Origin of the sequence: Variovorax multivorans, assembly GCF_051216835.1 — a bacterium.
Classification (GTDB): Bacteria; Pseudomonadota; Gammaproteobacteria; order Burkholderiales; family Burkholderiaceae_C; genus Variovorax.
On sequence record NZ_JBPJZL010000019.1, the window covers coordinates 55,875 to 112,025 of the forward strand.

Consider the following 56,151-nt stretch of genomic DNA (forward strand, 5'->3'; position numbering starts at 1 on the left):
TGAAGCTCAAGGCCGAGAAGAAGAACGGCTACTACGTGCTCAACGGCGGCAAGATGTGGATCACCAACGGCGGTGACGCCGACACGCTGGTCATCTACGCCAAGACCGAGCCCGAGATGGGCGCGCGCGGCATGACGGCCTTCATCGTCGAGAAGAACTTCAAGGGCTTCTCCGCCGGCACCAAGCTCGACAAGCTCGGCATGCGCGGCTCCAACACCTTTCCGCTGTTCTTCGACAACTGCGAAGTGTCCGAAGAAAACGTGCTCGGCGGCGAAGGCCAGGGCGCGAAGGTGCTGATGAGCGGTCTCGACTACGAACGCGCAGTGCTGTCGGGTGGCCCGCTGGGCATCATGGCGGCGTGCATGGACGCGGTGCTGCCCTTCATCCACGAGCGCAAGCAGTTCGGCCAGAGCATCGGCGAGTTCCAGCTGATGCAGGGCAAGCTGGCCGACATGTATTCGACCTGGCAGGCCACGCGTGCCTATGTATACGCGGTGGGCAAGGCCTGCGACCGCAACGACCATGCGCGCACCTTCCGCAAGGATGCGGCCGGCGCCATCCTGTACTCCGCAGAGAAGGCGACTTGGATGGCCGGCGAGGCGATCCAGGCGCTGGGCGGCGTGGGCTACACGAAGGACTTTCCGGTGGAGCGGCTGTGGCGCGATGCGAAGCTGTATGAGATCGGCGCGGGCACGAGCGAAATCCGCCGCATGCTGATCGGCCGCGAGCTGTTTGCCGAAACGGCCTAGGCTGCTTTTCTCCCTCCCCCTCTGGGGGAGGGCAGGGGTGGGGGCAAGCGGCGTTCGATGAAGCACTGCGCCGAACAGCCGCCGCCTGCCCCCATCCCGGCCTTCCCCCAAAGGGGGAAGGAGCAAGACGAACGGAGACAAGGAAGGAAATGAGCATGACTGCTTCGTTGACCGAGAGCTACGGCAAGGGCGCCACCGACGTCCCCCTCATCGAACAACCCATCGGCGACTTCTTCGACGACATGGTCGCGATGCAGCCCGACCGCGAGGCGCTCGTCAGCCGCCACGAAGGCCAGCGCTACACCTACCGCGAGCTGCAGGCCGAATCGAACAAACTCGCCAGCGCACTGCTGAACCTCGGCCTTGCGCCCGGCGACCGCGTGGGCATCTGGTCGCACAACAACGTGGCGTGGGTGCTGATGCAGATCGCCACCGCCAAGATCGGCCTCGTCCTAGTCAACATCAACCCGGCCTACCGCACCTCCGAGCTCGAATACGCGCTCAACAAGGTCGGCTGCAAGGCGCTGGTGACGATGGCGCAGTTCAAGACCAGCGACTACCTCGGCATGCTGCGCGAGCTGGGTTCGAAGAAGCTGCCGCAGCTGGCACACACCTTCTGGATCGACAAACCCGGGCAAGGTGACGAGCAGCCCGGCTTGCAGCGCTTCTCGCAACTGCTCGCGAGCGGCGATGCCGGCGACCCTCGCATCGCACAGGTCCAGAAGACGCTGAAGGCCACCGACCCGATCAACATCCAGTTCACCAGCGGTACCACTGGCTTTCCCAAGGGCGCGACGCTTACGCACCGCAACATCCTGAACAACGGCTTCTTCATCGGCGAGTGCATGAAGCTCTCGCCCGCCGACAGGCTGTGCATTCCGGTGCCGCTGTACCACTGCTTCGGCATGGTGCTGGGCAACCTGGCCTGTCTTACGCACGGCTCGGCCATCGTGTACCCGAACGACGGCTTCGACCCGCTCACCGTGCTTGAGACGGTGCAGGCCGAGAAGTGCACCGGCCTGCACGGCGTGCCCACGATGTTCATCGCCGAGCTCGACCATCCGCGCTTCAAGGAGTTCGACCTGTCGACGCTGCGCACCGGCATCATGGCCGGCTCGCCATGCCCCATCGAGGTGATGAAGCGAGTGGTCAGCGAAATGCACCTGAGCGAGATCACCATCGCCTACGGCATGACCGAGACCAGCCCCGTGAGCTGCCAGAGCAGCACCGACACGCCGCTGGACCGCCGTGTGTCGACCGTGGGCACGGTGCAGCCGCACCTCGAAGTGAAGATCGTCGACCCCGAGACCGGCACCGTCATGCCGCCCGGCCAGTCGGGCGAGCTGTGCACGCGCGGCTACTCCGTCATGCACGGCTACTGGGACGACGAGGCCAAGACCCGCGAGGCCATCGACGCCGAGCACTGGATGCACACCGGCGACCTCGCGACCATGGACGGCGAGGGCTACGTCAACATCGTCGGCCGCATCAAGGACATGGTGATCCGCGGTGGCGAGAACATCTACCCGCGCGAGATCGAAGAATTCCTGTACCGCCACCCGAAGGTGCAGGACGTGCAGGTCGTCGGCCTGCCCGACAAGAAATACGGCGAAGAGCTGTGCGCCTGGATCATCGTCAAGCCCGGCCAGAGCGCCACCGAAGAAGAAGTGCGCGAGTTCTGCAAGGGCCAGATCGCGCACTACAAGGTGCCCAAGTACATCCGCTTCGTCAGCGAGTTCCCGATGACGGTGACCGGCAAGATCCAGAAATTCAAGATCCGCGATGCCATGACCGAGCAACTCGGCCTTAGCCAAGAAAAGACAGCATGAGCCAACTCGAAACCAAACTCAACGCCCGCTCGGCGGATTTCCAGGCCAACGCCGCAGCCATGCGCGCGCTGGTCGACGACCTGCGCACGCAGTTCGCGAAAGTGGAGCAGGGCGGCGGCGAGGCCGCGCGCGCCAAGCACACGGCACGCGGCAAGCTGCTGCCGCGCGATCGCGTGGCCGAGCTGCTCGACCCGGGCACGCCCTTTCTTGAAATCGCGCCGCTGGCCGCGCATGCGATGTACCTCGACGCCAAGGGGGCCGAGTCGGCGCCGGGCGCCGGCATCATCGCGGGCATCGGCCGAGTGAATGGCGTCGACTGCATGATCGTGTGCAACGACGCGACGGTGAAGGGCGGCACCTACTATCCGATGACGGTGAAGAAGCACCTGCGCGCGCAGGAGATTGCCGAGCAGAACCGCCTGCCCTGCATCTACCTCGTCGACTCGGGCGGCGCCAACCTGCCGAACCAGGACGAAGTGTTCCCCGACCGCGAGCACTTCGGCCGCATCTTCTACAACCAGGCCAACATGAGCGCCCAGGGCATTCCGCAGATCGCGGTGGTCATGGGCTCGTGCACGGCCGGCGGCGCGTACGTGCCGGCGATGAGCGACGAATCGATCATCGTGAAGAACCAGGGCACCATCTTCCTGGGCGGCCCGCCGCTGGTGAAGGCGGCCACGGGCGAAGTGGTGACGGCTGAAGACCTGGGCGGCGGCGACGTGCACACGCGCCTGTCGGGCGTGGTCGACCACCTCGCGCAGAACGACCTGCATGCGCTGGCGCTCGCGCGCTCGGCGGTGGCCAACCTCAATGCGAAGGCGGCCGATGCCCCGGCCAAGGCCGAGGTGCGCGCGCCAGCGTTTCCGCGCGAAGAGCTCTACGGCGTGATTCCCACCGACACGCGCAAGCCCTTCGACGTTCGGGAGATCATTGCGCGCGTCGTCGATGGCAGCGAGTTCCACGAGTTCAAGGCACGCTTCGGCGCCACGCTGGTCTGCGGCTTTGCCGAGATCGAGGGCATGCCGGTGGGCATCGTTGCCAACAACGGCATCCTGTTCAGCGAGTCGGCGCAGAAGGGCGCGCACTTCATCGAGCTGTGCTGCCAGCGCAAGATTCCGCTGGTGTTCCTGCAGAACATCACCGGCTTCATGGTGGGCCGCAAGTACGAGAACGAAGGCATCGCGCGCCACGGCGCCAAGATGGTGACGGCCGTGGCCACCGCCAACGTGCCCAAGTTCACCATCATCATCGGCGGCAGCTTCGGCGCCGGCAACTACGGCATGTGCGGCCGCGCGTACAGCCCGCGCTTCCTCTGGATGTGGCCCAACGCGCGCATCAGCGTCATGGGCGGCGAGCAGGCCGCGAGCGTGCTGGCCACCGTGAAGCGCGACGGCATCGAACTGAAGGGCGGCAGCTGGAGCAAGGAAGAAGAAGAAGCCTTCAAGGCGCCGATCCGCCAGCAGTACGAAGACCAGGGGCACCCTTACTACGCCACCGCGCGGATCTGGGACGACGGCATCATCGATCCGGCGGATACGCGGCGCGTGCTGGCGCTGGGTTTGGCTGTGGCACGTAATGCGCCGATTCCAGAGTCGAAGTTCGGCATCTTCCGCATGTAGGACGAAGGACGGAGACGCTCCCATGACGCTGCGCCGGCTCACACTCATCGCCGCCTTGCTTTGCTCAGCGTTGGGCGCGCACGCGCAAAGCGTGGCGCGCCGCGACATCGAGATACCGATGGCGGTCAAAGGCTTCTTCGGCGAGTCGCACATCAAGCTGGCCGCCACCGAATACAGGCCAGAGGGCGACGGACCGTTCCCGGTGCTGGTGATCAACCACGGCACGCCGCGCTCGCCCACCGACTTTCCCAAGACGCAGGACCGCTATGTGCGACAGGCCGAGATGTTCGCGAAGCACGGCTTCCTGGTCATCAATCCGCTGCGGCGCGGCTACGGCAAGTCCGACGGGCCGTGGGCCGAGAACTACTTCAGCTGCGCCAACCCCGACTACGTGCAGGCCGGCCTCGAAACCGCGAAGGACATCAGCGCCGCGCTCGACTACGCGCGCACGCTGCCATATGCCGACGCGCAGCACATGGTGCTGCTCGGCAAATCGGCCGGTGGCTTCGGTGTGCTGGCGTTGTCGAGCCTGAACCCCGAGGGCGTGGTCGGCACCATCAACTTTGCAGGCGGGCGCGGCTCGCGCGGGCCGGACGACGTATGCAACGAAGCGAAGCTGGTCGATGCCTTCGGCCGCTACGCGTCGACCACCAAGGTGCCGATGTTGTGGGTCTATTCGGAGAACGACCACTTCTTCGGCCCCGCATTGGCGAAGCGGCTGCTGGAGGCCTACAAAGCCAAGGGCGTCGACGTGCGTTTCGAGGGCGTTCCGCCCTACGGCAGTGACGGCCATGCCTTCTTCGAAGGCCGCGACAACGCCGCCATCTGGGTGCCGATGGTGGATCAGTTCCTCGCGAAGGTCGGCCTGCCCCGGCACTTGCAATGAACGAAAAGACAAGCAACATGAGTGCATACACCAAGCTGAAACTGACCCTCGAAGGCACCATCGCCCGCATCTGGCTCGACCAGCCCGACGCACGCAACGCCTTCGACGACATCGTCATCGCCGAGCTGACACAAGCCTTCACCGAAGCCGGCGCCGCGCCGCAGGTCAAGGCCATCGTGCTCGGCGCCAACGGACCGGCCTTCTGCGCGGGCGCGAATCTCAACTGGATGCGCCGCATGGCCGACTACACGCGCAGCGAGAACGTCGCCGACGCGGGCAAGCTGGCTGCGATGCTGCGCACCATTGCCGAGTGCCCCAAGCCCACCATCGCGCGCGTGCAGGGCGATGTGTATGCGGGCGGCATGGGGCTGGTGGCCGCGTGCGACATGGCCGTGAGCGTGGACACCGCGTGGTACTGCCTGAGCGAAGTGAAGATCGGCCTCGTGCCCGCGACCATCAGCCCGTACGTGCTGCGCGCGATGGGCACGCGCGCTTCGCAGCGCTATTTCCTCACGGCCGAGCGTTTCACCGCTGCCGAGGCGCATCGCATCGGTTTCGTGCATGAAGTGGTTGCAGCCGATGCGCTCGATGCCAAGGTCGACGAGCTCGTGAAGGCATTGACCGGCGCAAGCCCTGCGGCCGTGCGTGCCTGCAAGCAGCTGATTGCCGATGTTGCCGACCGCGAGATCGACGACGCGCTGATCGCGAAGACCGTCGAGGGCATCGCCGACATCCGTGCGAGCGACGAAGGCCGCGAGGGCGTGCAGGCCTTCCTGCAGAAGCGCAAGCCCTCGTGGCTGGAAACGAACAAGGCCTGAGCACCATGGCGCACGACGCACTCATCGAAAGCATGGACGCGTGGCTGGCCGCGCATCGCGCGGACTACCACGCGGTGCTGCAGCCCGGCGTGAGCGACGCTGACCTCGACGCCTTCGAGGCGAAGTTCTCGCTGAAGCTGCCGGAGGCCTTTCGCGCGCTTTACCGCTGGCGCAACGGCCAGCCGAACAGCAGCTTCGACAGCCTGCAGGACAACCGCATGTTCAGCGCGCTCGAGGACATCACCGACACCAAGGAGATGCTCGACGACATGATCGGCTCCGACTTCGAAGACCCGGCCACGTGGCGGCGCGGCTGGGTGCCGTTTCTGTCGAACGGCGGCGGCAGCCACTTGTGCGTGGACATCGACGCCGAAGGCGGCGGCGAGCCTGGCCAACTGATCGCCTTCTGGAAGGCGGACGAAGACCGCCCCGTCGAACATGCGTCCGTCCATGCATGGCTCGCGGACTTCGTCGCTTCCATGGAAGCCGGCACCATCGAATTCGACTGAGCGAGAGCCACCATGAACACCAGCCTCGACATGCCCCAGCTGATCGCACTGGCCGCCGCCATCGGCTGGGCCAGCGGCGTGCGGCTTTACCTGGTCGTGCTGCTGACCGGCGTGGTGGGCTACTTCGGCTGGGTGCCGCTGCCGAGCGGGCTGCAGTTGCTGGCGCATCCGGTCGTGATCGCGGCCAGCGGCTTCATGGTGTTCATCGAATTCTTCGCGGACAAGATCCCCGGCCTCGATTCGCTGTGGGACGTTGTACACACCGCCATCCGCATTCCGGCTGGCGCGGCGCTCGCGGCCAGCGTGTTCGGCGCCGACCATGGCGTGATGGCCGTCGTCGCGGCGCTGGTGGGCGGCAGTTTCGCAGCCACGGCGCATGCGGCCAAGGCCACGACGCGCGCGGCCATCAACACATCGCCCGAGCCGTTTTCGAACGTGGGCGCTTCGCTGGTCGAAGACACGATGGTGCCGGCGGGCCTGTGGCTCGCGGTGGCGCACCCCTTCGTCTTTCTCGTGCTGTTCGTGCTGGTGCTTGTGCTGAGCGTGTGGCTCATCCGCAAGAGCTGGCGTTTCCTCAGGGCGCTGTTTGCCCGCGTGGCCCGCATCTTCAGCGGCCGACCCGATCCGGGCGTGGTGCCCGCGTTCCAACTGAAAAAGAATCCTCCGGGAGACACTCCGAATGTTTAAGAAGATCCTCATTGCCAACCGTGGCGAGATCGCATGCCGTGTCGCGGCTACTGCGCGTCGCATGGCCATTCGCACGGTCGCCGTGTACTCCGATGCCGACGCGCACGCCAACCACGTGCGTGCCTGCGACGAGTCGGTGCATCTCGGCGGCAGTGCCCCGAAGGACAGCTACCTGCGCTGGGAAAAGATCCTCGAAGCCGCCAAGGCCACGGGCGCTGAGGCTGTGCATCCGGGCTACGGCTTCCTCAGCGAGAACGAAGAATTCGCGCAGGCCTGCGCCGACGCGGGGCTGGTCTTCATCGGCCCGCCGCCCTCGGCCATCAAGGCGATGGGCCTGAAGGCCGAGTCGAAGCAGCTGATGGAAAAGGCCGGCGTGCCGCTGGTACCTGGCTACCACGGCCACGACCAGAACCCGCAGCTGCTGCAGCGCGAGGCCGACCGCATCGGCTACCCGGTGCTCATCAAGGCCAGCGCCGGTGGTGGCGGCAAGGGCATGCGCGCGGTCGACAAGGCGGAAGACTTTGCCGCCGCACTCGCCTCTTGCCAGCGCGAGGCCATCAACAGCTTCGGCGACGACGCGGTGCTGATCGAGAAGTACGTGCAGCGCCCGCGTCACATCGAGATCCAGGTGTTCGGCGACGCGCACGGCAATTACGTCTACCTGTTCGAGCGCGACTGCTCGGTGCAGCGGCGCCATCAGAAGGTGCTGGAAGAGGCGCCCGCGCCCGGCATGACCGAGGCGATGCGCAAGCAGATGGGCGATGCCGCCGTGGCTGCGGCACGCGCCGTGAACTACATGGGTGCGGGCACGGTGGAGTTCATCGTCGAGCAGCGCGAAGGCGGTGAGATGAACTTCTTCTTCATGGAGATGAACACGCGGCTGCAGGTCGAACACCCTGTGACCGAAGCGATCACCGGCCTCGATCTTGTCGAGTGGCAACTGCGCGTGGCTTCGGGCGAGACGCTGCCCGCGAAGCAGTCGGAGCTGCAGATTCACGGCCATGCCATCGAGGCACGCATCTGCGCCGAGAACCCCGACAACAACTTCCTGCCCGCCACCGGCACGCTGCGCGTGTACCGCAAGCCGCAGGCGACGGCCTTCCAGCGCAGCCGCGTGCGCATCGACGATGGCGTGCGCGAGAGCGGCGAGATCTCGGCCTTCTACGACTCGATGATCGCCAAGCTGATCGTGCACGGCACCACGCGCGAAGAAGCGCTGGCCCGGCTCGATGCGGCGCTGGCGCAGGTGCAGATCGTGGGCGTGTCGACCAACGTGCAGTTTCTGCGCGGCATTCTGGCGACGGAGTCGTTCTCGAAGGCTAACCTCGACACCGCGTTGATCGAGCGCGAACGCGCCGTGCTGTTCGACCGCGAAGCGCTGGGCCTGCCGCTGGCCGCGGCCGCCGCGATCACGCGCACGTTGATCACCGAATGGCCCGCGAAGATGCCTGACCCCTTCGCCCGCCGTGATGGTTGGCGTTCGCACGGCGAGTACCTGCGCCGCTTCGACTTCGAGTTTCGCGGTGCAGAACAGATCGCCCTGCTGACCTACAAGCGCGACGGCGGCCTGTGGCTCGAGGCTGGCGGTGTCGAAGGCCCGCTGGTGATCGGCCAGTTCCCGACGGGTGAATTCGAGGTCGAGTTCGCGGGCAATCGCCAGACGCTCGACGTGCATCTCGACGGCGCCACGGCCCACATCTTCGCGTCGAAGGGCGCCACGAAGATCACCGCCATCGATCGCCTCGCCCACGCTGGCGACACGCAGGCCGAAGGCGGCCGGCTCACTGCGCCGATGCCGGGCAAGGTCGTTTCCTTCGCGGTCAAGGCCGGCGACAAGGTCAGCCGCGGCCAGCCGCTGGCGGTGATGGAGGCCATGAAGATGGAGCACACCATCGCAGCACCGGCCGATGGCACGGTGGAAGAACTGATGTTCGCGCCGGGCGAGCAGGTGGCCGAAGGCGACGAGTTGCTGCGAATGGGTGCCGCGGCCGCCTGAAAAAACTTAACCCCGTTCCGGGCGCCTGCCCGTATCAGCTGCGGTAGTCATCACTCAAGGGAACTCTCCATGACCTATCGCACGCCTTCCGGTTCGCCCCGTTTCCTCTTTGCCCGCCACCGCGCGGGCATCGTCCTGCTGGCCCTGGCGGCCGCGCTGTCGCTGTCCGGTTGCGACCGCAGGAACGACGAGACTGCCACGCTCGCCGAGCCGGCCTCGCCGCCGCCCGCGCCCATGCAGGCTGCAGCTGGCTATGCCGGTGGCATGGCCATGAGGAAGGAGGCGCGGATGCGTTCTGCGGAACCGGCCTCCGCACCGTCGGCCACCGACCAGTCGCAGGACAACACGCCGCTGCAGCGCTTCCTGGCCGTGCGGCAGGACTTGAACGTCGAAGTGCCGGCCGAGCAACTGGCCGACGCCTGGGGCAAGGTGCGCGACCTGTGCGGCTCGCTGAAGTGTGAGCTGTTGTCTTCCTCCCTGCTGCGCGAGACACCGCAGCAGCCCGGCAACGCCATGCTCGAAATGCGCGTGGAACCCGCCGACGTCGACAGGCTGCTCGGCGGCCTGGCCGGCGTGGCGAACGTGGTCTCGCACACCACCACCAGCGAGGACAAGACCGCCGAGGTGATCGACGTCGAGGCCCGCATCAAGAACCGCACCGAGTTCCGCGACAGCCTGCGCACGATGCTGCGAGACACCGTCACCAAGCGCACCATGGCCGATCTGCTGGCCATCCAGCGCACGCTGTCGGACACGCAGGCCGAGCTCGACGCCATCGCCACGCAGCGCAAGGTGCTGGCGCAGCAGACCAGCAAGCAGCACATCCAGATCCAGTTCACGCCCAAGCGCGCGCTGGTGAGCAGTGGCGAGGGCTACAGCCCGATGCGGCAGGCGCTTCGCAATGCAGGCACGGTGCTGGCGGAAAGCGTGGGCTCGCTGATCACCTTCATCGCGGCGGTATTGCCGTGGCTGGTGCTGGTGGTGCTGCCAGTGGGATGGCTGGTGCGCGTGCTGTGGCGTCGTCGCCGCGCCACAGCCAGGGAAGCCAAGTAAGTAAGATCGCGGGAGGGTCGGTTTGAGGCCCTTTTTCTTACGCAGGAGCCTTTCTCGATGCCGGATCCGCTACGTCTCTACGTGGATGCCCAGTTCACCAGCCCCTATGCCATGTCGGTGTTCGTGGCGCTGCATGAAAAGCAGCTGGACTTCGACTTGTCCCCCGTCGACCTCGGGGCGCTGGAGCACCGGGCGGCCGGCTTCTCGCAACTGTCGCTGACACAGCGCGTGCCGACGCTGGTGCACGGCGACTTCTCTCTGTCGGAGTCGTCCGCGATCACCGAGTACATCGACGAGACCTTCGCGCAGGGAACGGCGCTGTACCCGGCCGAGCCGCGTGCCCGAGCCCGCGTGCGCCAGGTGCAGGCATGGCTTCGCAGCGACCTGATGCCGATTCGGCAGGAGCGCTCGACCGAGGTGATCTTCTACGGCCCGGCGAGCGCACCGCTGTCGGCGGTGGCGCACCAGTCGGCGAAGACGCTCTTCCAGGTGGCGCAGGCGCTGCTTGCTGATGACGCGGAGAACCTGTTCGGCGAGTGGTCCATCGCCGACGTCGACCTGGCGCTGATGCTGAATCGCCTGGTCATGAACGGAGACGCCGTGCCGCAGCGGCTGGCGTCGTACGCGGACCGGCAGTGGCAGCGGCCGTCCGTCCAGAGCTGGGTGGCGCTGGAGCGGCCGCTGCGCTGAGGGCGAGGGCGGCCCGTCAGCCCACCACCACTTCGCTGATCTGTATCACCGGCGCGATGTCGGTGTAGTTCTTCACGTCGCCCCTGATCTCCTTCGCATGCGGTCCGAAGGCATTCTGGAAGGCCTCGACCGATTCGGCGAACACGTGGCACATGGCGACGTAGGTGGGCGCGGAGTCCGGTGCGCCGCCGGTAAGGCCCTTGTCGATGGTGTACGAGAGGCATGCGTCGCCCATGCGGGCCTTGATCAGGGGCATGTGCTTTTCGCGGTAATAGTCGTGATCGAACCGTGCGCCGGGGGCGTGGGGATACATCACGCTGAATTTGATCATGTAGGGGTCTCCTGAGGTGAGCGTTCGAGGATAGGAGATGGCCAGTGCCCGCACAAGCCGAGGGCGACGCGGGCGCGACCTAAGATGCGTCCCCATGCGAATCACCGTCTACCTCACCGACAACCGCCCAGACCCCTGGATCGAAGGCCTGAAGGCCGAACTCCCCGACGCCGTCATCGAAGCCTGGAAGCCCGGCGCGCCGCAAGCCGACCATGCCGTGGTCTGGGCGCCGCCGCAGGAATTTCTCGACGAGCAGCCCAAGCTGCGCGGCATCTTCAACATCGGCGCGGGCGTCGACGCGCTGCTCAAGCTCAAGGTGCCGGCGCACACGCGCATCGTGCGGCTCGACGACGCGGGCATGTCGGTGCAGATGGCCGAGTACGTCTGCCACACGCTCATTCGCCACTTCCGCGAGTTCGACGCCTACGAGGCCGATGCGCGCGAAGGCAAGTGGAGCTACCGCAAGCCGAAGCTTCGGCGCGACTTTCCGGTCGGCATCATGGGCCTGGGCGTGCTCGGCGAGCGCGTGGCCAAGGCCGTGGCGCAGTTCGAGTTTCCGGTGCTGGGCTGGAGCCGTTCGCCAAAGGAGATCGACGGCGTGCGCGTGTTCAGCGGCGAGGCGCAGTTCGACGAGTTCCTGTCGTCCACGCGCGTGCTGGTCAACCTGCTGCCGCTGACCGAGGCGACGCGCGGCATTCTCAACCGCGACACGCTGGGCAAGCTGCGGCCCGAGGGCTATCTCATCAGCATCGCGCGCGGCGGCCATCTGGTCGAAGACGACCTCATCCCGATGCTCGACGCGGGCCAGCTCGCGGGCGCGACGCTCGACGTGTTCCAGGTCGAGCCGCTGCCGGCCGACCATGCCTTCTGGCGCCACCCGAAGATCACCGTGACGCCGCACGGCTCGGCGCGCACGCTGCGCGAGGAGTCCATCACCCAGATCGCCGGAAAGATCCGCGCGATGGAGCAGGGCCTGCCGGTTGCCGGCGTGGTCGATCCGGCGCGCGGCTACTGACGGCACAAGCCACGTCGGGCCCGCCGAAATAGGGTGCGGGCGGGGGGTGCGGGCAGGGGAAACCCCGAAGCGCAAGTTTTTCACAAGTATGAAAATAATTTCATGACTGTGAAAACTGCGTTTCGGGTGATCGAGATCGTCGAGCTCTTCGCTCGCGAGAAACAGCCGCTGGCGCTGTCAGAAATGGCGCGCCTGCTCGACATGCCGGTGTCGAGCTGCCTGGGCCTGATCCGCACGCTCGAAGAGCAGGGCTACATGTACGAAACCGGCCGCCGCCAGGGCTACTACCCGACGGGCCGGCTGCTTGCGATGGCGCAGGTCATCGCCGCCCACGACCCGGTGCTCGACCGGGTGAAGGCCACGCTCGAGGAACTGCGCGACGCGGCGCGCGAGACGGTGGTCTTTGCCAAGTTCCGCGATGCGGGCCTGGTGGTCTACCTGGAGGTGCTGAGCGCGCCGCAGAGCATTCGCTACACGGCCGAGTCGGGCGAAACGCGCCCGGCCTACGCCAATTCGCTGGGCCGCGCGCTGCTGTCAACGCTCGACGCCGAAGCGCGCCGCAAGCTGCTGGGCGGCATGACGCTCGCGCCGCTAACCGAGGCCACGCTCACCACCGCCGACGCCATCGAGGCCGAGCTGCAGCGCTCCGCCGCGCGCGGCTGGTACGGCAACGTCGGCGAAAGCATTCCCGACCTGATCGGCCTCGCATGGCCGTTGCGCATCGGCGGCGAGGCCTATGCCATCTCGGTTGCAGGTCCGCGCTATCGCATGGAGGCGCGCATCGAGGAAATTGCCGCAATGCTGCGCTCGGCCTGCCTCGCCATCGAACCCAAGACAGAAAGCCCCCGATGACTGCAACGACCGCTGCCCCACGCTACTTCGTCCGTGAGGACGAGATCGCCGGCTACCACCCCGCCAACCACACCGGCACGCTGAACAAGCGCCTGATCGGCCCCGAGACCGTGGGCGCGAAGCAGCTCGAAGTGCTGGTCGGCCACATCCAGAAGGGCAAGGGCGCGCTGCCGCATGCGCACCCGGGCATCGAGCAGGTCTGCTACATGCTCGAAGGCCGCGCGGTCGCCGAGGTGGGCGGCCAGCGGCAGGAGCTGCATCCCGGCGACAGCTGCTTTTTCCCGGCCGACGCGATGCACACCTTCACGGTGGTGAGCGACGAGCCGGTGCGCGTGCTGGTGATCTACAGCCCGCCGTACGAGGAATCGCCGGAGCGCGTGATCCGGCCCTGAACCGACACAACAACCGGAGACAAACCACATGCAGACGACGAAGAACGCGACAGGTCAAACGGTCGCGGTGGCGAACCGCCGCCGTTTCATTTCCATCGGCGCGGCCGCGGGGCTTGCCGGCACCGCGCCATGGGCCTTCGCGCAGGACGGCTACCCGAAGCAGCCGATCAGGCTCGTCGTGCCCTTTGCGGCCGGCAGCGGCACCGATGCGGTGGCGCGCATCACCGGGCAGATGCTCGGCGAGGCGCTCAAGGCTTCGGTCATCGTCGACAACAAGGCCGGCGCCAACGGCGTGATCGCGGCCGAGTTTGTCGCCAAGGCACCGCCCGACGGCTACACGCTGTTCATGACGACCAACACCACGCACTCGGCCAACCCGAGCCTGATGAAGTCGCTGCCCTACGACCCGGTGAAAGACTTCGCGCCCGTCAGCCGCGTGGGCAACCTGCCGTTCATGCTGGTGGTCAACAACGACCTGCCCGTCAAAAGCGTGGCCGAGCTGCTGGCCTGGGGCCGCACGCACCCCGGCAAGCTGACCTATGCGAGCGGCAACAGCACCGGCATCGTGAGCGGCGCCACGCTGTCGCGAATGAGCGGCGTGCCGATGCTGCACGTGCCGTACAAGAGCACGCCACCGGCCATTGCCGACCTGATCGGCGGTCAGGTGTCGATGATGGTGGTCGACCTCGCCGCGGGCCTTGCCACGGTGAAGGCCGGCAAGATGCGCGCGATTGCCGTCACCACGCAGGAGCGCACCAAGCTCTTTCCCGAACTGCCGCCGCTGGCCGACACGCCGGAGCTGAAAGGCTTCGACATCACCTCGTGGAACGGCGTGTTCGCGCCGGCCGGCACGCCGCGCGACATCGTGCTGAAGCTCAACAAGGCGCTGTCCGAGATGGCGAACGGCGCGGCCTTCCGCGAGCGCGTGGCGAAGCTGGGCTTCGATGCCTTCGGCAGCACGCCGGAAGAACTGGGCGCGTTCACCGTGTCGGAGCTTGCGAAGTGGAAGAAGCTGATCCAGGCTGCGGGGATTCAGCCCGAATGAGTGCGACCGGACCTCTGGAAGGCATCCGCATCCTCGACCTCACGGCCGTGGTGATGGGCCCGTATGCGACGCAGACGCTTGGCGACCTCGGCGCCGACATCATCAAGGTCGAGCCGCCCGGCGGCGACAACCTGCGCGCCGTCGGCCCGATGCGCCACCCGGGCATGGGCGCGATGGCGATGCACCTCAACCGCAACAAGCGCTCCATCGTGCTCGACCTCAAGCAGCCCGAGGGGCGCGAGGCTTGCTTGAAGCTGGCCGCGGGGTGCGATGCGCTGATCTACAACACGCGGCCGCAGGCGATGGCACGGCTCGGGCTGGGCTACGAAGCCGTGGCTGCGGTGAACCCGAAGATCGTGTACCTCGGCGCCTTTGGCTACGGCGAGCAGGGGCCCTATGCCGGAAAGCCCGCCTACGACGACCTGATTCAGGGCGCAGCGGGTGTCGCCTCGCTGTTCGCGCAGCAAAGCGGCGGCGCGCCGCGCTACGCACCCGTCACGCTGGCCGACCGCGCCGTCGGCTTGCAGGCCGCCATCGCATTGCTCGCCGCAGTGCTGCATGCGCAGCGCACCGGCAAGGGCCAGGCCGTCGAAGTGCCCATGTTCGAAGCCCTGTCGCAATTCGTCATGGGCGACCACCTCGGTGGCCACAGCTTCGAGCCGCCGCTCGGCCCCACTGGCTATGCGCGCCTGCTCGCACCGCATCGCAAGCCCTACGCCACGGCCGACGGCTACCTCAGCGTGCTCATCTACAACGACAAGCACTGGCAGGCCTTCTTCGACGTGATCGGCCGGCCCGAGCTGCGCAGCTCGCCGATATTCGGCACGCACACGGCGCGCGCCGCGAACATCGGCGCGGTCTATGCCTTCGTGGCCGAGGTGATGGCCACGCGCGGCAGCGACGAATGGTTTGCCGCACTGAGCGCCGCCGACATTCCCGTCGCGCGCCTGCACAGCACCGACAGCCTGCTCGATGACCCGCACCTGCGCGCCGTCGGTTTCTATCCCGAGTTCGACCATCCCACGGAGGGCCGCATCCGCACCCTCGCGCCGGTCGGCTGCTACAGCGCCACGCCCACCGCCATCCGCCGCCCCACGCCGCGCATCGGCGAGCAGAGCGTGGAGCTGCTGCGCGAAGCGGGCTACGGCGATGAAGCCATCGAACGCATGCTCGAAAGCGGCGTCACGCTGCAACCGGGCCCATTGAAGAAAGACAGCGAAGAATGAATTTCTCCCTGAACGAAGACCAGCGCTCGCTGGTCGCGGCCATCGAACGCCTTTGCGAAGACTTCTCCGCCGACTACTGGCGCGACCACGACGACCGTGCCGTGTTCCCGCACGAGTTCCACCGCGCCGTGGCCGACAGCGGCTGGCTCGGCATCGCCATGCCTGAGGCGCAGGGCGGCGCGGGGCTCGGCATTACGGAAGCGGCGCTGATGATGCGCGCCATCAGCGCATCGGGCGCGGGCATGTCGGGCGCGTCGTCGGTGCACATGAACATCTTCGGGCTCAACCCGGTGGTGGTGTTCGGCAGCGAGGAACAGCGCCAGCGCTTCCTGCCGCCGCTGATCGCTGGCAAAGAGAAAGCCTGCTTCGCCGTGACCGAACCCGATGCGGGGCTCGACACCACCAGCCTCAAGACGCAGGCGGTGCGCCAGCCGAACGGCAGCTACCTGCTGCACGGCCGCAAGATCTGGATATCGACCGCGCAGGTGGCCGACCGCATGCTGATCCTCACGCGCACCACGCCGCTCGACCAGGTGAAGAAGCCCACGCAGGGCCTCACGCTGTTCTACACGCCGCTGGACCGCAGCAAGGTCGAGGTGCGCGAGATCCACAAGCTGGGCCGCGCGGCGGTGGACTCGAACATGCTCTTCATCGACGGGCTCGAAGTGCCCGAGGCCGACCGCATCGGCGAGGAAGGGCGGGGCTTCGAATACATCCTGCACGGCCTCAACCCCGAGCGCATATTGATCGCGGCGGAAGCCATCGGCATCGGCCGCGCTGCGCTGCGCATCGCCTCGCAGTACGCGCAGGAGCGTGTCGTGTTCGGCCGGCCCATCGGTCAGAACCAGGGCGTGGCGCATCCGCTGGCGCGTGCGTGGGCCAACCTGGAAGCGGCAGATCTGATGATGCTCAAGGCCGCCACGCTGTACGACGCGGGCGAGCCCTGCGGCATCGAAGCCAACGCCGCCAAGTACCTTGCGGCAGAAGCGGCGCACGACGCCTGCCAGAACGCCGTGCTCACGCTGGGCGGCATGGGCTATGCGAAGGAATATCACGTTGAGCGCCTGCTGCGCGAGAGCTACATTCCGCGCATTGCACCCGTGAGCCCGCAGATGATCCTGAACTTCATCGCCGAGAAGGCGCTAGGGCTGCCCAAGTCTTACTGATCCGCACCACCACGCCATGAACAACGACGCCACCGTCGCCCGCCATCTCGTCATTCGTGGCCGCGTGCAGGGAGTGGGCTACCGCTGGTCGATGGTGCAGGCCGCGAAGCGGCTCGGCGTGCGTGGCTGGGTGCGCAACCGGCGTGACGGCAGCGTGGAGGCGCTTGCAGCCGGCGGGGCTGTCGCGGTGGAAGAGTTGATCCGCTGGGCGCACCAGGGGCCGGACGGCGCGCGCGTGGATGCGGTCGAGGCGACCGATGCCGCGACCACGGACGGCCCCGACGACTTTGAGCAGCGCGAAACCGTCTAGCGCCCGACTGGCATCATTTGCAACCCCACAGGCGCGCATTGCTACCTTCCGCGACTTGTGTACCGAGCAGGGCATTTCCATGTGTCGGACAATCGACGGCGGTTTCTCATCCTCCCGAGACACAAGAGACATCCCATGAAACTCCCCACCAAAGTCGAGATCGTCGACGTCGGCCCGCGCGACGGCCTGCAGAACGAAAAGCAGCCGGTCTCCGCCGAAATCAAGATCGGCCTCGTGCACCGCCTGCAGGACGCAGGGCTCAAGGAGATCGAGGTCACCAGCTTCGTCAGCCCCAAGTGGGTGCCGCAGATGGCCGACAACGCCGAGGTGATGCACGGCATCAAGCGCAAGCCCGGCGTGCGCTATTCGGTGCTCACGCCCAACATGAAGGGCTTCGAGGCCGCCATCGCCGCGCCGCGCGAAGAGTGGCCCGATGAGATCGTGGTGTTCGGCGCCGCGAGCGAGGCCTTCAGCCAGAAGAACATCAACTGCTCCATTGCCGAGAGCATCGAGCGCTTCGCACCCGTGGTGGCCGCGGCGCGCGAAAAGGGCATCTACGTGCGCGGCGCGATGTCGTGCACGGTCGGTTGCCCCTATGAAGGCGAGATTGCGCCGGCCAAGGTCGCATACCTCGCGCAACTGATGAAGGGCATTGGCGTGCAGCGCGTGGACGTGGCCGACACCATCGGCGTGGGCACGCCGCGCAAGGTGCAAGCGGCGATGGAGGCCACGCTGGCGCACTTCGACGTCGACGCCATTTCAGGCCACTTTCACGACACCTACGGGCAGGCGCTGGTCAACACGCTGGCGGCGCTCGAGATGGGCGTGTGGAACTTCCAGTCGTCCTCGGCCGGCCTGGGCGGCTGCCCGTACGCCAAAGGCGCGACCGGCAACGTGGCGACCGAAGACGTGGTCTACATGCTGCACGGCATGGGCATCGAGACCGGCATCGACCTCGACAGGCTGATCGACGCGGGCGTGTACATCAGCGAGGCGCTGGGCCGCGAGCCGAACTCGCGTGCCTCGAAGGCCATCCGTACCAAGCGGGCGGGTTGAAGCATGGATCTGCAAGTCTGGCTCGCATTCCTGGTGGCGAGTTGCGTCATCGCCGTGTCGCCCGGTTCGGGCGCGGTGCTCAGCATGAGCCATGGGCTCAGCTACGGCGTGCGGCGCACCACGGCGACCATCGTCGGGCTCCAGCTGGGGCTCGCCGTGATCCTGCTGGTGGCCGGGCTCGGCGTGGGCGCGGTGCTCACCGCCTCGGCCACCGCGTTTACGGTCATCAAGGTGGTCGGCGCTTGCTACCTTCTGTGGCTGGGCTGGCGCCAGTGGCGCGCGCCTGTTGCGAAGATCGACGGCAACGCGCAGGAGGCGGCTTCCGAGCCCGACCTCACGGCGCCGCAGCGCGTGCTGCGCGGCTTCCTGACCAACGTGACCAACCCCAAGGGCATCGTCTTCATGGCGGCCGTGCTGCCGCAGTTCATCCAGCCGACGCGACCGTTGTGGCTGCAACTGCTGGTGCTGCTGGCCACGACGGTGGTGGTCGACGTGACCGTGATGCACGGTTACGCCTGGCTGGCCGCGCGGCTGCAGGGCGTGCTTCGCAGCGTGCGCGCCCGGCGTGCGCAGAACCGCGTCTTCGGCGGCGTGCTGATGGCGATGGGCGCATTCCTGTTTGCGTTCAAGCGCAGCGCGTAGCCGCTGCGGACCCGTTTCCCCATTCCCCCGGCACCACGGTGCCTGATAGATTCGAATCCATGTCCATGTGCGGCTCTGAACTCCACTCCCTCCCCGAAGGTGTCCAGCGCGTCTCCCGCGTGCTGCAGGACGCCGGCCATCCCCATTCGCCACGCATGCTCGACGACGCCTGCCGTACCGCGCAGCAGGCGGCCGACGCGCTCGGCATCTCTGTCGGTCAGATCGCCAAGAGCATCATCTTCCGCCGCAAGAGCGACGAAGTGGCGGTGCTGGTCATCACCTCAGGCGACAAGCGCGTGGACGAGAAGAAGGTCGATGCGCTGGTCGGCAAGACCGGCCGTGCGGATGCCGACTTCGTGAAGGCGCGCACCGGCTTCACCATCGGCGGCGTCTCGCCCGTGGGGCATGTGACCAAGCCCGTGGTGCTGATCGACCGCGAGCTGTTCCGCTTCGAGGAAATCTGGGCGGCCGCGGGCCATCCGCATGCGGTGTTCCAACTGCGCCCGCATGATCTCGAAAAACTCACCGGCGCGCCGGTGGCGGACGTGGTGTGAATTTCGACGAGGCCGAAACGCTTGCCGAACGCGCCGTGGCCGTGCAGGACATGGTGGAAGACGTGCCCTCGCCGTGCTCGTCGGTGTGCCGCATGGACCGCCTGAGCGGCTTCTGCGAAGGCTGCCTGCGCACCATTCCCGAGATCGCGGGCTGGAGCAAGATGGAAGACGAAACGCGGCGCCACGTCTGGCGAGCGATAGAGTTGCGGGCCAAGGCCGGCATCTGGCGGGCTCCAGCCGATACAGGAGACAGGCACGCATGAAGCACATCGACTTCTATCTCGACTTCATCTCGCCCTACGCGCACCTCGCGTTCGAGCACCTGCCCGAGGCGCTCGAAGGCCTGAGCTACAGCGTGGCCTACAAGCCGGTCCTGCTGGGCGCGCTGCTCAAGCAGCACGGGCAACTCGGCCCGGCGGAGATTCCGTCGAAGCGCAGCTGGACGTATCGCCATGTGCTCTGGCTGGGCCATGCGAATGGCATCGAGATCGAGATGCCTGCCTCGCACCCTTACAACCCGCTGCCGCACCTGCGGCTCGCCGTGTCCACGAGCGATGACGGCAGCATCAGCCGCCTCGTGGCAGAGACCGTCTTCCGTCACGTGTGGCGCGGCGGTGAAGATGCGGGCGACGCCACGCGCCTCGCCGCGCTCACCGCGCAATTGAAGCCGAAGCGCGAAGCGAACAGCGACGAGAGCAAGGCTCTGCTCAAGCGCAACACCGACGAGGCCCTGCAGCTCGGCGTGTTCGGCACGCCGGCCTATGTGGTCGACGGCCGCCTGTTCTGGGGCTTCGACGGCCTGCAGATGCTGCACGCCTACCTGGCGGGCGACGCATGGTTCGACGGCCCGCAATGGACGTCTGCGGACCAGCGCCCATCCCTGCTGCACAGCAGCAAGAACCAGGCACCTAGGTAAAACCCGGTAAGGGCCGAATTTCTTACAGGCTGAAACGCGCTGCGCGGGTTTCACCCTAATCCGTAAGCGTCGGTTCAGTTTCGCGCAAGGCTCGGGTCAGTCGCGCCTCCAAGAATGCCTCACGGTCCCGAATGCCGGGAACCGCAACGAACGCATACACAGGAGATGACCAATGGCAGCCACACTAGATTCGAGGGGAGTGCCGCATCCGGCCCCCCGGCCCATGTCAGCGGAGGAGAAGAAAGTCATCTTCGCCTCCTCGCTCGGCACCGTGTTCGAGTGGTACGACTTCTACCTCTACGGTTCGCTGGCCGCGATCATCGCCAAGCAGTTCTTCAGTGGCCTGGATGCGGGCGCGGCCTTCATCTTCGCGCTGCTGGCGTTCGCCGCTGGCTTCCTGGTGCGTCCGTTCGGCGCCATCGTGTTCGGCCGCCTGGGCGACATGATCGGGCGCAAGTACACCTTCCTGGTCACGATCCTGATCATGGGCCTGTCGACCTTCATCGTCGGCCTGCTGCCCAGCTACGCGACCATCGGCGTTGCGGCGCCGGTGATCCTGATCGCGCTGCGCATGCTGCAGGGCCTGGCGCTCGGCGGTGAATACGGCGGTGCCGCCACCTACGTGGCCGAGCACTCGCCGCACGGCAAGCGCGGCGCCTACACCTCGTGGATCCAGACCACGGCAACGCTCGGCCTGTTCCTGAGCCTGCTGGTGATCCTGGGCGTGCGCGAATGGTTCGGCGAAGCGGTGTTCAACGACTGGGGCTGGCGCATTCCGTTCCTGGTGTCGATCCTGCTGCTGGGCATCTCGGTGTGGATCCGCCTGTCGCTGAGTGAATCGCCAGCCTTCCAGAAGATGAAGGCCGAGGGCAAGACCTCGAAGGCGCCGCTGTCCGAGTCGTTCGGCGAGTGGAAGAACCTGAAGATCGTGATCCTGGCGCTGGTTGGCCTTACGGCGGGCCAGGCGGTGGTCTGGTATTCGGGCCAGTTCTACGCGCTCTTCTTTCTGACTGCGCAGCTGAAGGTCGATGCGACCACGGCCAACCTGATGATTGCCGCCGCGCTGCTGCTGGGCACGCCCTTCTTCGTGATCTTCGGAACGCTGTCGGACAAGATCGGCCGCAAGCCGATCATCATGGCCGGCTGCCTGCTGGCCGTGGTCACCTACTTCCCGGTCTTCAAGATGCTGACTGAAGCCGCCAACCCCGACCTGGCCCGCGCACAGGCCACGGCCGCCGTCACGGTGACGGCCGACCCGGCGACCTGCTCGTTCCAGGGCAATCCGGTGGCCCGCGAGATCGACTTCCGCAGCTCGTGCGACATCGCCAAGCGCTACCTCGTGCAGAACTCGGTGAGCTATGAGAACGTGGCCGGCGCGCCGGGTTCGAAGGCCATCGTGAAGATCGGCGACAAGTCGGTCGAGGCGCCCGTCGGCAACGTCGCGAACTCCAAGTTCGACGAAAACTCCGCCAAGGAAATCGCTGCCTTCAAGAAGGGCGTGGCCGAAGACCTGAAGGTTGCAGGCTACCCAGCCAAGGCCGACCCCGCCAAGATCAACAAGGTGATGACCATCGTGTTGCTGTTCTGGCTGGTGCTGCTGGTGACGATGGTCTACGGCCCGATCGCGGCGATGCTGGTCGAGTTGTTCCCCACGCGCATCCGCTACACCTCGATGAGCCTGCCGTACCACATCGGCAACGGCTGGTTCGGCGGCCTGCTGCCGACCACGGCCTTCGCCATCGTGGCCTCCACCGGCAACATGTACAACGGGCTTTGGTATCCGATCATCATTGCCGGCATCACGCTGGTGGTGGGCACGATCTTCATCCGCGAAACCAAGAACGTGGACATCTACGCGAACGACTGAGCGTCGCTCGCACAGGAGGGCGCCATGCCCTCCGTTCAACAAAGAGGCTTCATGCCAACCGCATGAGGCCTTTTTCTTGAACCCTCGAATCAATCAACCTCGTCAGGAGACAACACCCATGTGGAAACTCGTCGTCGGCTTCGTCATCTTTGCCGCCATTGCTCTGTACGTGATCTCCAAGGCCGGCGACAAGGTCGACATGTCGGGCGAGAAGCACGGTGGCGATACCACCACGCACGAGCCTGCGCCCGCCGCTGCGCCCAAGTAAGGCGCCGCCTTATCTTTTGAATTTGCCGTCGCTGACGATCGACAGGTCTACGAAGTCGATGCCCGTGTGGTCCGTCGGCGAATAGCTCACGTCGAGCCCGCCGCCCACGTCGTACTGGAAGTTGTTGAGCGTGGCGATGAGCTTTGCGCGCGTGGGCTTCGGGCCCGTGCGGCGCAGCGCCTCCACCATCACCTTGGTGGCGACGAAGCCTTCGAGCAGCGCCGGCGACAGGTCGTTCTGGCCCTTGGCCTTGGCCAGCGCCAGCGCTTCCTTGATGAGCGGGTGGCCGAAGGAGCGCTCGTAGGGCAGCACCTGCGTGATGATCACGCCGGCACTCGCCGAGCCCAGTTCCTTGATGAAGCCCGAGGCCGCGTTGTTCGACAGCGTGATGATCTGCGCCGCCGAGCCCGCGGCGCGCAGCGCCTTGATGCCGTCGGTCACGGCAGTGCCCGAGCCGATCCACAGCACCGCCTGCGCGTTGGCCTTGGTCAGTTGCGGAACGATTGCCGCGAAGTCGGGCTTGTTGCGGTCGGCCAGCGCGATCACGGCCGGCTTCAGGTTCGCTTTCTCGAAGCCCTTGTTCGCGCCTTCCATTGCGTCCTTGCCGAAGGAGTCGTCGGCCTGCACCACGGCAATGCGCTGGATGCCGGTGGTCTGCAGATGCTGCACGGCCTTCTCGGCCTCGCGCTGGTAGGTCGAGCGCACGTTGAAGATGTTCTTCTGCAGCGGCTTGTGCAGCGCCATCGCGCCGGTCGAAGGGCCGACCAGCGCCACGCCGTACTTGTCGAGCAGCGGAATCACCGCGAGCGTGTTGGGCGTGCCGCGGTTGAGCAGCAGCGCGACGACCTTTTTGTCTTCGATGAGCACGCGCGTGTTCTCCAGCGAGCGCTTGGCGTCGAGGCCGTCGTCCATGCGGATCACCTCGATCTGCTCGCCGTTGATGCCGCCCTGGGCGTTGACCTGGTCGATGACCAGTTGCGAGCCCATGATGGTTTCCTTGACGCTGGCCGCCACCGGGCCTGAAAGGTCGGCCGACTGGCCGATCAGGATCTGGGCCGTTGCGCCCTGGGCTGCCATGGTCAGGAGCAGCGCCACGGCGCAGGACGTGAACGTCTTTTTCATCGAGCAAAGCCTTTCCACGAAGCGGAGTGCTTCTGTCAGCAGGTGTGTAATGTGTTGCTGAACGTCACTTGCCGCCAGTTCGCGGAAACCCTGTCAGAACAAGGTTTGCAGAACGCCCAAAGCCAACGGCCCGCCGGTTGTGTCGGCGGGCCGTTGGTTCGAGGAATGGCGTTATCGAGGGGCGGGGCTCAGCGCTTGAAGCGCCCGTCGCTGATGATCGACAGGTCCGCGAAGTCGATGCCGCTGTGGTCCTGCGGCGAATAGCTCACCTCCAGCCCGCCGCCCAGGTCGTAGCCCTTGAGGCTCTCGAGCGCGGCGACCATCTTCGCGCGAGTGGGCTTGGGCCCCGCGCGGCGCAGCGCCTCCACCAGCACCTTGGCCGAGGCAAAGCCTTCGAGCATGGCCGGCGACAGCTCCGCCTGGCCCTTGGCCTGTGCGAGTGCCAGGGCTTCCTTCACCATCGGCTGGCCGAGCGAGCGCTCGTTCGGGAACACCTGCGTCACGATCACGCCCTTGCTCGCGTCGCCCAGCTGCTTGATGAAGCCCGACGAGGCGTTGTTCGACAGCGTGACCACCTGCGCCGCCGAGCCGCTCGCGCGCAGCGCCTTGATGCCGTCGACCACGGCAACGCCCGAGCCGATCCACACCACGGCCTGCGCATCGGCGTCCTTGATGGCCGGCACGATGACCTTGTAGTCGGGCTTGTCGCGGTCGGCCGGAATGGTCACGACCGGCTTGGCCTTGCCCTTGGCGAAGCCGGTCATCGCGCCTTCGAGCGCGTCCGTGCCGAACGAATCGGTCACGTGCACCACCGCGATCCGCGTGAGGCCGATGGTCAGCAGGTGCTGCACCGCCTTCTCGGCCTCGCGCTGGTAGGTGGCGCGCACGTTGAACACGTGCTTTTGCAGCGGCTTGTGCAGCACCATCGCGCCGGTGGAGGGGCCGATGAGCGCCACGTCGTACTTGTCCAGCCACGGGATGATGGCCTGCGAGTGCGGCGTGCCGCGGCTCATGAACAGCGCCAGCACCTTCTTGTCCTCGATCAGCACGCGCGCGTTCTCGCTGGCGCGCTTCACGTCGAAGCCGTCGTCCATGCGCAGTATTTCGATCTTCTCGCCGTGGATGCCGCCCTGGGTGTTGACCGAGTCGATCAGCAGTTGCGCGCCGCCGATGGTCTCGTTCACGCTCGCGGCCACCGAGCCGGTCACGCCGGTGGTCTGGCCGATCAGGATCTGGGCCGATGCGCCCACGGCGCTGAAGGCCAGGAGGGCGGCGGCGCAAAGCATGCGCGTCGTCGTCTTCGTCATGGAAATCTTTCGAGGGAATGGGGGAAGCGGTTTGTGAGAAGGTGAAAACAAATGTCCTATTTGTTTCTGAAAGTATCGTGAATTCCATTCGGACAAACCCCTGCGCAGCCACCGACCTTGTGACGTAGTGCGCAAATCCGTCATTGCGCACTCCCTAGAATGTTTGCCCCACCCCCCAAGGCACTCATGACACAGGGCTCCATCCGGATTCGCGGCGCGCGCCAGCACAACCTCCAGAACCTCGACCTCGACATCCGCACCGGCGAGATGACGGTGGTCACCGGGCCCAGCGGCTCGGGCAAGTCCAGCCTCGTTTTCGACACCCTCTACGCCGAAGGCCAGCGGCGCTACGTGGAGACCTTCTCCGCCTACGCCCGCCAGTTCCTGGACCGCATGGACAAGCCGGCCGTCGACAAGGTGGAGGGCGTGCCGCCCGCCATCGCCATCGACCAGACCAACCCGGTGCGCTCCTCGCGCTCCACGGTCGGCACGATGACCGAGCTGAACGACCACCTGAAGCTGCTCTTCGCGCGCGCGGCCAACCTGTTCGACCGCGAAACCGCGCTGCCGGTGCGCCACGATTCGCCCGACAGCATCTACGCGCAGATCGTCGAGCGCGCGGCCGCGGCGGGCGATCCGCGCCTGGTGGTCACCTTCCCGGTCGAGCTGCCCGCGAGCACCACGGCCGAAGAAGTCACGCAGTGGCTGTCTGCCAGCGGCTTCACCCGCGTGCAGGCCGAGCGCGAGGTGGCCACGCCCACCGGTCCGCGCAAGGTGCTCGACGTGGTGGCCGACCGCTTTCGCGCATCGAGCGCCGAGCGCTCGCGCGTGGTCGAGGCCATCGAAGTGGCGCTCAAGCGCGGCAGCGGGCGCGTCACCGTGCACGCCACTGGCGCCGAGGAAAACGCTCCTACCGACGTCTGGAAGTTCTCCACCGGCCTGCACTGCCCCGAGAGCGACATCCGCTACGCCGACCCGATCCCGTCGATGTTCTCGTTCAACTCGGCCGTGGGTGCCTGCGAAACCTGCCGCGGCTTCGGCCGCGTGATCGGCGTCGACCTGGGCCTGGTGATTCCGAACGACAAGCTCACGCTGCGCGCCGGCGCCATCAAGACCATCCAGACGCCCGCCTGGAAAGAAGCGCAGGACGACCTCATGCGCCATGCCGAAACCGCAGGCATCCCGCGCGACACCCCCTGGAACAAGCTCACCGACGAGCAGAAGCACTGGGTGATCGAAGGCACGCCCAACTACAAGGAAGGCAACTGGAACAAGCAGTGGTACGGCGTGCGGCGCTTCTTCGGCTATCTGGAGAGCAAGGCCTACAAGATGCACATCCGCGTGCTCTTGTCCAAATACCGCAGCTACACGCCGTGCCCCACCTGCAGCGGCGCGCGCCTGAAGCTCGACAGCCTGCTGTGGCGCATCGGCAGCAAGGAAGACGCAGACGCGGTGCTGCCGCCCGAAAAGCGCTTCATGCCCACCGGCGCCAAGTGGACGCGCGCGCAGCTTGAAGCCCTGCCGGGCTTGTGCCTGCACGACCTGATGCTGCTGCCCATCGAGCGGCTGCGCAGGCTCTTCGACCGCGTCGAGCACCACGGCAACGGCCACACGGTGAGCGAAGGCGAAACCCAGGCGCTGAAGCTGCTGTTCGAAGAAATCACCACGCGCCTGCGCTACCTGCACGACGTCGGCATCGGCTACCTCACGCTCGACCGCCAGAGCCGCACACTGAGCGGCGGCGAAGTGCAGCGCATCAACCTGACCACTGCGCTCGGCACCTCGCTGGTCAACACGCTGTTCGTGCTCGACGAGCCCAGCATCGGCCTGCACCCGCGCGACATGAACCGCATCACCGAGGCCATGCTGCGCCTGCGCGATGCCGGCAACACACTGGTGGTGGTCGAGCACGACCCGGCCGTGATGCTCGCCGCCGACCGCGTGATCGACATGGGCCCCGGCCCCGGCGCGCGCGGCGGGCAGATCGTGTTCGACGGCACTACTGACCAACTGCGCGATGCCGACACGCTCACCGGCCAGTACCTGGGCGGGCGCAAGAAGATCGGCATGGGCTTCAAGCGGCTCGTGAGCGAGAACACGCACCGGCTCATTCTCGAAGGCGTGCGCGAGCACAACCTGAAGAACATCGCGGTCGAGTTCCCGCTGGCGCGGCTGGTGTGCGTCACCGGCGTCAGCGGCTCGGGCAAGTCCACGCTGATCCAGGACGTGCTGGCGCCCGCGCTGATGCGCCACTTCGGCAAGGCCACCGAAACGCCCGGTGCGCACGACCGCATGCTTGGCGCCGACCACCTCGGTGACGTGGTGTTCGTCGACCAGTCGCCCATCGGCAAGACCGCGCGTTCCAACCCCGCGAGCTACGTGGGCGCGTGGGACGCCATCCGCGAAATCTTCGCCACCGCGGCGCTGTCGCGCCAGCGCGGCTACACCGCGAGCAAGTTCAGCTTCAACTCCGGCGACGGGCGCTGCCCGACCTGCGGCGGCTCGGGCTTCGAGCACGTCGAGATGCAGTTCCTGTCCGACGTGTACCTGCGCTGCCCCGATTGCGACGGCAAGCGCTACCGCCCCGAAATCCTCGAAGTGCGTGTGGAGCGCAAGGGCAAGAGCTACAACGTGGCCGACGTGCTCGACCTCACCGTGGCCGAAGCCGCCACCGTGTTCGAGGCCGATCGCGACGTGCTGCGCGTGCTGCAACCCATTTCTGACGTGGGCCTGGACTACGTCAAGCTCGGCCAGCCCGTGCCCACGCTGAGCGGCGGCGAGGCGCAGCGCCTGAAGCTCGCGGGCTTCCTGGCCGAGGCCGCCAAGAGCGCGACCTCGAGCAAGCAGTCGGTGGCGCGCAAGGGCACGCTCTTCCTGTTCGACGAGCCGACCACCGGCCTGCACTTCGACGACATCGCGCGGCTGATGCGCGCGCTGCGCAAGCTGCTCGACGCCGGGCATTCGCTGATCGTCATCGAGCACAACCTCGACGTGATCCGCGCGAGCGACTGGCTCATCGACCTCGGCCCCGAAGGCGGCGAGGGCGGCGGCCAGGTGGTGGCCGAAGGCACGCCGGAGCAGCTGCGCGAGAACCGCGCCTCGCTCACCGGCGCCGCGCTGGCCGACTATGAACTCGCCATCGGCCCCGACGCCTACAAGGTGGCCGAGCGCGCCGCGCGCCGCTACATCGCCAATGCGAAGACGGCGCCGGGCAGCAACGCGATCGAGATCGTCAACGCGCGCGAGCACAACCTGAAAAACCTCAGCGTCGACATTCCGCGCGGCAAGTTCAGCGTGGTGACCGGCGTGAGCGGCTCGGGCAAGTCGACGCTGGCCTTCGACATTCTTTTCAACGAAGGGCAGCGCCGGTATCTCGAATCGCTCAACGCCTATGCGCGCAGCATCGTGCAGCCGGCGGGCCGGCCCGAGGTGGACGCGGTGTACGGCATTCCGCCGACCGTGGCCATCGAGCAGCGCCTGTCGCGCGGCGGCCGCAAGAGCACGGTGGGCACCACCACCGAGGTGTGGCACTTCCTGCGGCTGCTGTACGTGAAGCTGGGCATCCAGCACTGCATTCACGACGGCGCGGCCGTGCAGCCGCAAACGCCCGACAGCATCGCAGCGCAGCTGATGCGCAACTTCAAGGGCCAGCACATAGGCCTGCTCGCACCGCTGGTGAGCAACCGCAAGGGCGTGTACACCGAGCTGGCCGACTGGGCGCGCCCGCGCGGCTTCACTCACCTGCGCGTGGACGGCGACTTCCTGCCAACCACCGGCTTCCCGCGCATCGACCGCTTCAAGGAGCACAGCATCGAACTGCCGGTGGCCAGCCTCGACGTGCTGCCTTCGAAAGAAACCGAGCTGCGCGAGGCGCTGACCAAGGCGCTCGAACACGGCAAGGGTGTGGTGCATGTGCTGAGCCAGCTCGACGGCCTGCGCGCCGCGATGATGGCGGGCGTGTCCGCCGCCGGCATCGGCCGCGTGAACGTGTTCTCCACGCTGCGCGCCTGCCCGGTGTGCAGCACCAGCTACGCCGAGCTCGACCCGCGCCTGTTCAGCTACAACAGCAAGCACGGCTGGTGCCCCGATTGCGTGGGCACGGGCGTCAAGCTCAGCAAGGACCAGCGCAAGGTGTTCGACGACTCCGTGCTGGCCGACGACAACAAGGGCCGCGAGCAGACCTTTGCCGAACCCGAGGTCGAGGACCTGGCCGACGTGGTCTGCCCGACCTGCGAAGGCACGCGCCTGAACGCCACGGCCCGCGCCGTGGGCTTCGGCACCGCGGCCGACGGCTCGGGCGGCATCGGCATCACCGAGCTGGCGCGCATGAGCGTGACCGAGGTGCGGCAGTGGTTCGAAGGGCTGTCGCTCACGGGCCGCGAAGCGGAGATCGCGCGCGACCTCGTGCCCGAGATCAAGAGCCGGCTCGAGTTCCTCGAAGAAGTGGGCCTGGGCTACCTCACGCTCGACCGTGGCGCGCCCACGCTTTCAGGCGGCGAAGCGCAGCGCATCCGCCTGGCAGCGCAGCTCGGCAGCAACCTGCAGGGCGTGTGCTACGTGCTCGACGAGCCGACCATCGGCTTGCACGCGCGCGACAACCAGATCCTGCTGGACGCGCTGCACAAGCTCGGCGACAAGGGCAACACGCTGGTGGTGGTGGAGCACGACGAAGACACCATCCGTCGCGCCGACCACATCATCGACATCGGCCCGAGCGCGGGCAAGCGAGGTGGCCGGCTGGTGGCCGAGGGCTCGGTGGCCGACATCCAGAACGCGGGCGATTCGCAGACCGGCCGCTACCTGCGCGATGCCATCAAGCACCCGCTGCAAGCGCGCCGCCTGGTGCCTTCGCCAAACCCCAAGGCCACGGACAACGGCGAATGGCTCACCGTGCACGGCGCCGACCTGCACAACCTGCAGGACGTGACGGCCACGCTGCCGCTGCACCGCCTCGTGGTGGTCACCGGCGTGAGCGGCTCGGGCAAATCGACGCTCGCGCGCGACGTGCTGCTGGCCAACGTGCACGGCATCGTGGTGCAGCGCATGACCAAGGCGGGCCGCGATGCGGACGCCGCGGGCAAGCGCCCGGCTTGGGCCGGCTGCAGCAAGGTCGAGGGCTACGAGACCATCGATCGCGTGCTCGAAGTCGACCAGACGCCCATCGGCAAGACGCCGCGCAGCTGCCCGGCCACTTACATCGGCTTCTGGGACACCATCCGCAAGCTGTTTGCCGACACGCTCGAAGCCAAGGCGCGCGGCTACGGCCCGGCGCGCTTCAGCTTCAATACCGGCGAAGGCCGCTGCCCCGGCTGCGACGGCGCGGGCGTGCGCACCATCGAGATGAGCTTCCTGCCCGACGTGAAGGTGCCCTGCGAGGTGTGCCACGGCGCGCGCTTCAACCCCGAGACGCTGGCCGTGAGCTGGCGCGGCAAGAGCATTGGCGACGTGCTGAAGATGGAAGTCGACGAGGCCGTCGAATTCTTTGCCAGCATGCCCAACATCAGCCATCCGCTGCAGTTGCTGAAGGACGTGGGGCTCGGCTACCTCACGCTGGGGCAGCCTTCGCCCACGCTGTCGGGCGGCGAGGCGCAGCGCATCAAGCTAGTGACCGAGCTGAGCAAGGTGCGCGACGACATCACTCGCCGCGGCCAGAAGGCGCCGCACACGCTGTACGTGCTCGACGAGCCGACCGTGGGCCTGCACATGGCCGACGTCGAGAAGCTGATCCACGTGCTGCACCGGCTGGTGAACGGCGGCCACAGCGTGGTGGTGATCGAGCACGACCTCGACCTGATCGCCGAGGCCGACTGGATCCTCGACCTCGGGCCCGAGGGTGGCAACGCAGGCGGGCGCATCGTCGCGGCGGCACCGCCGGAAGAAGTGGTGCGACTGGGCACGCACACCGGCGTGGCCTTGGCGCCGGTGCTGGCGCGATAGGTAGGGTAGGGCAGGGCGGGGCTTGCCCCCGCCTTCCTCCTCTTATTTCTGGATATCGCCCAGGCAGAGGTACTTGATCTCCACGTAGTCGTCCATGCCGTGGTGCGAGCCTTCGCGCCCCAGGCCCGACTGCTTCACGCCGCCGAAGGGCACGTGCTCGGTGGCGATCACGCCGGCGTTGATGCCGACCATGCCGTACTCCAGCGCTTCAGCAACGCGGAAGATCCGGCCCACGTCGCGTGTGTAGAAGTAGCTCGCGAGGCCGAACTCGGTGTTGTTTGCCGCGTCGATGCCGTCCTGTTCGGTCTTGAAACGGAACACGGGCGCGAAGGGGCCGAAGGTTTCTTCGCGTGCGCACAGCATGTCGGGCGTGGCTTCGGCAATCACGGTCGGCTCGAAGAACTGGCCCTGCATCCTGTGGCCGCCCGCCAGCACCTTGCCACCCTTGGCGATGGCATCGGCTACATGGCGCTGCACCTTGTCGATGGCCGCATCCTCGATCAGCGGGCCCTGCATCACGCCGTCCTCGAAGCCGTTGCCGACCTTGAGCGCCTTCACCTTGGCCGCGAACTTCTCGACGAAGGCGTCATAGATGCCTTCCTGCACATACAGCCGGTTCGCGCACACGCAGGTCTGGCCGGCGTTGCGGTACTTGCTCGCGATGGCGCCTTCGACAGCCGAATCCACATCCGCATCGTCGAACACCAGGAAGGGCGCGTTGCCGCCCAGCTCCAGCGACAGCTTCTTGACCGTCGGCGCGCACTGGCTCATCAGGATGCGGCCCACTTCGGTGGAGCCCGTGAAGCTCAGGTGGCGCACGACGTCGCTCTCGCACAGCTCCTTGCCGATCGCGATGCTGTTTTGGCTGTCGGCCGTGAGCACGTTGAGCACGCCCGCCGGAATGCCGGCCCGCACCGCCAGCTCCGCAGCGGCCAGGGCGGTCAGCGGCGTGAGTTCGGCCGGCTTGATGACCACCGTGCAGCCCGCGGCCAGCGCCGGCGCCACCTTGCGGGTGATCATGGCCAGCGGAAAATTCCACGGCGTGATCGCCGCGCACACGCCAATGGGCTGCTTCATCACCAGCAGGCGGCGGTTGTTGTCGAACTGCGGCAGCACCTCGCCGTTCACGCGCTTGGCTTCTTCCGCAAACCACTCGATGAAGCTCGCGCCGTAGGCAACCTCGCCCTTGGCCTCGGCAAAGGGCTTGCCTTGCTCGGCGGTCATCAGGCGGCCGAGGTCTTCGGTGTTGGCGATCAGCAGGTCGAACCACTTGCGCAGCACGATGCTGCGTTCCTTGCCGGTCTTGCCACGCCAGGCGGCGAGCGCCTTGTTGGCGGCGGCGATGGCGTGCGCAGCGTCCGTACGCGTGAGGTTGGCCACGTCGACCAGCTTCCGGCCGGTAGCCGGGTCGTTCACGTCGAAGCGGCTGGCGCCCGCAATCCATTCGCCCGCGATCAGCGCGTCGGTCTTGAGCAGGGTCGGGTCGTTCAGCAGCGCGAGGGGAGATGTCTTCGTGTCCATGGTGTCGTGTTGTCTCTGAAGAAATGAGTGGCCGGTGCAAGCACCCGGTGTCAGCGGAAAGGTACGCCGGGAAGCACGCAGAGCATTTCGTAAAGCAGATTGGCCCCGAGCAGCGCAGTGTTTCCGCTCGTGTCGTACGGCGGGCTGACCTCTACCAGGTCGGCGCCCACCACGTTCAGCCCGCGGCAGCCGCGCACGATCTCCAGCGCCTGCGGCACGGTGAGCCCACCGATCTCCGGCGTGCCGGTGCCACCGGCGAACGAGGGATCGATGCCGTCGATGTCGAAGCTGATGTACACCGGATGCGTCGGCCCGATGCGCTCGCGCACCTGCGCCATCAGCGGCGCCAGCGACTGATACCAGACCTCGTGCGCCTGCACCACGGTGAAACCCTGCTCGCGCGGCCAGTCGAAATCGTCCGCCGCATAGCCGGTGCCGCGCAGGCCGATCTGCCAGACCTTGTCGCAGGCCAGCAGGCCCTCTTCGACGGCGCGCCGGAACGGAGTGCCGTGCGCAATGCGTTCGCCGAACATGTCGTCGTTCACGTCCGCGTGCGCATCCACATGCACCAGCGCAACCGGGCCATGCCTGCGCGCCAATGCGCGCAGGATCGGCAGCGCGATGGTGTGGTCGCCGCCCAGCGTCAGCGGCGCGCAGCCGGCGGCCAGCACCGTGTCGTAGAAGTCCGAGATGATGTCGATCGATTTTTCGAGCGAATAGGTGTTGATCGGCACGTCGCCCAGATCGGCCACGTTCAGCTTGTCGAAAGGCGCTGCGCCGGTGGCCATGTTGTAGGGCCGCAGCAATGCCGACTCGGCGCGGATCTGGCGCGGCCCGAAGCGCGCACCCGGCCGGTTGGAAGTGCCGATGTCCAGCGGCACGCCGATGAACGCCGCGTCCAGCCCCTGCGCAGAAGTTGCCGAGGGCAGCCGCATCATCGTGCCGGGGCCGGCAAAGCGCGGCATCGTGTTGCCGCCCAGCGGCTGGTTCGGAGTTGTGGTGGGCATCGTGCTTCGTGGGTTCAGCGCCGCCGGCCGCGCAGCCATTCGAGCGCAAGCAGCAGCGTGGTGGTGAAGATGATCAGCAGCGTCGCCACGGCGGCGATGGTGGGCGAGATGTTCTCGCGGATGCCCGTGAACATCTGGCGCGGCAGCGTGACCTGGTCCGGCCCCGCGAGGAACAGCGTGACCACCACTTCGTCGAACGAAGTGGCAAAGGCAAACAGCGCGCCCGAGATCACGCCCGGCGCAATCACCGGCAGCGTGACGCGCATGAAGGTCCTGAACGGTGTCTCGCCCAGGCTCAGCGATGCGCGCACCAGGTTCTGGTTGAAGCCGGCCAGCGTGGCGAGCACCGTGGTCAGCACGAAGGGCGCGCCCAGCGCCGCATGCACCACGATCAGCCCGAAGTAGGTGTCGGCCAGACCGATGGGCGCGAAGTAGAGATACGTGGCAACGCCCACCACCACGATCGGCACCACCATCGGCGAGATCAGCACGCTCATGAGCAGGCCCTTGAAGGCGAAGCTCGTGCGCGACAACCCCACCGCCGCCAGCGTGCCCAGCACGGTGGCCAGCACCGTGGCGGCCGGCGCGACGATGAAGCTGTTGCGCGCCGCGCGTGCCCACTCGGGCGATTCGAAGAGGTTGCGATACCACCGCAGCGACCAGCCGGGAATCGGGTAGGCCAGGAACGAACTGTCGGAGAACGACAGCGGAATCACCACCAGGATCGGCGCCAGCAGAAAGGCCAGCACTGCGACGCAGCCGACGCGCACCAGCCACCAGCCGAGCTTGTCGGCGAAGGTGGCATAGGCCGGGAATTGGGGAAGCTTCAACATGCTTGTTCGTCTTTCGTGCGGCTCAGCCCAGGCTCAGCTCGGCCTTGCCGATGCGGCGGTACACGGCATACAGAATCAGCGTGGCGACGAGCAGCACGGAGCCCAGCGCGCATGCCATGCCCCAGTTGATTTCGACGTTGGTGTAGCGCGCGATGTAGTAGCTCAGCATCTGGTCGTCCGCGCCGCCGAGCAGCGCCGGCGTCACGTAGTAGCCGATGGCCAGGATGAAGACCAGCAGCGCGCCGGCGCCGATGCCCGGATAGGTCTGCGGCACGTACACGCGGAAGAAGGCCGCCAGCGGCGAGCTGCCCAGCGAGACGGCCGCGCGCAGGTAGGTGGGAGGCACGCTCTTCATGACGCTGTACAGCGGCAGGATCATGAAGGGCAGCAGGATGTGCACCATCGCGATGATCACGCCGGTGCGGTTGAACAGCAGCGCCAGCGGATGGTCGATCAGGCCGATGCCCATGAGGCCTCGGTTGACCAGCCCCTCGGACTGCAGCAGCACGATCCAGGCCGCCACGCGCACCAGGATGGAAGTCCAGAACGGCACCAGCACCAGGATCATCAGCACGTTGGCCTTGCGCGCGGGCAGCGTCGACAGCCACCACGCCAGCGGATAGGCCAGCAGCAGGCAGAAGAAGGTGACGACGGCGCTGATCTGGAAGGTGCGCAGCAGGATGCCGGCAAAGGCGCGTTGGTCGGCGGGCATGCGTTCGACCTCGCCGGCCACGTCGCGCCGCAGGTCGACCGAGGCGAGCAGGTAGTCGGGCGTCCAGCGCGAGCCGTTCTTGGCAATCGCCTGCCAGTACGGCGCCTCGCCCCAGCGCGGGTCGAGCTCCAGCATGCGCGCCTTGACCTCTTCCGGCGTGCCGGCGATCGGCAGCGCACGGAAGGTGCCCATCACCAGCGAGCGGGCACCGGCAATTTCGGTGTTGAGGCGGCGCGCCAGGGCGCCCGCGTCGGAGCTGTCGGGCAGCTGGCCGAGATCGGCTGCGATGGCTGCAAAGGCCGCTGGCGCGGGCGCCTCCTTGCGGTTCCAGCCGTCGAGCGCGCGCACGGTGCGCGGCAGCGCGTTGGCCACTTCGGGGTTTTCTACCGCGCGCTGCAGCAGCGCCACGATGGGCACCAGCAGCGTCAGCAGCAGAAACACCAGCAGCGGCACCGTGAGCGCAAACGCGCGCCACTTGCGGCGGGCTTCGGCGCGCGCCAGCGCACGCCGCAGTTCGCCGGGCGGCGCTTCTGCTGGAACCAGGGGAACAGACGTTGCCGCGTGCATGGCCTTTTTCGCGCTCGCTCGTTTGCCTGTTTACTGCGTGGCCCAGGATGCGAAGCGCTTCTCGAGCGCCTCGCCCTGGTCGGCCCAGAAGCCGACGTTGAACTGCAGCGCATCCTTGGCGTTGGTCGACGAGGTCGGCAGGTCGGCCAGCACCTTGCTGCTGAGTGAAGTCAGCGCCTTGGTGTTGGTGGGGCCATAGGCGATGTTCTGGGCATAGACAGCCTGGTTGGCCGGCTGCATCGCGAACTGGATGTACTTCAGCGAGGCTTCCTTGTTCGGTGCGCCCTTCGGGATCACCAGGTAGTCGAGGTCGTAGATGCCGCCCGGCCAGTAGATCTTGAGGTCGCGGCCTTCGCGGTTGGCCGCGTCGATGCGGCCGTTGTAGACGGTGGTCAGCACCACGTCGCCGGCCACCAGGAACTGCGGCGGCTGCGCGCCGGCTTCCCACCACTGGATGTTCGGCTTGAGTTCGGTGAGCTTCTTGAACGCGCGGTCGGCGCCTTCCTTGGTGCCGAGCACCTTGTAGACATCGGCCGGCTTCACGCCGTCGGCCATGAGCGCGAACTCGAGGTTGTAGCGCGCGCCCTTGCGCATGCCGCGCTTGCCGGGGATCTTCTTCACGTCCCAGAAATCGGCCCAGCTGCTGGGCGCGGTCTTGAGCTTTTCGCCGTTGTAGGCCATCACGGTCGACCACACGAACAGGCCCACACCGCAGTCAGTGACGGCGGCCGGCAGGAAGTCGGCCTTGCTGCCGATCTTGGAATAGTCGAGCTTCTCGAACAGGCCCTCGTCGCAGCCGCGCGCCGCATCGGGCGACTCGACCTCGACCACGTCCCAGGTGACCTTCTTCGTCTCGACCATGGCCTTGATCTTGGCCTGCTCGCCGTTGTATTCGACCGGGATGATCTTGGTGCCGGTCTTCTCGAAGGGCTCGTAGTAGGCCTTCTTCTGCGCATTGGCGTTGGCGCCGCCGAAGTTGACCACGGTGAGCTGCTGCTGGGCAAAGGCCGGCAGTGCGAAGCTGGCGGCGACGGTGCAGGCGAGGAGAGTCTTTTTCATGGTGGAAGTCTTCCTGGGTGATGAAAGCAAAGAAAGGAAACGAGGGAACAACAAGCCGGATTCAGGAGGCATAGATGCGCGCATGCGCCGTCGGAAATTCGAGCACCACCGCTTCGCCGGCCTGCGGCGCCGCGGCACCGTCGAGGCCGTTCAGCGGCAGCTTCACGGTGGCTTCGGCCTGGTCGCCGCCAACGCTGCACAGCAGCCGCAGGTGGTCGCCGAAGTAGATGACGCGCGCCACCTGGGCGGCGAGCATGTTGGCGCGCGGCGCGGGCGGACTGCGGTGCAGCACCACGCGCTCGGGGCGGATGCAGGCCTCGACGGTCGCGCCCGCGGCTGCGCCGCTGACGTTGAGCCCGTGCAGCACGCGGCCATCGGGCAGCTTCATCTCGGCGTGCTCACCGCCATGGCCCTGTTGGCCCAACTGGCCCTTCAGCACGGTGTTGTCGCCGACGAAGCCGGCCACGAAGCGGTTGGAAGGCGTCTCGTACAGCCGGTCGACCGTGTCCAGCTGCTGGATCACGCCTTCGTTGAACACCGCCACGCGGTCGCTCATGGTGAGCGCCTCGCCCTGGTCGTGCGTCACGTAGACGAAGGTCACGCCCAGCTGGCGGTGCAGGTCCTTGAGCTCGAGCTGCATGTGCTCGCGCAGCTGCTTGTCGAGCGCGCCGAGCGGCTCGTCCATCAGCACGAGCTGGGGCTCGAACACCAGCGCGCGCGCGAGCGCCACGCGCTGCTGCTGGCCGCCCGAGAGCTGGCCGGGCAGGCGGTCGGTCATGCCGCGCAGCTGCACCATGTCGAGCGCGCGCTGCACGCGGCGCTGCTGCTCGTCCTTGGGCACCTTGCGCACGGTGAGCGGATAGGCCACGTTCTGGCCCACGCTCAGGTGCGGAAACAGCGCGTAGTTCTGGAAGACCATGCCGAAGTTCCGCTTGTGCGGCGGCGTGCCGGTGATCTGCTTGCCGTCGAGCAGGATCTCGCCCGAGGTCGGCGACTCGAAGCCCGCCAGCATCATCAGCGTAGTGGTCTTGCCCGACCCCGAAGGCCCGAGCAGGCTCAGGAACTCGCCACGGTGAATGTCCAGATCGAGCTGGCGCACCACCAGGTGTTCGCCGTCGTAGGTCTTCTGGACGCGCTGGAAGCGCACCAAGGGTTCTGCTGTCATGGAGGAGAAATTAAGGAAAGGATCTGTCGATCAGCGCAGTGCGGCGAAGCTGTCCGCGAGAAGCGCCAGGCCTTCGTCCACAAGCAAGTCGGATGCCGTGAGCGGCACCAGTACGCGAATTACATTGCCGTAGGTGCCGCATGACAGCAGGATTAACCCGCGCCGCGCCGCCTCCGCGACCACCTTGCGGGTCAGCGCGGCATCGGGGCGCGACGTGTCGCCCTGCTCGAACAGCTCGACGGCCACCATGGCGCCGAGCCCGCGCACGTCGCCGATGGCCGGCACGTCGGCCGCGATGCGGCGCAGGCCGGCCGTGAGCCGCTCGCCCAGCGCGCGGCTGCGCGCCAGCAGTTGCTCGTCGTCGAACACTTTCAGCACTGCGAGTGCCGCGGCGCAGCCGATGGGGCTGCCGGCATAGGTGCCGCCCAGGCCACCGGGCGCGGGGGCGTCCATCACCTCGGAGCGGCCCACCACGCCGGAGATCGGGAAGCCGCCCGCCATCGACTTGGCGGTGGTGATCAGGTCGGGTGCCACGGGCCACTGCTCGCTGGCAAACCAGGTGCCGGTGCGGCCCGCGCCGGTCTGCACCTCGTCGGCAATGATGAGGATGCCGTGGCGGTCCGCCAGCGCGCGCAGGCCTTCGACGAAGTCGTTGGGCGCCACGTAGAAGCCGCCTTCGCCCTGCACCGGCTCCAGGATGAAGGCCGCCACGCGCTCGGGCTCGATGTCGTTCTTGAACAGCAGCTCGACCGAATGCAGGGCATCGTCCACGCTCACGCCGTGCAGCGCGTTCGGGTACAGCGCATGGAACACCTCGCCCGGGAAGGGGCCGAAGCCGATCTTGTAGGGAGCCACCTTGCCGGTGAGGCCGAGCGTCATCATCGTGCGGCCGTGGTAGCCGCCGGTGAAAGCAATGACCCCAGGGCGCCGGGTGTGGGCGCGGGCGATCTTGACGGCGTTCTCCACCGCCTCGGCGCCGGTGCTCAGGAAGATCGACTTCTTCGCGAACGCGCCCGGAGCCAGTGCATTCAGGCGCTCGGCCAGCTCCACATAGGGCTCGTAGGCCACCACCTGGAAGCAGGTGTGCGAATAAAGGTCTACCTGCGCCTTGACGGCGGCGCTGATCTCCGGGTGGCAGTGCCCGGTGTTGAGCACCGCGATGCCGCCCGCGAAGTCGATGTAGCGGCGGCCCTCGACGTCCCACAGTTCGGCGTTGGCGGCCCGGCTGACGAAGATTTCATGGGCCTGGCCGACACCGCGGGCGACGGCCGCGCTGCGGCGGGCCATGAGGGCGGCGTTGCTGAGGTGGGGTTCGCGTTGCATGGTACGACCTGTGCTTTGGAGAAGGAAAGCCGGCACTCTAGGTCGCGCGAATCGATCCAGCCATGTACACCGGAAGTGATCGCCCGGAAGACTGTACTGGTCTTGTATCCTGTACATACTTTCCTCAATATGGTGCAGGCCGGTCTGCCGGAGACACCCTCGATGCTCATTCTTCGCCCCGAACAGCCGACGCCGCTGGTAAGCCAGATCGTGGAAGGGCTGCGCGGACTGATAGGCGCCCAGAAGCTCAAGGCCGACAGCAAGCTGCCGTCGATCCGCGCCTTTGCCGCGGCGCACGGTGTCAGTGTTTTCACGGTGGTCGAGGCCTACGACCGGCTGGTGGCGCAGGGCCTGCTGGTCTCGCGCGCCAACGCGGGCTTCTTCGTCAAGCGGCGCAGCGAAGACAGCGTCGCCGGCGCGGCCAGCGTGCCCCGCCCGGACCCCCGCTTCGACGCCCGCTGGTATCTGCAGCAGATCTTCGAGAACCGCAACCTGCCGCTCAAGCCCGGCTGCGGCTGGCTGCCGCACGACTGGCTGTTCGAGGACGGCATGCGCCGCAGCCTGCGCCACCTGGCCTCCGAAGGCACCGACATCGGCGGCTACGGCTTGCCTTTCGGCCACATGGCACTGCGCATGGCAACGGCCGAGGCGCTGTCGGAGCAGCAGATCGTGGTCGAGGCTGCACAAGTCTTGCTGACCCAGGGTTCCAGCCAGGCGCTGGACCTGGTCGCGCGCCGCCTGCTGAAGCCGGGCGATTCGGTGCTGGTGGACGACCCGGGCTATCCGAACCTGATGTTCATGCTGCGCTTCCTGGGCGTGGAGATCATCGGCGTGCCGCGCACCCCGACGGGCTACGACATGCCCGCGCTCGAGGCACTGCTCGCGGTGCACCGGCCCAAGGCCTTCTTCACCCAGCCCCGGCTGCAGAGCCCGACCTGCTCGATGGCCTCGCTGCCGCAACTGGTGCAATTGCTGCAGCTGGCCCAGACGCACGACTTCACGCTGGTCGAGAACGACATTTACGCCGAGATGGACGCATCGATGCGCCCCTCGCTCGCCAGCCTGGGGCAGCTGCGCCGCGTGGTCTACGTGAGCAGCTACTCGAAGACCATCTCGCCGAACATCCGCGTCGGCTATGTGGTCGCCCAGCCGGAACTGCTCGAAGAACTGGCGCAGCTCAAGATGGTCTCGGGCCTCACTTCATCCGACATCACCGAGCGCCTGGCCTTCGGCACCGTGACCGACGGCCGCTGGCGCAAGCATCTCAAGGCCCTGCGAGACCGTCTCGCGCAGGCGCAAGGCAGCGTCGCGAGGCGGCTGGACGGGTTGGGCTTCGAGCTGTTCCATGAAGCCGCGGCTGGCATGTACCTGTGGGCCCGGCACCCGGACATTGCCGACAGCGCCGAGCTTTCGCGGCGCGCCGCGGCGGAGGGAATCATGCTCGGTCCGGGTCAGCTGTTTCTGGTCAACCCGCATCCCACCGGCTGGCTGCGCTTCAACGTGGCCTTCAGCGAAGACGAGCGGCTGTGGCGCTTTCTTGAGCGCAACATCGAAGAGCACAGGCACGACTGACTGCTGGCACGGCCGGGGCTCGCAAAGGCCAGCAAGCAGGCGCACAATGGCTCGAACCCTTGGCGCAGGCGCATCCTGAATCAGCCATGGTGGAGTGAACATGTGAGGGGATGAAGCGCCGTGCCGGGGGCTACGCAAGGAGCCGCGCCATGACCCGCTTCATCGATGTTCACAGCCTGGTCCGCCTGGTGGACGAGACCGGCATTCCCCAATTCCTTACCGCGCTGGCCGATGCGCTGCGCGACGACTTCCTGCGGTGGCGCGAGTTCGACAAGAAGGCGCGCGTGGCCAGCCATTCGCACCTGGGCGTGATCGAGCTGATGCCCGTGGCCGACGACGGCGCCTATGCCTTCAAGTACGTCAACGGGCACCCGCACAACACGCAGGTCGGGCTGCCGACAGTCATGGCTTTCGGCGTGCTGGCGGAAGTCGACACGGGCTACCCGGTGCTGCTGTCGGAGCTCACGCTTACCACCGCGTTGCGCACGGCCGCCACCTCGGCCATGGCGGCGCAGGCTTTGGCGCGGCCCGATTCGCGCAGCCTCGCGCTCATCGGCAACGGCTCGCAGAGCGAATTCCAGGCGCTGGCTTTTCATGCCTTGCTCGGCATCGAGGAAGTGCGCGTGTACGACACCGACCCGCACGCCACCGACAAGCTGGTGCGCCACCTGTCGGCCTGCACGCCGCTGGAGATCGTGCGCGCGCGCTCCGTGGCCGACGCGGTGCGCGGCGCCGACATCGTCACCACCGTCACCGCCTGCCAGGGGCGCGCGACCGTGCTCACGCCCGACATGATCGAGCCGGGCATGCACATCAACGCCGTGGGCGGCGATTCGCCCGGCAAGACCGAGCTGCACCCCGACGTGCTGCGCAAGGCGCGCGTGTTCGTCGAGTACGAGCCGCAGACCCGCGTCGAAGGCGAGATCCAGCAGATGCCCGCCGACTTCCCGGTGCACGAGCTGTGGCGCGTGCTGCTCGGCGAAGTGCCCGGCCGCGAAACCCCTGCGCAGGTCACGCTGTTCGATTCGGTGGGCTTCGCGCTGGAGGACTACACGGCGCTGCGCTACATCCAGCGCCTTGCCACGGAGCGCGGCATCGGCCAGCAGATTGCGCTGGTGCCCGAGCTCGACGACCCGAAGGACCTGTTCGGCCTCACGGCCTCGGGCCGGCGCCGTGCGGTGCTGCGGCGTGCGGCATGATGGGCGGCTTCATCACCGCCGATCCTGCTTTTCCATGCTCACCATCTACAACGACCAGCACGTTCTTCACCAGGGCAAAGTCGAGATGTTTCGCGGCGAGCTTGTGCCGTGCTTCGAGGTGCCCGCCCGCGTCGATCATGTGAAGCATGAGCTGGAGCGCAGGGGCCTCGGCGCGCTGCAGACGCCCGACGCCTTCGACGAGGCGCTGCTGGCCAAGGTGCATGCTCCGCGTTACCTGGACTTCCTCGCGCATGCGTGGGAAGAGTGGGTCGCGCTGGACCCGACCAACGTTTCGCGCGATGCGCTGCCTTCGTACTGGCCCACGCGCGGCATGCGCACCGATGTGTTGCCGAAGAGCTTTCCGGCGCGCATGGGGCTGTTCTCTTTCGATGCGGGCACGCCGCTGATGGCGGGCAGCTGGGCGGCGGCGCGGCATGGCGCGGCCTGTGCGTGGACTGCAGCGCAGCGCGTCATCGGCGGCGAGCGCGCGGCCTTCTCGCTCTCGCGGCCGCCGGGCCACCATGCCGGCGCCGATTTCTTCGGCGGCTACTGCTTCCTCAACAACGCCGCCGTCGCGGCGCAGGCGCTGCGCGACGCGGGCGTCGAACGCGTGGCCGTGCTCGACGTGGACTACCACCACGGCAACGGCACGCAGGCCATCTTCTATGAGCGCAGCGACGTGCACTTCGCGAGCCTGCACGGCGATCCGCTGACCGACTACCCGTACTACCTGGGCCACGCCGACGAGCGCGGCGCGGGGCAGGGCGAAGGCTTCAACCACAACCTGCCGCTGCCGCGCGGCACGGACTTCGCGGCCTGGCGCGCGGCGCTGAAGACCGCGCTCGAGCGCATCGCGGCGGTGAAGGCCGGCGCGCTCGTGGTCTCGCTCGGCGTCGACACCTTCGAGGGCGACCCGATCTCGGGCTTCAAGCTCAAGAGCGACGACTACCTGCGCATGGGCGAAGACCTGGCGCGCGCGGGGCTGCCGACGGTGTTTGTCTTCGAGGGCGGCTACGCGGTGGCCGAAGTGGGCGTGAATGCGGTGAACGTGCTCGAAGGTTTCGGGCAGGCGTAGCCAGCTCAGCCCGCCTCTCCTGCTGCGCTGACGCGCAGGCGACTCGGATGCCGCGAATGGCCCTGTTTTCCCCGGGAAATCAGGGGAGCCCCGATTGCCTTCCCCAACGGGGCGGGGCCCAATCGGCGCTTGCTTTCAAAGTCAGGATCCAGTCAGCCATGCTCCGCCGCTCCACATTCCTCCGCGCCGCCGTCGCGCTCGCCGCTTGCGGCCTCGTTTCTCCCATGGCGGCGTTCGCGCAAGGCTTTCCCGCCAAGCCCATCAAGCTGGTGATCGCTTTCCCGGCCGGCGGCCCGACCGACATCACCATGCGCCAGCTCGCCGACAACGCGAGCAAGATCCTCGGCCAGCCGGTGATCATCGACAACAAGCCCGGCGCCGGCGGCACGCTGCCCGCGCAGGCGCTGCAGACCTCGCAGCCCGACGGCTACACCGTCGCGCAGATCCCGCTCGGCGTGTTCCGCCTGGGCTACACCACCAAGATCAACTGGGACCCGCTGAAGGACATCACGTACGTCATCAACGTCACGGGCTACGCCTTCGGCATCGTCGTGCCGGCCAACAGCCCCTTCAAGACCTGGGCCGACTTCGTTGCCTACGCCAAGGCCAACCCCGGCAAGCTCACCTACGGCTCCACCGGCACGCTGACCAGCCCGCACCTGACGACCGAGATCGTCGCGCAGAAGGCCGGCATCGAACTGCAGCACGTGCCCTACAAAGGCAGCGCCGACCTGATGCTTGCCGTGGTCAGCGGCCAGCTGATGGCTGCGGCCGACAGCACCGGCTTCGCGCCGCAGGTCGAGGCCGGCAAGCTGCGCGTGCTCAACACCTGGGGCGAGAAGCGCCTGGCCAAGTTCCCCGATGCGCCCACGCTGAAGGAGCTGGGCTACGACGTGGTGCAGAACTCGCCCTTCGGCATCGGCGCACCCAAGGGCACGCCGCCCGAAGTGGTGAAGAAGCTGCACGACGCGTTCAAGCAAGCCATGGAAGAGCCGAGCTACGTGACCGCGCTGGGGCGCTACGACATGCTGCCGAACTACATGAGTTCGGCGACGTACACCAAGTTTGCGCAGGAGACGGTGGTGCGCGAGAAGGTGATCATCGACAAGCTGGGGCTGGCGAAGGAAGTCAAGACGAACTGAGCACGAACAGCTCGTCCACCAGCCGCCCCGCCAACTCCGGCTTCACAGGATCCGCCCCGAACACAAGGCGAAACACGATCGGCGCAATCAGGTGGTCGATCACCTGCTGCGGCTCCGGCGCGTGCTCGCCACGGGCGCGCGCCTGCTCGACCAGCGTCAGCGCTTCCTTGCGGCGGTTGCGCAGGCAGTCGGTGTCTGAATCGCCGTTGGCCAGCGCGGCCGCGGCTTTCAGCAGCGAGGTGTTGCACGGCTTGGCCAGGTGCTCGATGAGTTCGCGTGCCCAGGCTTCGAGATCGGCCCGTAGTGCGCCGGTGTCTGGCAATGGACGGTTCGGGTCCAGTCGGTGGGTGGCCGTTTCCGCCAACAACCCCTGCAGATCGCCCCAGCGCCGGTAGATGCTGGAGGCGCTGACGCCCGCGCGCTCGGCCACTGCCGGCACGGTGACACGCTCCCGCCCTTGTTCGGCCACGAGTTCTTCGAGGGCGGTGCGCACCAGCGCCTGCACCTGCGCGCTGCGGCCGCCGGGACGTTTGTTGGGAAGAGCGATGTCGTTCATGTTCGGACTTTAACGCAAAGATATTTGCTTTAGTTGATTCTCAGGTCTAGAATCACAAAAGCAAAAAAAGTTGCGTTAAGGATTCGCCATGCCATCCACCTGCCCCGACCTTGCGGTCAGCACCGCCGACCTCGCCGCCCGCGCCAAGCCCTGGCGCCTGCCGGCACGCGCGGCTTTTCCGTTGCTGGCCGCCGTGCTGTTCGCCTTCTTCTTCGCGGCGGCCGCACCGTCGCCGCTGTTCGTGGTGTTCCAGCACGCCTGGCACTTCTCGTCATCGCTGCTCACGGTGGCTTTTGCGATCTACGCGATTGCGCTGCTGATCTCGCTGCTGGTGGCAGGTTCGCTGTCTGACCACATCGGGCGGCGGCCGGTGGTGTTCGCGGCGCTGGTGCTGCAGGCTGTGGCGATGGGGCTCTTCCTGCTGGCACAGGACATCGTCGGGCTGATCGTCGCGCGCGTGGTGCAGGGCGTGGCCACGGGCATCGCGAGCGGCGCCCTGAGCGCGGCGGTGGTCGAGGCCGCGCCGGCTTCGCGCAAGCGGCTGGGGGCGCTGATTACGAGCGTGTCGCCGCTGGCCGGCCTGGCGTTGGGCGCGTTGCTGACGGGTGTGGCGGTGAAGTTCTCGGTTCAGCCGGTGATGCTGGTTTTCGGCGTGCTGGCCGCGGTGTTTGCGCTGGGCGCGGCGGTGGTGCTGTGGATGCCCGAAACCGTCACGCCGCGCGCCGGTGCGCTGGCCTCGCTGGTGCCGCGCGTGTCGATTCCTGTGCGCGCCCGGGCCGAGTTCACGCGCGGGCTGCCGGTGTTCGTCGTGGTGTGGGCGCTCGGCGGGTTGTATCTGTCGCTCGCGCCGTCGTTGATGCTGCATGTGTTCGGCATCGACAACGGCGTGGTCAACGGCCTCACGGTGGCGGTGCTGTCCGGTATGGGCGCGATTGCGCCGACCTTGCTCGGACGCTTCGCCGCACCGCGGCCAGCCATCCTCGGCATGGCCAGCATCGTTGTCGGGCTGGGGCTGCTGCTTGCCTCGCTCGCCACCCGTTCGCTCGCGCTGTTCTTTATCGGCACTGCGGTGGCGGGCATCGGCTTCGGCGGTGCGTTCTCGGCGCTAGTGCAAACGCTGGCGCCACTGGCGCAATCGCACGAGCGCGGCGAATTGTTCGCGGCGATCTTCGTCGTGAGCTATCTCGCGTTCAGCCTGCCCGCGATGCTGGCGGGTTTCCTGGTGGCACCGCTGGGGTTGCTGAACACGACGGAAGGCTACGCGGCGGTGTTGCTGCTGATCGCTGCTTTCGGCGTCTGGAGCCAGTGGTCGGTGTTGCGCCGCGGCGCGCATTGACGCGCATGGGCGCGCAGCGCACACATGTCAAGTGCGGTACCCCTTCGTCAATCAAGCGTTAACCCTATGTAATTCATTCGTCTTCTAGCGAAGAAACACTCGGATGCAGTCCTGTGGCGCCAAAGCCCGGACTTCTTAACTGTCGCGCCCGATACGGAGCGACGAATTCCCCATCCTGGAGTGATACGAATGAAAAAATCCCTGCTTGTTCTGGCCGCCCTTGCGGCTTGTGGTGCCGCGTCGGCGCAATCGACCGTAACGCTGTTCGGCGTGGTCGACGCCGCCTACCGCAACGTATCGAACAAGAGCGAATCGACGAACCCCTTCGGCCCCTTCTACAGCGTGAAGGCCAGCCGCACCGAACTGGCCAATTCGGGCCTGAGCTCCAGCCGCCTCGGCTTCCGCGGCGTGGAAGACCTGGGCGGCGGCCTGTCGGCCAGCTTCTGGCTCGAATCCCCGATCACCAACGACGACGGCGCCACTGGCCTTAGCAACTTCAGCCGCCGCTCGACGGTGAGCCTTGCCGGCAGCTTCGGCGAGATCCGCCTCGGCCGCGACAAGACCGCCACCGTGCTGAACGAAGAGCAGTTCGATCCGTTCGCCGACACCGGCATCGGCGGCTCGCTGATCATCGACGCCAACGAAACCAGCGTGTCGGGCACCGGCTACGGCAGCAACAGCACGTACAAGCGCGCCGGCAACATGGTGCAGTACTTCCTGCCGCGCAACCTGGGTGGCTTCTACGGCAACGTGGGCTACAGCCTGCATGAACTCACCCGCACTTCGCCGGACTCCGTGGCCGGCGCCGACAAGACCAACACCGGCCGCCACATCGGCGGTCGCGTCGGCTACGCGGCCGGCCCGCTCGACGTGGCTGCCAGCTACGCGCAGAACGACACGAGCTTCACGACCGGCACTGGCGCCGCGGCCGTGGCGCGCCCGGGCAAGATCAAGACCTTCAACCTCGGCGCGACCTACGACTTCGGCGTGGCCAAGCTGTTCGGCGAGTACTCGCGTTCGAAGGACCAGCGCGACCCGCTGAATGTCTTCACCCGTGTGCCGGACGTGGACCTGACCGGCTACCTGATCGGCGTGACCGTGCCGATCGGCCCGGGCCAGATCCGTGCTTCGTACTCGCAGGTCAAGTACGACTTCAACCGCGTGCCGGTTCTCGGCGTCGTGAACGCCCCCGATCCGAAGTCCAACAAGCTCGCACTGGGCTACGTGCACAACCTGTCGAAGCGCACCGCGCTCTACGGCACGATCGCGCGCGTCAGCAACAAGAACGGCGCGGGCAACACGGTCGGCGCCGGCCCGTCGTATGTCGTCGCGTTCAACCGCGCCGCGCTGCAGCCCAAGTCGTCGATGGGCTACGAGTTCGGCATTCGCCACGCGTTCTGAGCCGGGGAGTCCTCCCGAGTTTTCTCCAAGGGTCTCTAGACCGATCCTTTTTAGCCCGCCTCGTGCGGGCTTTTTTTATTTCCTTGTTGCATTCGTGCCGACAGCACGGCGCGCGCCGCTTCGGCAAACCCCGTGCCGCGCTCGCCCTGCGTCACATAGCGCGGCAGGTGCTCCAGCTGCGGCACGAAGCGCGCGACGTTCGCCACGCCGATGCTGTGCGCGAAGGTGCGAAACATCAGCTGGTCGTTGGTGGAGTCGCCCACGTAGGCCCAGCGGTCCATTTCGTCGTCGAGCGTGCGGCCCCACAGCTCGCGCACGATCCAGCGCGCGCCTTCGAGCTTGTCGTTGTCGCCGTACCAGCCGTTGATGTGGATGCTGCTCACGGTGGCGTGCATGCCCTCGCTGCGCATCAGTGCCACCACCTGCGCGATGGTGGCGTCGCTCAACTGCACGAACTCGCTGTGGTCGATGGCGATGTCGGTCTCGCGCCCCGGCGAATCGGTGGCGCGCCCGACGCCCGGAAATTCGCGCTCGATGCGCGCCAGCACGGTCTGCATGCGCGCGAAGTTGGCGGCACGCGTGGTCGCATCCTGCTGGTAGCGTTTCCAGACCCGGTCACCGGCCGCGGGCAGCAGCGCTACCGCGCCGTTCTCCGCCACGATGGCATCGACGGGCCAGGCGTTGACGAAGGGCAGGCTCCAGCCCACCGGCCGGCCGGTGATTGCCACCACCGACAGCCCCGCGGCCTTGAGATCGCCCAGCGCCTGCAGCGCATCGGGCGTGATCGCGCCTTCGTGGGTCAGCGTGTCGTCGATGTCGGTGAAGACGCCGACGAGCGCGCTGCGTGCTGTCGCCTCCCAGCGGGTCAGCGGCAACAGGTGGTGGGGCGAGGCGGGCAGCGAGGGCATGGCGAGGAATGTTGGGGGGAGTCGGCGATCGTACTTGTGCCTTCTTCGTGTAGCATCCCGCCCCCGCCGCGCCATCGAGGCCGGCGCGGCGCCTTCATGCCTCACATCCTCGTCGACCACCTCCGCAAGACCTACCGAATCTCCGAGCGCGACCCCGGCGTGATGGGCGCGCTACGTGGGCTCGTGCAGCGCCGCCATCGCACGGTGGAGGCGCTGTCGGGCGTCTCGTTCGCGCTCGAGCGCGGTGAGTTGCTCGGCTTCATCGGGCCGAACGGTGCGGGCAAATCGACCACCATCAAGATCCTCTCGGGCATCCTGCGGCCCGACGGCGGTCGCGTGGAAGTCGACGGGCGCGACCCGTTTGCAGACCGCGAGCGCCACGTGGCGCGCATCGGCGTGGTCTTCGGCCAGCGCACGCAGCTGTGGTGGGACCTCCCGGTGGGCGACGGCTTCGACCTGCTGCGCGACATCTACCGCGTGGACCCGGTGCGCTACCGCCGCACGCGCGACGAACTGGTCGCGCTGCTGCATCTGGAGCGCGTGCTCGACCAGCCGGTGCGCCAGCTCTCGCTGGGCCAGCGCATGCGCGCCGAAATCGCGGCGGCGCTGTTGCACGAACCCGACATTCTTTTTCTCGACGAGCCGACCATCGGGCTCGATGCGCCGTCGAAACTCGCCGTGCGCGACTTCGTGCGCCGCGCCAACCGCGAGCGCGGCACCACCGTGCTGCTGACCACGCACGACATGCACGACATCGAGGCGCTGGCCCGGCGTGTGATCGTCATCGGCCATGGTCGCGTGCTGGCAGACAGTCCGGTGGAGGCGCTGCGCGCGCAGGTGATGGCCGAGCGCCGGCTGGTGGTCGACTTTGCGCAGGACGCGGTGCTGCCGTCGCAGGTGGCCGGAGCGAAGGTGCACTCGCGCGACGGCCAGACGCTGGTGCTGCACTTCGACCCCGCGGTGACCACCGCGCCGGCACTGATCGCGCGCATCGCAGCCGAGCATGCGGTGGAGGACATCCGCCTCGAAGGCCTGGCCATCGAGGCCGTCATCGCGCGCTTCTATGCCATGCACGGAGCGGCCGAAGCGTGATGAAGCCGCCAGCTTTCGCGCGCCCCTACATCGCGGCCTTCGCCTCGCGCTTTTTGCAGATGCTGCAGTACCGCACCGCCGCGCTCGCGGGCTTTGCGACGCAGTGTTGGTGGGGCGGAATCAAGGTGATGGTGTTCGCTGCCTTCTATGGCGGGACGGCCATTGCGGGCGCGGGTTCGCCTATGTCGCTCGCACAGGCCATCACCTACACCTGGCTCGCGCAGGGACTATTGGTGCTGCTGCCGTGGCTCGGCGATCCGGAGGTGGCGCAGGCAGTGCGCACCGGCGCGGTGGCCTACGATCGGCTGCGCCCCGTGGACGCCTACGCGCTGTGGTTCGCGCGCAGCGCCGGCTGGATCGCCGCGCGTGTGCTACCCCGCATGGCGTTGATGGCTGCCTTTGCTGCGGTCGCGTTGCCGTTGATGGGGTTGGGCGATTGGGCCTGGCAACTGCCCGCGAGTGCGGCGGCGGGTGTCGCATTTTTGTTGTCGGTGCTGCTCGCGCTGCTGCTTTCGACTGCGATGGTGATGCTGCTCAATGTCGCGATCACGGCGGCACTGAACGAGCGCGGCATCAGCGCCATGGCGACTCCCGTGGTCATCGTGCTCTCGGGCAATCTGCTGCCGCTCGCGTTGCTGCCGGACGCCTGGCAGACCGCGTTGCTGATCCAACCGTTGGCTGGGCTGATGGACATTCCGGCGCGGCTGTACTTCGGGCAGTTGAGCGGCTGGCATGCGCTGGGCGGGTTGGGGCTGCAGTGCTTCTGGATCGTCACGCTGGTCACGTTAGGTCGCCTCGCGATGGGGCGGACCATGCGCAGTCTGCAGATTCAGGGTGGCTAGGGTGGACGCTTGTCTTTTGATTTGCTGCATTGTTTTCGGGGAGTACCCGGTGTCATTCGCACGCGCCCCGAACACAAGCCACTGAGATGCGCTCGCTACCTCTTTTCTTCCGACTGGTCCGCACCTCCATCGCAGCCCAGGCCCGCTACCCGGCTTCGGCACTGATGCTGACGCTAGGCCAGTTCCTCGGTTCCGGCATCGAGGTGATCGCCGTCTGGGCGCTGTTCCATCGCTTCGGTGAAGTGCAGGGCTGGCACATCGGCGAGGTGGCGTTGTTCTACGGGCTGGTGAACTGCATGTTCGCGCTGGCCGATGCGCTGGGCCGCGGCTTCGACGTGCTCGGCACGGAGTTCCTGCGCACAGGTGCCTTCGACCGCCTGCTGCTGCGCCCCCGTTCGCTCGCGCTGCAACTGATGGGCAACGACTTCCGTATCAGCCGCGCAGGGCGCCTGCTGCAGGGTGTGGCGGTGATCGTGTTCGCCACGCATCAGGCGGCCATCGCATGGACTCCGGCCACGGTGACGATCGCGCTGTTCGCCATTGCCGGCGGCATCGCGCTGTTCCTGGGCATCCTCGTGCTGCAGGGCACACTGTCGTTCTGGACCGTCGAGAGCCTGGAGATCGCCAATGTGCTGACTTATGGCGGTGTGCAGGCGGCGCAGTACCCGTTGGCGCTGTATGCGCAGTGGTTCCGCCGCGTGCTGACCTTCATCGTGCCGCTGGCCTGCGTGGCTTATTACCCGGTGCTGGCAATTCTGGGCAAGGCCGATCCGCTGGGGGCGCCCGGGTGGGTAGGCATGGTGTCGCCGCTCGCAGGATTCGTGTTTCTCGCGGCGGCTTTCGGGGCTTGGCGCTTCGGGTTGCGCCACTACGCGTCGACGGGCAGCTAGCGCGCCATCAACCGGCGCTCTGCAGCGCCAACCCCGCATGCTCCCGCAGCGGATGAAAGTGGATCTTCGGAAACCGCTCCTGCGCCAGCCGCACGTCGTACGGCGAAGTGCACAGGAAGGCCAGCGTATCGGCCGCGTCCTTGGCCATGCGCACCGGGTACGCGTTGACGAACTCGCGCAGCTCGGCCGGGGTGTCAGCCGTGATCCAGCGTGCGCCGGTGTACTGGCAACCTTCGAGCCGCACGTCGGCGTCGTACTCGGCCTTCAGGCGGTGCTGCACCACTTCGAATTGCAGCTGGCCGACCGCCCCCAGCAGCATCGGGCCACCCACTTCGGGGCGGAACACCTGGATCGCGCCTTCTTCGCCCAGCTGGGCCAGGCCCTGCTGCAGCTGCTTGGTGCGCAGCGGATTCTTCAGGATCACCGTCATGAACAGCTCGGGCGCGAAGAAGGGCAGCCCGGTGAACTGCAGGCTCGCGCCATCGGTGATGGTGTCGCCCAGCTGCACGCCGCCGTGCGTGGTGAAGCCCACGATGTCGCCCGCGTAGGCCTCTTCGACCGCCTCGCGGCGCTGGCTCATGAAGGTCACCACGCTGGTGGGGCGCAGCTCCTTCGAGGTGCGCTGCACCTTGAGCTTCATGCCCGGCGTGTACTTGCCCGAGGCCATGCGCACGAAGGCGATGCGGTCGCGGTGGTTGGCGTCCATGTTGGCCTGCACCTTGAAGACTACGCCCGCGAAGTCCTTGTCCTCGGGCTGGATCTCCTTCACCACCGGCTGGCGGTTGACCATGGTGGTGCTGGTGCGCGACTGCGGCGAAGGCGCCAGGTCGACCAGTGCGTCGAGCACTTCCATCACACCGAAGTTGTTCACGCCGGAGCCGAAGAACACGGGCGTCTGCTTGCCGGCCAGGAAGGCTTCGCGGTCCCAGGTGGGCGATGCGCCGGTGGCCAGCTCCATGCTGTCCATGGCAGTCTCGAAGTCGGCGCCGAAGCGCTTGGTGAGCGTGTCGCGCTCGCTCAGCGGAATGGTTTCGAAGTCTTGCGGCAGCCGCTCGCTGCCCGACTCGAACACCGTCATCGCCTGCGTGCGCAGGTTCATGATCCCGCGGAAGGTCTTGCCCTGGCCCACGGGCCAGGTCATGGGCACGCAGGGCATGCCGAGCTCGCGCTCCACCTCGTCGAGGATGTCCAGCGGCTCGCGCACTTCGCGGTCCATCTTGTTGACGAAGGTGATGATGGGCGTGTCGCGCTGGCGGCAAACCTCGATCAGCCGCCGCGTCTGTGCTTCCACGCCGTTGGCCGCGTCGATCACCATCAGCGCCGAGTCGACGGCCGTGAGCACGCGGTACGTGTCTTCCGAGAAGTCCTTGTGGCCGGGCGTGTCGAGCAGGTTGATCACGTGGTCGCGGTACAGCATCTGCATGACCGACGAGGCCACCGAGATGCCGCGCTGCTTTTCGATTTCCATCCAGTCGGAGGTGGCATGGCGCGAGGCCTTGCGCGCCTTCACCGAGCCGGCGATCTGGATCGCGCCGGAGAAAAGCAGCAGCTTTTCGGTCAGCGTGGTCTTGCCGGCGTCAGGGTGGGAAATGATCGCGAAGGTGCGGCGGCGGCGGGTTTCGGCAACAAAAGACAAGGTGGGCAATCTGCGGGGGAATGCCGCGATTTTAGAAGGTCGCCCCGTGGCAGCCCCGGCCGAGGGGCAGACAGCGTCAATCCCGGATGCCGTTACAGCGGTATGCGCGAGCCGAGTTCGTCGAAAAGAACTTCGTCTTCGCCGCTGCTGTCTTGTGCTGCATGAACCACAGGGCCGAGCCCAGAATGTCGCGAAACGGGGCCGCGCGCAGGCTGTTGGGCCAGTCGCTGCCGAACAGGCACCGGTCTTCGCCGAACAGTTCCCACAGGGTGTCCAGGCGGTTGCGGGCCTGTGCCGAGTCGCTCGCGTTCAAGGGAATCTGGGAGATCTTCGCGAACACCCCAGGGTGCGCCGCCAGCGCCCGCAGGTTGTGCAGGAAGGTCTGTTCCTGATGGGCTGGGATAACGGCGCCGGGCAGGTGATCGACCACGATCCTCAGTTCCGGCACCTGGTGGGCGATCTCCAGCAGGGCCTCGATCAGCCGTGCATCGGGGTTGGCGCTGTCGAGGCTGCGGCCGCTCTTGGCCAGCGCGCGCAGGCCGTCGATGAATGCGGGGTTTCGAACGTCTTCGCGCAGGTCGCGATCCCAGAGGTTGCCGCATCGGATGCCGAGGAACAGCGGCTCGGCCGCCAGCCGTTCCAGCGTGGGGAGAAAGTCGCCCGCGCCGGGCAGCAGGTTGCCGACGAAGCCGAGCATCCGGGCGTCGTCGCGCAGCGTTTCCAGCAGCCAGAAATTGTCGTCATGCCAAGGGCTGGCTTCGACGGCGATGGCACCGGTGACGCCGTGCTTCTTCGACACGGCGAAGTAGTCCGCAGGGAGCGTGGGCCGATGGATCGCATCGCCCTTCGGAGGCCACGGAATGCCTTGCGGGCGGCGAGGGTCGAACAGGTGAATGTGCGAATCGACGATCGGTCCGGTGTAGATGCCCGAACCCGCGGCGGGCGCTTCCAGCCAGAGCTCGGGCGTCATTGCAGATTGACGAACATGCCGCCATCCACCAGCAGCGCGGCGCCCGTGACATAGCGGGCCATGTCCGACGCCAGAAAGACGACCGGGCCCGCGATGTCCTCGGGCGCGCCCAGCCGGCCCAGCGTGGTGCGCCGGATCATGTAGGCGCGCTTTTCCTCGTCGGCCAGGTCTTCCTGGTTGATGTCGGTGGCGATGGTGCCTGGCAGCACGGTGTTGCATCTGATGCCGTACGGCCCGAGCGCGATGGCGCAGGACTGCATCAGCGAGTGCAGCCCTGCCTTGGTCGGCGTGTAGTGCGTCTGCATGCCGCCTCCCACCAGCGCGCTGATGGAGCTCACGGCGATGATGGCGCCGCCGTTGCCCTGCTTCTTCATCTGGTTGGCGGCGGCCTGGACTGCGAAGTAGGCGCCGTTCAGGTTGGTGTCGACCGTGCGCAGGTAGGTCTCGCGGGGCATGTCGAGAAAGGAATGGAAGGGGCAGATGCCGGCGTTGTTGACGAACACGTCCACGCTCCCGAAGGCGTCGAGCGCCGCCGCGACCAGCCTGCCGCCGGTGTCCAGGTCGGCGGCATCGCTGCCCACTTCGATGCCGTGGCCGCCGAAGCCGGAGATTTCCTCCATCAGCGAGAAGGCGGCCGTGCGGCCCTGGGCACTGCCGCTGTGCCCGATGACGACGCGCGCTCCCTGGCGCGCGCATTCCAGCGCGACGGCGCGGCCGATGCCGCGCGAGGCACCGGTCACGATCACGGTCTTGTCGGCAAGCAGCATGTGCGGTGCTCCTTCAGGTGGGTGATTCGGGCGAAAAGGCGAAGACCGGCAGCAGCTCGACGCTGACGGGGGAATGATCGGGGTGGGTCTGCATGATGTCCGCCATGTAGGCCCACCAGCGCTGCATCACGGGCGAACGGGGCAGCGCTTCGAGCAGGTCGTCGCGCCGGTAGTGCATGACACCGTAGAGCGCGCCGTCCGTCTCGTCGAGAAAGATGCGGTAGTCCTCGATGCCGGCCTCCTGCAGCAACGCTGCCAGCTCGGGCCACAAGGCATCGTGCCGGCGCCGGTATTCCGCCGCCTGGCCCGGGTTCAGCTGGAGCCTGAAAGATCGCACGGGCATCGCTTGCGCATCTCAATGGCTGTAGGGCCGCTCCAGCAGGCATTCCGGATTCAGGCGCACCCCGAAGCCCGGCTTGTCGAGCTGGTTCACCGACATTCGCCCCTGCTGCGGAATCGGTTCGTCGAGCAGCAACGGGTTGAACATCGGCACCACCTCATCGGCCTTGGGCGCCATCATCAGGAACTCGGCAAACGGGCTGTTGTGCCGCGTGATGACGAAGTGATAGCTGTAGACCGACGAGCCGTGCGGCACCACCAGCGCACCATGCGCGTCGGCCAGCGCGGAGATCTTGATCAACTCCGTGAGGCCGCCGCACCAGTTCACGTCGGGCTGGATGATGTCGCAGCATCCCATCTCGAGGAGCAGGCGGAAGCCCCAGCGCGTGGCCTCGTGCTCGCCGGTCGAGACCATCATGCCGGCGGGCATGTTCTTGCGCAGCGCCGCATAGCCCCAATAGTCGTCCGGCGGCAGCGCCTCTTCGATCCACTTGAGCTTGAAGTCGGCCGCAGCGTGCGCCAGCCGCGTGGCGTAGTTGAGGTCCAGGCTCATCCAGCAGTCGTACATCAACCAGAAGTCGGGGCCGACCTGCTCGCGCATGTGGGCCAGCTTCTCGAGGTTGCGCCGCAGGCCTTCCTCGCCTTCGGCCGGGCCGTGCTGCAGCGGCAGCTTGCCGCCGATGAACCCCATCTGCTTGGCGAGGTCCGGGCGCGCGCCGGTGGCATAGAACTGCAGTTCGTTGCGCACGGCGCCGCCGAGCAACTGGTGCACCGGCTCCTGGCGCAGCTTGCCCATCAGGTCCCAGAGCGCGAGGTCGACCGCGGAGAGCGTGTTCAGCACGATGCCCTTGCGGCCGTAGTAGAGGGTCGACTGGTACATCTGGTCCCAGATCTTCTCGACGTCGGTGACGCGGGCGCCTTCGATGAAGCGCGCCAGGTGCTTCTCCACGATGAAGGCCCCCGGCTCGCCGCCGGTCGTGACCGCGAAGCCCACGGTGCCGTCGCTCGCCTCGACTTCCACCACCAGCGTGCCGAGCACGTTGATGCCGAAGCTGCGGCGGCTCTGGCGGTATTCGGGGTACTTGCTCATCGGCGTCGAGATGTGGTCGTCGATCCAGTGCCCGTCGGACTGGTCGTGGTAGTCGGCCCCGCCGCCACGCAAGGTGTAGGCACGAACCTGTTTGATGGTCTGGGAAGTCATGGACAGCACCTTTCTTCGGGGGTCAATGCGCCCAGCGCAGAACCATCGCGTCGAGGTTGCGGGCGATTTCGATCAGCCCGGCTTCGGTCGCGGGATGCAGCGCGGGGATCGGATGCCGCGCCATGTCGCAGCGGATGATTCCGCCGGCCTTCATCAATGCCTTGCTGGCCAGCAGGCCGCACTGCCGGTTCTCGTA

The 56,151-nt window shown here is 67.0% G+C and carries 52 protein-coding genes (2 of these 52 running past the window's edge); 34 read left to right on the forward strand and 18 right to left on the reverse strand.

What is annotated here, in order from left to right; all coding sequences use genetic code 11:
- From ACSFCA_RS32380 to yfcF, 10 genes are all read left to right on the forward strand, one after another.
- Positions 1-749: the 3' portion of an isovaleryl-CoA dehydrogenase gene (locus ACSFCA_RS32380; RefSeq protein ID WP_435462374.1), read on the forward strand. 424 nt of this gene lie to the left of the window's left edge; the window shows 749 of its 1,173 coding nt (coding positions 425-1,173); the start codon falls outside the window, past its left edge; its stop codon occupies positions 747-749.
- Between the two features lie 149 nt (positions 750-898).
- Positions 899-2,578 carry an AMP-binding protein gene (locus ACSFCA_RS32385; protein WP_435462373.1) on the forward strand — a complete coding sequence of 560 codons (1,680 nt, stop codon included), beginning with the start codon at positions 899-901 and terminating at the stop codon, positions 2,576-2,578.
- Entirely contained in the window at positions 2,575-4,197 is a 1,623-nt protein-coding gene (locus tag ACSFCA_RS32390) for a carboxyl transferase domain-containing protein (protein WP_435462372.1), read from the forward strand. Before ACSFCA_RS32385 ends, ACSFCA_RS32390 begins: the two co-directional genes overlap by 4 nt.
- 22 nt (positions 4,198-4,219) lie before the next feature.
- Positions 4,220-5,083: an alpha/beta hydrolase family protein gene (locus ACSFCA_RS32395; protein ID WP_435462371.1), complete on the forward strand. Its 864-nt coding sequence runs from the start codon at positions 4,220-4,222 to the stop codon at positions 5,081-5,083.
- Positions 5,084-5,100: 17 nt separating this feature from the next.
- Positions 5,101-5,901, forward strand: coding sequence for an enoyl-CoA hydratase/isomerase family protein (locus ACSFCA_RS32400; protein ID WP_435462370.1), 801 nt, complete (start codon positions 5,101-5,103; stop codon positions 5,899-5,901).
- A gap of 5 nt (positions 5,902-5,906) precedes the next feature.
- Entirely contained in the window at positions 5,907-6,410 is a 504-nt protein-coding gene (locus ACSFCA_RS32405; protein ID WP_435462369.1) for an SMI1/KNR4 family protein, read from the forward strand.
- A 12-nt stretch (positions 6,411-6,422) separates the two neighbouring features.
- Entirely contained in the window at positions 6,423-7,097 is a 675-nt protein-coding gene (locus ACSFCA_RS32410; RefSeq protein WP_258352762.1) for a DUF4126 domain-containing protein, read from the forward strand.
- Positions 7,090-9,093 (forward strand): acetyl/propionyl/methylcrotonyl-CoA carboxylase subunit alpha, encoded by a 2,004-nt coding sequence (locus ACSFCA_RS32415; protein ID WP_435462368.1) that lies wholly within the window; start codon positions 7,090-7,092, stop codon positions 9,091-9,093. The genes ACSFCA_RS32410 and ACSFCA_RS32415 overlap by 8 nt, the downstream gene beginning before the upstream one ends.
- 69 nt (positions 9,094-9,162) lie before the next feature.
- On the forward strand, positions 9,163-10,146 hold the full coding sequence (locus ACSFCA_RS32420; RefSeq protein ID WP_258352764.1) for a DUF4349 domain-containing protein: 984 nt from the start codon (positions 9,163-9,165) through the stop codon (positions 10,144-10,146).
- Positions 10,147-10,203: 57 nt separating this feature from the next.
- Positions 10,204-10,836: a glutathione transferase gene (gene yfcF / locus ACSFCA_RS32425; protein WP_258352765.1), complete on the forward strand. Its 633-nt coding sequence runs from the start codon at positions 10,204-10,206 to the stop codon at positions 10,834-10,836.
- 16 nt (positions 10,837-10,852) lie between these two features.
- Here the strand turns inward: yfcF and ACSFCA_RS32430 are convergent, their stop codons facing one another.
- Positions 10,853-11,167 carry an EthD family reductase gene (locus ACSFCA_RS32430; protein WP_093056743.1) on the reverse strand — a complete coding sequence of 105 codons (315 nt, stop codon included), beginning with the start codon at positions 11,165-11,167 and terminating at the stop codon, positions 10,853-10,855.
- Between the two features lie 94 nt (positions 11,168-11,261).
- Here ACSFCA_RS32430 and ACSFCA_RS32435 point away from each other — a divergent pair, with 94 nt between their 5' ends.
- From ACSFCA_RS32435 to ACSFCA_RS32500, 14 genes are all read left to right on the forward strand, one after another.
- A complete protein-coding gene (locus tag ACSFCA_RS32435; RefSeq protein WP_435462367.1) occupies positions 11,262-12,182 on the forward strand; it encodes a 2-hydroxyacid dehydrogenase in 921 nt (306 codons plus the stop codon).
- Positions 12,183-12,284: 102 nt separating this feature from the next.
- Positions 12,285-13,034: an IclR family transcriptional regulator gene (locus ACSFCA_RS32440; RefSeq protein WP_435462366.1), complete on the forward strand. Its 750-nt coding sequence runs from the start codon at positions 12,285-12,287 to the stop codon at positions 13,032-13,034.
- On the forward strand, positions 13,031-13,426 hold the full coding sequence (locus ACSFCA_RS32445) for a cupin domain-containing protein (protein ID WP_307615952.1): 396 nt from the start codon (positions 13,031-13,033) through the stop codon (positions 13,424-13,426). The genes ACSFCA_RS32440 and ACSFCA_RS32445 overlap by 4 nt, the downstream gene beginning before the upstream one ends.
- Before the next feature lie 28 nt (positions 13,427-13,454).
- Positions 13,455-14,471, forward strand: a complete 1,017-nt coding sequence (locus ACSFCA_RS32450) for a Bug family tripartite tricarboxylate transporter substrate binding protein (protein ID WP_435462365.1) — start codon at positions 13,455-13,457, stop codon at positions 14,469-14,471.
- Positions 14,468-15,697 carry a CaiB/BaiF CoA transferase family protein gene (locus tag ACSFCA_RS32455; protein WP_435462364.1) on the forward strand — a complete coding sequence of 410 codons (1,230 nt, stop codon included), beginning with the start codon at positions 14,468-14,470 and terminating at the stop codon, positions 15,695-15,697. Before ACSFCA_RS32450 ends, ACSFCA_RS32455 begins: the two co-directional genes overlap by 4 nt.
- Positions 15,694-16,863 carry an acyl-CoA dehydrogenase family protein gene (locus ACSFCA_RS32460; protein ID WP_435462363.1) on the forward strand — a complete coding sequence of 390 codons (1,170 nt, stop codon included), beginning with the start codon at positions 15,694-15,696 and terminating at the stop codon, positions 16,861-16,863. The genes ACSFCA_RS32455 and ACSFCA_RS32460 overlap by 4 nt, the downstream gene beginning before the upstream one ends.
- 16 nt (positions 16,864-16,879) lie before the next feature.
- Positions 16,880-17,173 (forward strand): acylphosphatase, encoded by a 294-nt coding sequence (locus ACSFCA_RS32465; RefSeq protein WP_435462362.1) that lies wholly within the window; start codon positions 16,880-16,882, stop codon positions 17,171-17,173.
- A 135-nt stretch (positions 17,174-17,308) separates the two neighbouring features.
- On the forward strand, positions 17,309-18,229 hold the full coding sequence (locus ACSFCA_RS32470) for a hydroxymethylglutaryl-CoA lyase (protein WP_435462361.1): 921 nt from the start codon (positions 17,309-17,311) through the stop codon (positions 18,227-18,229).
- Between the two features lie 3 nt (positions 18,230-18,232).
- Complete coding sequence (gene rhtB, locus ACSFCA_RS32475; protein WP_435462360.1) at positions 18,233-18,871, forward strand: homoserine/homoserine lactone efflux protein; 639 nt, start codon at positions 18,233-18,235, stop codon at positions 18,869-18,871.
- 65 nt (positions 18,872-18,936) lie between these two features.
- Positions 18,937-19,425: a YbaK/EbsC family protein gene (locus tag ACSFCA_RS32480; RefSeq protein ID WP_093056785.1), complete on the forward strand. Its 489-nt coding sequence runs from the start codon at positions 18,937-18,939 to the stop codon at positions 19,423-19,425.
- Positions 19,422-19,688 (forward strand): DUF1289 domain-containing protein, encoded by a 267-nt coding sequence (locus ACSFCA_RS32485; protein WP_435462359.1) that lies wholly within the window; start codon positions 19,422-19,424, stop codon positions 19,686-19,688. Before ACSFCA_RS32480 ends, ACSFCA_RS32485 begins: the two co-directional genes overlap by 4 nt.
- Positions 19,685-20,341, forward strand: coding sequence for a 2-hydroxychromene-2-carboxylate isomerase (locus ACSFCA_RS32490; RefSeq protein WP_435462358.1), 657 nt, complete (start codon positions 19,685-19,687; stop codon positions 20,339-20,341). The genes ACSFCA_RS32485 and ACSFCA_RS32490 overlap by 4 nt, the downstream gene beginning before the upstream one ends.
- A gap of 172 nt (positions 20,342-20,513) precedes the next feature.
- The gene (locus ACSFCA_RS32495) at positions 20,514-22,208 is read left to right on the forward strand and encodes an MFS transporter (protein WP_258352775.1); all 1,695 of its coding nucleotides are present in this window, start codon (positions 20,514-20,516) and stop codon (positions 22,206-22,208) included.
- A gap of 118 nt (positions 22,209-22,326) precedes the next feature.
- A complete protein-coding gene (locus ACSFCA_RS32500; protein ID WP_019656389.1) occupies positions 22,327-22,476 on the forward strand; it encodes a hypothetical protein in 150 nt (49 codons plus the stop codon).
- A gap of 9 nt (positions 22,477-22,485) precedes the next feature.
- On the opposite strand, the gene ACSFCA_RS32505 is transcribed toward ACSFCA_RS32500, so the two are convergent.
- On the reverse strand, positions 22,486-23,598 hold the full coding sequence (locus ACSFCA_RS32505; protein WP_258352776.1) for an ABC transporter substrate-binding protein: 1,113 nt from the start codon (positions 23,596-23,598) through the stop codon (positions 22,486-22,488).
- A gap of 188 nt (positions 23,599-23,786) precedes the next feature.
- Complete coding sequence (locus ACSFCA_RS32510; protein WP_435462357.1) at positions 23,787-24,905, reverse strand: ABC transporter substrate-binding protein; 1,119 nt, start codon at positions 24,903-24,905, stop codon at positions 23,787-23,789.
- A 186-nt stretch (positions 24,906-25,091) separates the two neighbouring features.
- On the opposite strand from ACSFCA_RS32510, the gene uvrA reads away from it, so the two are divergent.
- Complete coding sequence (gene uvrA, locus ACSFCA_RS32515) at positions 25,092-30,842, forward strand: excinuclease ABC subunit UvrA (RefSeq protein ID WP_435462356.1); 5,751 nt, start codon at positions 25,092-25,094, stop codon at positions 30,840-30,842.
- Between the two features lie 42 nt (positions 30,843-30,884).
- On the opposite strand, the gene ACSFCA_RS32520 is transcribed toward uvrA, so the two are convergent.
- The 7 genes from ACSFCA_RS32520 to gabT form a co-directional block, all read right to left on the reverse strand.
- Positions 30,885-32,363, reverse strand: a complete 1,479-nt coding sequence (locus ACSFCA_RS32520) for an NAD-dependent succinate-semialdehyde dehydrogenase (RefSeq protein WP_426390525.1) — start codon at positions 32,361-32,363, stop codon at positions 30,885-30,887.
- Positions 32,364-32,413: 50 nt separating this feature from the next.
- On the reverse strand, positions 32,414-33,370 hold the full coding sequence (gene speB / locus ACSFCA_RS32525; RefSeq protein WP_435462355.1) for an agmatinase: 957 nt from the start codon (positions 33,368-33,370) through the stop codon (positions 32,414-32,416).
- A gap of 14 nt (positions 33,371-33,384) precedes the next feature.
- Complete coding sequence (locus ACSFCA_RS32530; protein ID WP_435462354.1) at positions 33,385-34,203, reverse strand: ABC transporter permease; 819 nt, start codon at positions 34,201-34,203, stop codon at positions 33,385-33,387.
- 22 nt (positions 34,204-34,225) lie between these two features.
- Positions 34,226-35,482, reverse strand: a complete 1,257-nt coding sequence (locus tag ACSFCA_RS32535; RefSeq protein WP_426390524.1) for an ABC transporter permease — start codon at positions 35,480-35,482, stop codon at positions 34,226-34,228.
- Positions 35,483-35,512: 30 nt separating this feature from the next.
- The gene (locus tag ACSFCA_RS32540) at positions 35,513-36,541 is read right to left on the reverse strand and encodes an ABC transporter substrate-binding protein (protein WP_093056723.1); all 1,029 of its coding nucleotides are present in this window, start codon (positions 36,539-36,541) and stop codon (positions 35,513-35,515) included.
- Between the two features lie 61 nt (positions 36,542-36,602).
- Positions 36,603-37,706 (reverse strand): ABC transporter ATP-binding protein, encoded by a 1,104-nt coding sequence (locus tag ACSFCA_RS32545; protein WP_258352784.1) that lies wholly within the window; start codon positions 37,704-37,706, stop codon positions 36,603-36,605.
- A gap of 30 nt (positions 37,707-37,736) precedes the next feature.
- Positions 37,737-39,029: a 4-aminobutyrate--2-oxoglutarate transaminase gene (gene gabT / locus ACSFCA_RS32550; protein WP_435462353.1), complete on the reverse strand. Its 1,293-nt coding sequence runs from the start codon at positions 39,027-39,029 to the stop codon at positions 37,737-37,739.
- A 162-nt stretch (positions 39,030-39,191) separates the two neighbouring features.
- Here gabT and ACSFCA_RS32555 point away from each other — a divergent pair, with 162 nt between their 5' ends.
- The 4 genes from ACSFCA_RS32555 to ACSFCA_RS32570 all read left to right on the forward strand — a co-directional run bounded on the left by ACSFCA_RS32555 (position 39,192) and on the right by ACSFCA_RS32570 (position 44,017).
- Positions 39,192-40,601 (forward strand): aminotransferase-like domain-containing protein, encoded by a 1,410-nt coding sequence (locus ACSFCA_RS32555; RefSeq protein ID WP_258352786.1) that lies wholly within the window; start codon positions 39,192-39,194, stop codon positions 40,599-40,601.
- 149 nt (positions 40,602-40,750) lie between these two features.
- On the forward strand, positions 40,751-41,800 hold the full coding sequence (locus tag ACSFCA_RS32560) for an ornithine cyclodeaminase (protein WP_258352787.1): 1,050 nt from the start codon (positions 40,751-40,753) through the stop codon (positions 41,798-41,800).
- Positions 41,801-41,834: 34 nt separating this feature from the next.
- Entirely contained in the window at positions 41,835-42,875 is a 1,041-nt protein-coding gene (locus ACSFCA_RS32565; protein ID WP_258352788.1) for a histone deacetylase family protein, read from the forward strand.
- A 158-nt stretch (positions 42,876-43,033) separates the two neighbouring features.
- On the forward strand, positions 43,034-44,017 hold the full coding sequence (locus tag ACSFCA_RS32570) for a Bug family tripartite tricarboxylate transporter substrate binding protein (RefSeq protein ID WP_435462352.1): 984 nt from the start codon (positions 43,034-43,036) through the stop codon (positions 44,015-44,017).
- On the opposite strand, the gene ACSFCA_RS32575 is transcribed toward ACSFCA_RS32570, so the two are convergent.
- Positions 44,004-44,573 (reverse strand): TetR/AcrR family transcriptional regulator, encoded by a 570-nt coding sequence (locus ACSFCA_RS32575; protein WP_435462351.1) that lies wholly within the window; start codon positions 44,571-44,573, stop codon positions 44,004-44,006. The two genes, ACSFCA_RS32570 and ACSFCA_RS32575, sit on opposite strands and share 14 nt — an antisense overlap.
- An 88-nt stretch (positions 44,574-44,661) precedes the next feature.
- Here ACSFCA_RS32575 and ACSFCA_RS32580 point away from each other — a divergent pair, with 88 nt between their 5' ends.
- Together ACSFCA_RS32580 and ACSFCA_RS32585 are read left to right on the forward strand one after the other, a co-directional pair.
- Positions 44,662-45,909: an MFS transporter gene (locus ACSFCA_RS32580; protein WP_435462350.1), complete on the forward strand. Its 1,248-nt coding sequence runs from the start codon at positions 44,662-44,664 to the stop codon at positions 45,907-45,909.
- A 189-nt stretch (positions 45,910-46,098) separates the two neighbouring features.
- Positions 46,099-47,310: a porin gene (locus ACSFCA_RS32585; RefSeq protein WP_354338676.1), complete on the forward strand. Its 1,212-nt coding sequence runs from the start codon at positions 46,099-46,101 to the stop codon at positions 47,308-47,310.
- A 50-nt stretch (positions 47,311-47,360) separates the two neighbouring features.
- Here the strand turns inward: ACSFCA_RS32585 and ACSFCA_RS32590 are convergent, their stop codons facing one another.
- Entirely contained in the window at positions 47,361-48,218 is an 858-nt protein-coding gene (locus tag ACSFCA_RS32590) for an HAD-IIB family hydrolase (protein ID WP_435462349.1), read from the reverse strand.
- A gap of 96 nt (positions 48,219-48,314) precedes the next feature.
- On the opposite strand from ACSFCA_RS32590, the gene ACSFCA_RS32595 reads away from it, so the two are divergent.
- The 3 genes from ACSFCA_RS32595 (at position 48,315) to ACSFCA_RS32605 (ending at position 51,042) form a co-directional block, all read left to right on the forward strand.
- Positions 48,315-49,310, forward strand: coding sequence for an ABC transporter ATP-binding protein (locus ACSFCA_RS32595; RefSeq protein WP_435462348.1), 996 nt, complete (start codon positions 48,315-48,317; stop codon positions 49,308-49,310).
- Positions 49,310-50,152, forward strand: coding sequence for an ABC transporter permease (locus ACSFCA_RS32600; RefSeq protein WP_435462347.1), 843 nt, complete (start codon positions 49,310-49,312; stop codon positions 50,150-50,152). Before ACSFCA_RS32595 ends, ACSFCA_RS32600 begins: the two co-directional genes overlap by 1 nt.
- An 86-nt stretch (positions 50,153-50,238) precedes the next feature.
- Entirely contained in the window at positions 50,239-51,042 is an 804-nt protein-coding gene (locus ACSFCA_RS32605) for an ABC transporter permease (RefSeq protein ID WP_258352796.1), read from the forward strand.
- A 7-nt stretch (positions 51,043-51,049) separates the two neighbouring features.
- Here ACSFCA_RS32605 and ACSFCA_RS32610 read toward each other — a convergent pair whose 3' ends face one another.
- The 6 genes from ACSFCA_RS32610 to ACSFCA_RS32635 all read right to left on the reverse strand — a co-directional run.
- Entirely contained in the window at positions 51,050-52,678 is a 1,629-nt protein-coding gene (locus tag ACSFCA_RS32610) for a peptide chain release factor 3 (RefSeq protein ID WP_093056711.1), read from the reverse strand.
- Positions 52,679-52,754: 76 nt separating this feature from the next.
- Positions 52,755-53,648: an amidohydrolase family protein gene (locus ACSFCA_RS32615; protein ID WP_435462346.1), complete on the reverse strand. Its 894-nt coding sequence runs from the start codon at positions 53,646-53,648 to the stop codon at positions 52,755-52,757.
- Complete coding sequence (locus ACSFCA_RS32620; protein WP_258352799.1) at positions 53,645-54,415, reverse strand: L-rhamnose 1-dehydrogenase Lra1; 771 nt, start codon at positions 54,413-54,415, stop codon at positions 53,645-53,647. The genes ACSFCA_RS32615 and ACSFCA_RS32620 overlap by 4 nt, the downstream gene beginning before the upstream one ends.
- Before the next feature lie 13 nt (positions 54,416-54,428).
- Complete coding sequence (locus tag ACSFCA_RS32625; protein ID WP_435462345.1) at positions 54,429-54,758, reverse strand: L-rhamnose mutarotase; 330 nt, start codon at positions 54,756-54,758, stop codon at positions 54,429-54,431.
- Positions 54,759-54,770: 12 nt separating this feature from the next.
- The gene (rhmD, locus tag ACSFCA_RS32630) at positions 54,771-55,955 is read right to left on the reverse strand and encodes an L-rhamnonate dehydratase (protein ID WP_258352801.1); all 1,185 of its coding nucleotides are present in this window, start codon (positions 55,953-55,955) and stop codon (positions 54,771-54,773) included.
- 22 nt (positions 55,956-55,977) lie between these two features.
- Positions 55,978-56,151, reverse strand: partial view of a dihydrodipicolinate synthase family protein gene (locus ACSFCA_RS32635; RefSeq protein WP_435462344.1) — the 3' portion only. Its footprint extends 762 nt past the window's final position; 174 of the gene's 936 nt are visible here — the last part of the coding sequence; its start codon lies off the right edge, out of view; its stop codon occupies positions 55,978-55,980.

Bases quoted from the DNA above. Each gene is read 5' to 3' on its own strand.
- ACSFCA_RS32385 (WP_435462373.1), top strand. From the start codon at position 899: ATGAGCATGACTGCTTCGTTGACCGAGAGCTACGGCAAGGGCGCCACC.
- ACSFCA_RS32390 (WP_435462372.1), top strand. From the start codon at position 2,575: ATGAGCCAACTCGAAACCAAACTCAACGCCCGCTCGGCGGATTTCCAG.
- ACSFCA_RS32395 (WP_435462371.1), top strand. From the start codon at position 4,220: ATGACGCTGCGCCGGCTCACACTCATCGCCGCCTTGCTTTGCTCAGCG.
- ACSFCA_RS32400 (WP_435462370.1), top strand. From the start codon at position 5,101: ATGAGTGCATACACCAAGCTGAAACTGACCCTCGAAGGCACCATCGCC.
- ACSFCA_RS32405 (WP_435462369.1), top strand. From the start codon at position 5,907: ATGGCGCACGACGCACTCATCGAAAGCATGGACGCGTGGCTGGCCGCG.
- ACSFCA_RS32410 (WP_258352762.1), top strand. From the start codon at position 6,423: ATGAACACCAGCCTCGACATGCCCCAGCTGATCGCACTGGCCGCCGCC.
- ACSFCA_RS32415 (WP_435462368.1), top strand. From the start codon at position 7,090: ATGTTTAAGAAGATCCTCATTGCCAACCGTGGCGAGATCGCATGCCGT.
- ACSFCA_RS32420 (WP_258352764.1), top strand. From the start codon at position 9,163: ATGACCTATCGCACGCCTTCCGGTTCGCCCCGTTTCCTCTTTGCCCGC.
- yfcF (WP_258352765.1), top strand. From the start codon at position 10,204: ATGCCGGATCCGCTACGTCTCTACGTGGATGCCCAGTTCACCAGCCCC.
- ACSFCA_RS32430 (WP_093056743.1), bottom strand. From the start codon at position 11,167: ATGATCAAATTCAGCGTGATGTATCCCCACGCCCCCGGCGCACGGTTC.
- ACSFCA_RS32435 (WP_435462367.1), top strand. From the start codon at position 11,262: ATGCGAATCACCGTCTACCTCACCGACAACCGCCCAGACCCCTGGATC.
- ACSFCA_RS32440 (WP_435462366.1), top strand. From the start codon at position 12,285: ATGACTGTGAAAACTGCGTTTCGGGTGATCGAGATCGTCGAGCTCTTC.
- ACSFCA_RS32445 (WP_307615952.1), top strand. From the start codon at position 13,031: ATGACTGCAACGACCGCTGCCCCACGCTACTTCGTCCGTGAGGACGAG.
- ACSFCA_RS32450 (WP_435462365.1), top strand. From the start codon at position 13,455: ATGCAGACGACGAAGAACGCGACAGGTCAAACGGTCGCGGTGGCGAAC.
- ACSFCA_RS32455 (WP_435462364.1), top strand. From the start codon at position 14,468: ATGAGTGCGACCGGACCTCTGGAAGGCATCCGCATCCTCGACCTCACG.
- ACSFCA_RS32460 (WP_435462363.1), top strand. From the start codon at position 15,694: ATGAATTTCTCCCTGAACGAAGACCAGCGCTCGCTGGTCGCGGCCATC.
- ACSFCA_RS32465 (WP_435462362.1), top strand. From the start codon at position 16,880: ATGAACAACGACGCCACCGTCGCCCGCCATCTCGTCATTCGTGGCCGC.
- ACSFCA_RS32470 (WP_435462361.1), top strand. From the start codon at position 17,309: ATGAAACTCCCCACCAAAGTCGAGATCGTCGACGTCGGCCCGCGCGAC.
- rhtB (WP_435462360.1), top strand. From the start codon at position 18,233: ATGGATCTGCAAGTCTGGCTCGCATTCCTGGTGGCGAGTTGCGTCATC.
- ACSFCA_RS32480 (WP_093056785.1), top strand. From the start codon at position 18,937: ATGTGCGGCTCTGAACTCCACTCCCTCCCCGAAGGTGTCCAGCGCGTC.
- ACSFCA_RS32490 (WP_435462358.1), top strand. From the start codon at position 19,685: ATGAAGCACATCGACTTCTATCTCGACTTCATCTCGCCCTACGCGCAC.
- ACSFCA_RS32495 (WP_258352775.1), top strand. From the start codon at position 20,514: ATGGCAGCCACACTAGATTCGAGGGGAGTGCCGCATCCGGCCCCCCGG.
- ACSFCA_RS32500 (WP_019656389.1), top strand. From the start codon at position 22,327: ATGTGGAAACTCGTCGTCGGCTTCGTCATCTTTGCCGCCATTGCTCTG.
- ACSFCA_RS32505 (WP_258352776.1), bottom strand. From the start codon at position 23,598: ATGAAAAAGACGTTCACGTCCTGCGCCGTGGCGCTGCTCCTGACCATG.
- ACSFCA_RS32510 (WP_435462357.1), bottom strand. From the start codon at position 24,905: ATGACGAAGACGACGACGCGCATGCTTTGCGCCGCCGCCCTCCTGGCC.
- uvrA (WP_435462356.1), top strand. From the start codon at position 25,092: ATGACACAGGGCTCCATCCGGATTCGCGGCGCGCGCCAGCACAACCTC.
- ACSFCA_RS32520 (WP_426390525.1), bottom strand. From the start codon at position 32,363: ATGGACACGAAGACATCTCCCCTCGCGCTGCTGAACGACCCGACCCTG.
- speB (WP_435462355.1), bottom strand. From the start codon at position 33,370: ATGCCCACCACAACTCCGAACCAGCCGCTGGGCGGCAACACGATGCCG.
- ACSFCA_RS32530 (WP_435462354.1), bottom strand. From the start codon at position 34,203: ATGTTGAAGCTTCCCCAATTCCCGGCCTATGCCACCTTCGCCGACAAG.
- ACSFCA_RS32535 (WP_426390524.1), bottom strand. From the start codon at position 35,482: ATGCACGCGGCAACGTCTGTTCCCCTGGTTCCAGCAGAAGCGCCGCCC.
- ACSFCA_RS32540 (WP_093056723.1), bottom strand. From the start codon at position 36,541: ATGAAAAAGACTCTCCTCGCCTGCACCGTCGCCGCCAGCTTCGCACTG.
- ACSFCA_RS32545 (WP_258352784.1), bottom strand. From the start codon at position 37,706: ATGACAGCAGAACCCTTGGTGCGCTTCCAGCGCGTCCAGAAGACCTAC.
- gabT (WP_435462353.1), bottom strand. From the start codon at position 39,029: ATGCAACGCGAACCCCACCTCAGCAACGCCGCCCTCATGGCCCGCCGC.
- ACSFCA_RS32555 (WP_258352786.1), top strand. From the start codon at position 39,192: ATGCTCATTCTTCGCCCCGAACAGCCGACGCCGCTGGTAAGCCAGATC.
- ACSFCA_RS32560 (WP_258352787.1), top strand. From the start codon at position 40,751: ATGACCCGCTTCATCGATGTTCACAGCCTGGTCCGCCTGGTGGACGAG.
- ACSFCA_RS32565 (WP_258352788.1), top strand. From the start codon at position 41,835: ATGCTCACCATCTACAACGACCAGCACGTTCTTCACCAGGGCAAAGTC.
- ACSFCA_RS32570 (WP_435462352.1), top strand. From the start codon at position 43,034: ATGCTCCGCCGCTCCACATTCCTCCGCGCCGCCGTCGCGCTCGCCGCT.
- ACSFCA_RS32575 (WP_435462351.1), bottom strand. From the start codon at position 44,573: ATGAACGACATCGCTCTTCCCAACAAACGTCCCGGCGGCCGCAGCGCG.
- ACSFCA_RS32580 (WP_435462350.1), top strand. From the start codon at position 44,662: ATGCCATCCACCTGCCCCGACCTTGCGGTCAGCACCGCCGACCTCGCC.
- ACSFCA_RS32585 (WP_354338676.1), top strand. From the start codon at position 46,099: ATGAAAAAATCCCTGCTTGTTCTGGCCGCCCTTGCGGCTTGTGGTGCC.
- ACSFCA_RS32590 (WP_435462349.1), bottom strand. From the start codon at position 48,218: ATGCCCTCGCTGCCCGCCTCGCCCCACCACCTGTTGCCGCTGACCCGC.
- ACSFCA_RS32595 (WP_435462348.1), top strand. From the start codon at position 48,315: ATGCCTCACATCCTCGTCGACCACCTCCGCAAGACCTACCGAATCTCC.
- ACSFCA_RS32600 (WP_435462347.1), top strand. From the start codon at position 49,310: ATGAAGCCGCCAGCTTTCGCGCGCCCCTACATCGCGGCCTTCGCCTCG.
- ACSFCA_RS32605 (WP_258352796.1), top strand. From the start codon at position 50,239: ATGCGCTCGCTACCTCTTTTCTTCCGACTGGTCCGCACCTCCATCGCA.
- ACSFCA_RS32615 (WP_435462346.1), bottom strand. From the start codon at position 53,648: ATGACGCCCGAGCTCTGGCTGGAAGCGCCCGCCGCGGGTTCGGGCATC.
- ACSFCA_RS32620 (WP_258352799.1), bottom strand. From the start codon at position 54,415: ATGCTGCTTGCCGACAAGACCGTGATCGTGACCGGTGCCTCGCGCGGC.
- ACSFCA_RS32625 (WP_435462345.1), bottom strand. From the start codon at position 54,758: ATGCCCGTGCGATCTTTCAGGCTCCAGCTGAACCCGGGCCAGGCGGCG.
- rhmD (WP_258352801.1), bottom strand. From the start codon at position 55,955: ATGACTTCCCAGACCATCAAACAGGTTCGTGCCTACACCTTGCGTGGC.